Consider the following 57153-nt stretch of genomic DNA (forward strand, 5'->3'; position numbering starts at 1 on the left):
ATCACGCCGGACGCCTGCAACAGCACCAGCCAGGAGTAGGTCCGGGCCAGCAGGCTGGTCCACATCGATAGCAGCACGATGTTCAAGATCCAGCGTCCCCAGCCACGGGGCACCAGGGTGATGGCCCAGGCCAGTGGAAAGCCCAGCAGCAGGCTGAACAGCGTCACCAGGCCGGCCACCGAAAAGGTATTGAGCAGCACTCGGGTATAGGCCGAGTTGGCGAACAGTTGTTCGTAGTTGCCCAACCCGGGCACCGGTTCCAGCACGCCACGCAACAACAGGCCGATCAGCGGCGCCAGGAAAAACAGGCCAAGGAACAGCAGGGCGGGAGCCAAGTTACCGACCCCGCGCCAGCGTTGGGCCAGCGACGGAGTCGCCGCTGCCTTGACAGTTGCCACATCGGCAGCGCCAGGGGCGCTCCCGGTGTGTTGGGTTGTCGTTGCCGACATTTTCATTTGACCAGCCATTCGTTCCACCGTGTCGCGATGTCCTGACCGTTCTTGGCCCAGTACGCGAAATCGAGCGTGATCTGATCCTTGGCGTAGGCGGTCGGCAGGTTGGGAGCGAGCACCGAATCCAGGCGCGCGACGCTATCGACGTTGACCGGCGCATAAGCGGTCAGGTTGGAGAAGTCGGCCTGGCCCTTGGCACTGCTGGAGTTGGCCAGGAACTTCATGGCGGCGGCTTTGTTTTTAGAGCCCTTCGGCACGACCAGGATGTCAGCCATGACCAGGTTCTGTTTCCAACTCACGCCCACCGGCGCGCCGTCCTGTTGCAGGGCATAAATCCGGCCGTTCCAGAACTGACCGAGGCTGGCTTCACCGGATGCGAGCAGTTGCTGGGACTGGGCGCCGCCGCCCCACCAGACGATGTCTCTCTTGATGGTGTCGAGTTTCTTGAAGGCACGATCCAGGTCCAGGGGATAGAGCTTGTCCTGGGGAACGCCGTCGGCCAGCAGGGCCAGTTCAAGCACGCCAGGGCTCGGCCATTTGTACAGAGCGCGCTTGCCGGGATAGGTCTTGGTGTCGAACAGCGCGGACCAGTCCTGCGGCTTGCCGGCACCGAGCTTGCCTTCGTTGTAGCCGAGGACAAAGGAGAAGTAGAAGGAACCTACGCCGTGGTCGGAAACGAAGCGAGGGTCGATCTTGTCGCGCTGGATGACTGAGAAGTCCAGGGGTTCGAGCAGGCCCTCGGCGGCGGCGCGCAAGGCAAAGTCAGCCTCGACGTCAACCACGTCCCACTGCACATTGCCGCTCTCGACCATGGCCTTGAGCTTGCCGTAGTCGGTCGGGCCATCCTGAACCACAGTGATTCCGGTGCTCTTGCTGAACGGGTCGGCCCAGGCCTGTTTCTGTGCATCCTGGGTAGTACCACCCCAACTGACGAAGTTGACGCTCTCGGCCGCCATCGTCGCCTGGCTGGTGACACCTATCAAGCCAGCAAAAAGAATGGCAACTGCACTTTTCTTCAACACCATTTTCACGCCCTCATTGTTGTGTTTATTGAGCGGGCTTGTGTGTGCCCGCTTATCGGGAGCTATAGGTCCATCTGGCTTTGCAGGACCGTGCCAAGGGCTGGATGGCTGTGCTTTCCCTGCCGGGCGCACTTGGCTGAAACGTTCGGTCTATGGAATATCATATTATGGTATTCCAAACTTTCTGCAAGCATTTTGCCGTACCGGCCATCTGTCCAAGGCAGATTTTTCTTTTGATTTTTTTCGAAGCAGCCACCGACCCTGTGGGAGCGAGCCTGCTCGCGATAGCGGTCGTTCAGTCACTGCAAAGCCGAATGTCTGGCAGCTATCGCGAGCAGGCTCGCTCCCACAGGGTTTCGGTGTGATCTCGGAGCTATCCGGTAAACGGAATGCTCTCCACCACCTCCAGGTCGTACCCCGTCAAACCGGCATACTTGAGCGGCGGTCCTAGGTGGCGCAGTTTGCCGACGCCCAGGTCCTGGAGGATCTGCGCCCCGGTCCCGACCTCCGAATAGATACGCGATTGGGAGCGGCTGAACTGGCGTGGCGGCTGGGTGAGTTGCGGCACGCGCTCAAGCAGCGCCTGGGAGGATTCGTGGTTGGCCAGCACGACCACCACGCCGCAACCCTCTTCGGCGACCCGTTGCAGTGCCGCCCAAAGTGTCCAGTTGGACGGACCGTTGTACTCGGCGCCCACCAGGTCCCGCAGCGGGTCGATGACGTGGACCCGCACCAGGGTCGGCTCTTCCCGGCGGATATTGCCCATGACCATCGCCATGTGCACGCCGCCCTCGATGCGGTCTTCAAAGGTGAACAGCCGGAAGGTGCCGTGCACGGTGGGCAGTTCCCGTTCACCGATGCGTATCACGGTGTGTTCGGTGCTCAGGCGATAATGGATCAGGTCGGCGATGGTGCCGATCCTGATCCCGTGTTTACGGGCGAACACCTCCAGGTCCGGGCGGCGGGCCATGGTGCCGTCGTCGTTCATCACTTCGACGATCACCGACGCCGGTGTGAAACCGGCCAGGCGCGCCAGGTCGCAGCCGGCTTCGGTATGCCCGGCGCGCGTAAGGACGCCACCTTCCCTGGCACGCAACGGAAAGATGTGCCCCGGCTGCACGATATCACTGGGACCGGCATCGGCGGCCACAGCTGCAGCAACGGTGCGCGCCCGGTCGGCGGCAGAGATGCCGGTGGTCACGCCGGTAGCGGCTTCGATGGAGACGGTGAACGCTGTGCTGAACACGCTGCCATTGCTGGGCACCATCTGTTCGAGTCCCAGGCGCTGGCAGTGTTCGTCGGTCAGGGTCAGGCAGATCAGCCCGCGGGCTTCCCGGGCCATGAAGCTGATGGCCTGGGCGTTGCAGCAATCTGCGGCCAGCAGCAGGTCGCCTTCGTTTTCCCGGTCTTCGTCGTCCACCAGCAGCACCATCTTGCCCTGGCGATAGTCTTCGATGATTTCTTGAATACTGTTAAAGGCCATGTAGGGCTCTCTTTGTTCGGAGGGATGCATGATGGAAACGGCTTGTGGTATACCATAATACAAATTAGCGCGAGAGGTCACTATGAAGGCGTACTGGATTGCTCATGTGGATGTCAGCGACCCTGATCAATATAGCCAATACACCCAGCGGGCTCCGGCGGCCTTTGCCCTATACGGAGGACGGATGCTGGCCCGGGGCGGGCGTAGCGAGGCGATGGAGGGCAGGGCCACGCCACAGCGTAGCGTGGTGATTGAATTCGATTCCTACGAGCAGGCGCTGGCCTGTTATCACTCGCCGCAATACCAGGAGGCCAAGCACCACCGCAAGGGTGTGGCCCGGGCCGAAGTGATCATCGTCGAGGGTGTACCGACCCCGTAAGCGCAGGTGTTGGGTCACTCACTTGTGGGAGCGAGCCTGCTCGCGATAGCGGTGCTCCAGTCGCTGCAATGTCGAATGATAGGCCGCCATCGCGAGCAGGCTCGCTCCCACAATGGATTTTTGGTGTGTGCAGGGTCTTTGTACGGCATCGAACTCTGTGGGAGCGAGCCGGCTCGCGATAGCGGTGGCACATTCAACGCGGATGCAGGCAGGCCTGGCGTCTTCGCGAGCAGGCTCGCTCCCACAATGGATTTTTGGTGTGTGCAGGGTTTGTGTACGGCATCGAACTCTGTGGGAGCGAGCCTGCTCGCGATAGCGGTGGCACATTCAACGCGGATGCAGGCAGGCCTGGCGTCTTCGCGGGCAAGCCCGCCCTCACAAAGGGGTCAGCGGATGAAGTGGATCTTGCCGCTGTCGTCGTTGCCGATGTAGATGCCATAGACCCCGGCCTGGCGCTCCTCGATGTAACGTTCGAGGATCTGGCGGATGGCCGGGTAGTAGATGCTGTCCCAGGGAATGTCCTCCGGAGCGAAGAACTGGCAGGCGAGGGTTTCCGGGCCGAACTGGCCGGTGATCTCCAGTGCGACGGCGCGGAAGATGATGTACACCTCGCTGATCTTCGGCACGCTGAAGATCGAGTAGGGGGAGACGATGTCCGCCCGTACTCCGGTTTCTTCCCAGACTTCCCGCAGCGCCGCCTGCTCGGTGGTCTCGTTGCCTTCCATGAACCCTGCCGGCAGGGTCCAGGTGCCTGGACGTGGGGGGATGGCGCGCTGGCATAACAGGTATTTGCCGTCCTGCTCGATGATGCAGCCGGCAATGATCTTCGGGTTGACGTAGTGGATGTAGCCGCAGCCGCCACACATCAGCCGCTCGTGAGTATCGCCCGCCGGCATGCGTCGACTCAGGTCGCTACCGCCACACTTTGGGCAAAAGCTCGGGCTGAACATGTCAGTGTCCTATGCGGGGTTCTTTCAGAGCGATGGGGACCGTGATTTCAGGCATGTCGCCGGTCTCTTCCTGCTTGCGCTTGAGATACTCCAGGGCAACCTTGGCCGCGGCCCGTACGTGGTCCACCGAAGCCTGGTGGGCGGCCAGCGGATCGCCGCTCTTGATGGCCTCGACGATGCGTTCCATTTCCTGGTTGCTGGCGCCTCGGCGGTTTTCCTGGGACACCGAGGTGGCTCGCAGGTAGCTGATCCGCGCCTGCAACTGGCGCAGTTGGGTCGCGGCCACATGATTACCGGAGCCTTCAAGCAGCACGTCGTAGAACCCCTGCACCGAATCCAGCACCTGCTGCAGCTCGCCGTTCTTGAGGGCCTCGCGGTTTTCCTTCAGGGCCTTTTCGAGGGCCTTGATGTCCTTGGCGCTGGCGCGCAGGGTGAACAGCTGGACGATCAGCCCTTCGAGCACGCAACGCAGCTCATAGATGTCACCGGCATCGCTCAAGGTGATGATCGCGACCCGTGGCCCCTTGGCATCGGCGAATTCCACCAGGCCTTCGGATTCCAGGTGTCGCAAGGCTTCGCGCACCGACGTACGGCTCACGCCCAGACGATCGCACAGATCGCGCTCGACCAGACGATCTCCCGGCAGGAGCTGGAAGTTCATGATGGCGCTTCGCAGCTTGTCCAGCACGATCTCGCGCAGGGTAACGGGATTGCGATTGACCTTGAAGCTGTCGTCGAGGGGCAGGCGTTTCATGGGCGTTGCTCTTTAGGTGGCTGTCCACATAAAAAGAGCACGTCGATCATCACGTGCTCTTTGCGAAAACAGCCAAGGTTAACTGGAGGCCTCGGCATCGGCTTCAGCGAAGGCTTCACGGGCGAGCCGGAAACTGTCGACGGCTGCGGGTACACCGCAATAAATACCGACCTGAAGCAGAATTTCGCGTATTTGTTCACGACTCAGGCCATTGCGCAAGGCGCCGCGTACATGCAGCTTGAGCTCGTGAGGCCGATTGAGCGCCGAAATCATGGCCAAGTTTATCATGCTGCGTTCCTTGAGCGACAAACCCTCACGGCCCCAGACGTGACCCCAGCAGTATTCAGTGACCATTTCCTGCAATGGCCGGGTGAAGTCGTCGGCGTTTTCCAGGGAGCGCTTCACATAGGCTTCGCCCAGCACCTGGGTGCGGATCTGTAAGCCTTTCTCGTACTTTTCGTTGCTCATTTCGATTATCTCCCGTGGGGCTCAGAGCCCGCCCATCAGGGTGTATTTGAGTTCAAGGTAATCCTCGATGCCATACTTGGAGCCTTCACGCCCCAGGCCCGACGTCTTGACGCCACCGAACGGGGCCACCTCGGTAGAAATCAGCCCTTCGTTGATGCCGACCATGCCGTACTCCAGCGCCTCGCTCATGCGCCAGGCCCGACCCAGGTCGCGGGTGTAGCAATAGGCGGCGAGCCCCGAATCGGTGTCGTTGGCCATCTGCACGGCCTGGGCCTCGTTGTCGAAGCGAAAGACCGCCGCCAGTGGACCGAAGGTTTCTTCCCGGGCAACTTTCATCTGCGGCGTGACTCCGGCCAGCACTGTCGGCTGGAAGAACCCGTGCCCCAGGGCATGGCGTTCGCCGCCACAGATCAGCCGGGCACCGTGGGCGAGGGCGTCCTGCACATGCTCCTCGACCTTGGCGACGGCCCGTTCGTTGATCAGCGGTCCCTGGCTGACGCCGGCCTCGAAACCGCTGCCGACCTTCAATTGCGCCACGCGCTCGGACAGGCGTGTGACAAACGCATCATGAATGCCGTCCTGCACCAGGAAGCGATTGACACAGACGCAGGTCTGTCCGGCATTGCGGAACTTGGCGATCAGCGCACCCTCCACCGCGCGCTCCAGGTCGGCATCGTCGAAGACGATGAAGGGGGCGTTGCCGCCCAGTTCCAGCGAGACCTTCTTCAAGGTTGGCGCGCACTGGGCCATCAGCAATTTGCCAATGGCCGTGGAGCCGGTGAACGACAGCTTGCGTACCAACGGGCTGCCTGTCAGTTCACCGCCGATGGCCACAGCGTCGCCGGTCACCACGTTGAAGATCCCCGCTGGAATCCCGGCCTGTTCCGCCAGGGCCGCCATGGCCAAGGCCGAGAAGGGCGTTTCCGGTGCGGGCTTGACGATGCAGGGGCAGCCTGCGGCCAGGGCGGGGCCGGCCTTGCGAGTGATCATCGCCGCCGGGAAGTTCCACGGGGTGATGGCCGCGACGACACCGATGGGCTCCTTGCTCACCACGATCCGGGCATCGCCTTTGTGGCTGGGGATGGTGTCGCCGTAGATACGTTTCGCTTCTTCGGCGAACCATTCGATGAAGCTGGCGGCGTAGAGAATTTCGCCCTTGGCTTCGGCCAGTGGTTTGCCTTGTTCGAGGGTGAGGATTTCTGCCAATGCGTCGGCGTTCTCAAGCATCAGCCCGTGCCAGCGCTTGAGGGTCTGGCTGCGCTCCTTGGCGATCAGCCCGCGCCAGGCCGGCCAGGCCTGGTTGGCGGCGGCGATGGCCTGGCGGGCCTGTTCGGCGCCCAGGTTCGGCACCCGGCCGATCAGCTCGCCGTTGGCCGGGTTGAAGATCTCCTGGCAGGCACCGTCGGGGGCCTCGAGCCATTGGCCGTCGATATAAGCCTGTTGGCGGAACAGTTGCGAGGCTGCTGGACTCATGCCGGCTCCTGAAATAAAGATGGAAAATGACGCCTGGCGCTACCTTGTGGCGAGGGGATTTATCCCCGCTGGGCTGCGCAGCAGCCCTAAAACAGACAGCTCCGTGCGTCATGTCAATGAAGTTGCCTGTATTGGGGCCGCTGCGCGCCCCAGCGGGGATAAATCCCCTCGCCACAACAGTGTTCGGCTCAGGTTCTTCTTGCGCCGTTCAGGTCAGGGTGGGTAAGGCGCCCAACTTGCCCTTGTGGTAGATCATCGGCGTGACCGGCTGCTCGGGCAGGATCAGGTGCTTGACCGCGCCGACGATGATTGCGTGGTCGCCGCCGTCGTATTCGCGCCACAGTTCGCACTCGATGATTGCCGTGGCCTTGGCCAGGATCGGGTTGCCGAGGTCGCTCAGGTGCCAGTCGATGCCCTTGGCCTTGTCCTTGCCTTTACCGGCGAAGGCGTAGGCTTCGGCAGTCTGGTCGGCGGACAGCAGGTGAATCGCGAACTGCTTGCTGTCCCGCAGGATCGGGTAGGTGTCGGAAGCGTAGTTGGGGCAGAACAGCACCAGCGCCGGGTCGATCGACAGTGCGCTGAACGCACTGGCGGTGATGCCGACGATGTTCCCTTCAGGGTCCAGGGTGGTGACCACCGTGACGCCGGAGGGGAACGAGCCCATGACTTCTTTGTAAATGCCGGGTTCGATCATGGCGGCAGTCTCCTAGCGCATCACGAAGGGGTCAGGCATCGGTGCCTGAGAAAGGTTGATCCACACCGTTTTCAGTTCGGTATAGGCCAGCACCGAATCGATGCCGCTTTCACGTCCGTAGCCGCTGTTCTTGAAGCCCCCGATGGGCGCCATGGCCGAGACGGCACGGTAGGTGTTGACCCAGATGATGCCCGAACGCACGTCCCGGGCCAGGCGATGGGCGCGGCCGAGGTCGCGGGTCCAGATACCGGCGGCGAGGCCGAACTGCGAGTCGTTGGCGATGGCCAGGGCTTCGGCTTCGTCTTTGAAGCGAATCACCGAGGCCACCGGGCCGAAGACTTCCTCCTGCATGATCTTCATCGAATTGCGGTCGCATTCGAACAAGGTCGGCTCATAGAACCAGCCTTCACCCAGGTTCTGTGGGCGCTTGCCGCCCAGGCGCAGGCGCGCACCCTCGGCGATGGCGTCAGCAACCAGACCTTCGACCACGGCCAGTTGCTGGGCGGTGGCCATCGGTCCCATTTCGCTGCTGTCGTCTTGCGGGTTACCGATTCGGATGCGCTTGGCGCGCTCTTCCAGGCGCGAGACAAACTCATCGTAGATCTCGTCCTGCACCAGCAACCGCGAGCCGGACACGCAGCTCTGGCCCGACGCGGCATAGATCCCGGCAATCGCACCGTTGACGGCGCTGTCGAGGTCGGCGTCGGCGAAGATGATGTTGGGTGACTTGCCCCCCAGTTCCAGGGACAGCTTGGCGAAGTTCTCCGCGCTGCTGCGCACCACATGGCGGGCTGTGGCGGCGCCGCCGGTGAAGGCGATCTTGCGTACCAGCGGGTGACGGGTGAGGGCGGCGCCGGTACTTGGGCCGTAACCGGTCACGACGTTGACCACGCCTGCCGGAAATCCGGCCTCCAGGGCCAGGCGCGCCAGCTCCAGAACGGTTGCCGAGGCATGTTCGGACGGCTTGATCACGATGGTGTTGCCAGCCGCCAGTGCCGGGGCGAGCTTGATCGCGGTCAGGTAGAGGGGGCTGTTCCAGGGAATGATTGCCGCCACCACGCCCATGGCTTCGTGCACGGTGTAGGCAAACATGTCCGGCTTGTCGAGGGGCAGGGTGCCGCCTTCGAGTTTGTCGGCCAGGCCCGCGGTGTAATGGAAGAACTCTGGCAGATAGCCCACCTGGCCCCGGGTTTCGCGGATCAGCTTGCCGTTATCGCGGCTTTCCAACTGGGCCAGTTGCTCCTTGTTTTCTGTGATCAGATCACCGAGACGGCGCAGCAACTTGCCCCGGGCGGTCGCCGTAAGTCCACGCCACGCGGGGCTTTCAAACGCCATCTGCGCCGCCTGGACGGCGCGTTCGACGTCGGCTTCGCCGGCGTCGGGCAGTTCAGCCCAGGCTTGGGCCAGGGCCGGGTTCAGGCTTTCGAAGGTCTTGCCGGACAGGGCATCGACCCATTCTCCGCCGATGCACATCTGGAAGCGTGCGAGAGTCATGCAACGATCCCCTTCATTGAATTTTGTTGGGCGTACGCCTTGTCGAGGAACTCCAGCAGCAACTGGTTGACCAGACGTGGCGATTCCACCGGCATCATATGCCGCTGCTCGGCAAGCACGGCAACGGCAGCACCAGGAATACGCGCGGCCAGTTGTTCCGCCATTTCGGGGGTTGAACCCGGGTCCAGCTCACCGGTGGCGATCAGCGTCGGTGCCTGGATGCTGCCCAGGTCGTCGGCACGGTACATGTCCTGGGTGGCGAACAGTTCATAAGTGGTCAGGTAACCCTGGGGATCATTCTTCGCCAGGGTCTGGCGCAGCGCGGCGATCTGTGCCGGGTTGGCGGCCTGGTATTCGCGGCTGAACCAGCGAGACAGTGCCGCTTCGGCGTTGGCGTCCGGACCATGCTCAGCCGCCTGGGCGGTACGGGCGATGACCCCGGCACGTTGCTCGGGGCTGCGGTTGAACACACTATTGAGCACTACCAGGCTTTGCAGACGCAGCGGGTAATGCAGGGCGAAAGCACGTGCCACCAGCCCGCCCATAGAGAAACCGATCACTGTGGCTTGAGGCACTTGCAGATGGTCGAGCAGTTCCCGCAACTGGTCGGCGTAACCGAGCAAACCGGTGCCGCTGGCGGGGCGCGGGCTGGCGCCATGGCCGAGCATATCGTAGGTAATAACACGGTATGTCGTGGCCAGGCCAACGACCTGGCCGCCCCACATTTCTTTATTCAGGCCCACGCCGTGGATCAAGACCACGGGCTGGCCTTGGCCGGTCGCCAGGTAACTGGTGCCGGCCGGGGTGAGTTCAGCGGTGAGCCGAATCATGAAGCGCTCCTGCATGCCTTTTCTTGTTATGGGGCCGGGCTGGATTACTGAGCCTTCTCGGCGGCCAGTTCTTCCAGGTCGATATAGCGGTTGCCGATGCGCGGATGCAGGCGGCCACCATCGGCGCAACCCAGCACCACGACAATTTCGTCGGCACGCGGCGCATCTTCGATCTGCATTTCCAGGGTGATGTAGTGCGAACGCAGACCTTCGTCGTCCTTATGCATCATCGGGATCTGGATCGAGGTGCCAGGACCGCCGCGCTTGTTGGTGAAGCTCAGGTAGCTCTTGGCCTTGACCGCTTCGCGGTAATGGTTGCCGAAGCGCAAGGTATGGATCACGGCAGAGGCATGCTCGATTTCACCGTCGGCGCCGACGACAGCAGCCTTGCCATAGGCTTCGATTTTCTCGGCACCGCCGATAATGCCCACCAGGCGTTCGACCATCAGCGCACCGAGATCGGAACAGTTGGCGCGGATTTCCGGCTTCAGGTCTTCGACGAAACCCCGGCCCAGCCAAGGGTTTTTCATGACCACCGCCAGCCCGACCATGGTCACCGGCTTGTCGGTGGCCTTGCCGCCCTCGATAAAGGTTTCTTCGACATAGCTGACGATCTTGCGAATTTCGAAACTCATGGGCTGCTCCGTGGAGGGATGAAAGGTGTCTGTGCGTCTGATGGTATACCATAATACTGTTGGCGCAAGTGTCTCCGTTGAGTTTGTTCGTGAGCGGGCGACAGAAGGGCTTGCCAGGCAAGGCGAACCTATAGCGCGAAGGGTATGGGCGGTGGAGAAATCGAGAGAAACTGGTGCCCGATGTCGACAGGAGACATGTGGTTTGTCGAGCTGGAACGCCAGGGACCCGCGTTTTTGGGGGGGCAGGGCGCTGATGCTTTCTCGTTTCGATGGGCATAAGCTAATCGCAAATTGAGCTAAAAGAATAAATTGACAATCCGTTGTCTGAAGATAGGCTTCCAAAGCGTTGCTTGGTGGGACGCGCAAGACTTGGCCAAGATGGCCGGTCTGATGAGATTACTGGAGTTGTTGTGCATGGATAGCGGAGTGTTTGGCGGGCTGATGGTGATGTTGTGTTGGGGGATATCGGACTTTATTCAAAGTCTTATGATTCGCCAACTAGGCACCGCGAAAACAATGTTGGTTCGCAATGTATTTACCTTTGCTGTTGCACTCCTTCTCGGGGTGTATCTGATCACCTTCCAGCAGCTCAGGTTCGATGCGGACGCTGTATTGATCATCACCTGCAGCTCTGTCGCATATGTATCCGGGTACTACTTCTACATGCGTGGCTGTGAAGTCGGCAATTTATCCCTGGTCTCTCCGATCGCCTCTACCTATAGCCTGGTCACTATCTTTTTTTCCATCATTTTTCTCCGGGAAAGCCTGGCCCCGATTGCCTGGTTGGCTGTATTGATTATTTTTATCGGTATTGTCATGACGTCCGGCAATATCTTCCAATCGCTGCGCGGTGGCTCGCAAGGCTTTCTCCAGGCCATCCTGGCCATGGTGGGTTTTGGCGTAGCCTTTTTCATTCTTGGCTTTTCCGCAAAGGCGCTCGATGTCACCAATGCCTTCTTTTATTCTGCGTTAACCCAGGCCGTTCTTTTCACTGCATTGGCTTTGAGCAGAAACGGTCGGCTGGAAAAAGGTGATCTGACCCGGCGTCGTGGATGGTATTTTCTTACGCACTCTTTGTTGGTTAATGCGGGTTGGGTGTTTTACATCTTCGCCTCCAAAGTGGGTGAGCTCTCGCTTGTTACGCCTATCAGTTCGGTGTACTCCGGAGTGACGGTATTATTAGCTATTGCCATCTACAGGGAAATAACCACCCTGGGACAAAAGGTCGGAATAGGTACCGTTCTTGTTGGTGTCTTTTTGCTTAGTTATAAATGATCGTCATCCGACTATGACACTCCTCATTGAGGGGTGACAGATGTTGTTGTGCTGAATACCTATGCTGGTCATTTGGCACTGCATGCATGCCCATCTTAATTCTGTATGCCGATAACGGTAGAAGGAGTTCTTGGAATGATGCAGCCGAAAACAAGCCCTATCAACGGTCCACCCATTGTCTTGGATCTTGTCACTAAGATTGATGAATGGGCGGATCAGTATCCTGGAAGAACAGCGGTAGTGTTTCAAGGTCAGGCAGTCACCTATGCTGAGCTTTCAAGTCGAAGAAAGGCACTTGCCAAGCATCTCTTGAGTAAAGGTCTTGGCGTGGGAAGCAAGATCGGGATCCACTTACCCAGAGAGCCTGATCTGATCGTGGCCTTGACTGCGGTTTTGTCGATAGGCGCCGTCTTTATTCCACTCCCCCCGGACTCACCACAGCAGCGCAATGAACTGATCTCCAGGCTTGCCCATCTCGACGCCGTGATCAAGCCTCGGTCGGTTGATCTTTCACAGTGGTCGATGGGCACATCCCTGGATATTGAGGCGGTGGACTGGTGTGATTCGACATTGTTCTTCGAACCTCTTGTCGATGACCTCTCGCTGGCCTACATATTGTTCACTTCGGGTTCGACGGGGCTTCCCAAAGGGGTGATGGTTCGCCGACAAAACCTCGCCTATTTTTTGTCTGCGATCAATGAGGTGATCAATTTTCCGGCGTGGGGGGCGCTCGTTTCCACAACAACCTATGGCTTCGATATTTCCATCCTGGAGTTTTTCCTGCCTCTTGCTCAAGGTGGCACGTTGTACCTGGCCAGCGAGCAGCAGAGCCGGGACGGCCAGGCAATCGCACATTTGCTCGACCACTGCGACAAGGCTCTGCTTCAAGGCACCCCGGCTACCTGGCGGTTGCTGATAGCGGCCGGGTGGCCCCGTACCTGCGCCGTCGGAGCACTGTGTGGCGGTGAAACACTGCCGGTTGGACTGGGCGAAATAATCTTCCGCTCCGCGAAGGCGGCCTGGAATCTCTATGGACCGACAGAAACGACGATTTGGTCTTTCTGCCATCGCCTGCAGGCCAGCGACTTTACCGGTTCAGCGACCAGCGTCCCCATAGGCCAGCCTCTGCCTGGCACCCGTTTTCGATTGTCTGCATCGCAAGACTCTTTGGAGTCCGAACTGGTGATCGGTGGCCCTGGTGTCAGCGCGGGTTATTTCAATCGGGACGATCTGACGGCGGAGAAATTTCAGGGGACTGAAACAGGTGGCGCTTCAGCGACCTACTACACTGGCGATCGGGTTCAACAACGGCCTGATAACTCGCTGGTTTTTATCGGACGTAAAGACCGGCAACTGAAACTCAATGGCTATCGTATCGAGCCTGGCGAAATCGAGTCGGCCCTTCATAAATCCGGTCTGGTCAGTCAATCCTTTGTCACGCTGGTGGAACATGCGCCTGATGACCACAGGTTGGCCGCCTACGTGGTGCTGGATAACCGCGCGTCCGGCCAGCGCGTTGCAGATGCCGGTGTCTGGCTCGATGTGTGGGAAGCCGCTTACCTGTCGGCTCAGAAAAACGAGGTCGCCAGCGCCTCGAGCGGTTACACCTCAAGTTTCTCTGGCGAGTTGATCCCGGACAGTGACTTGCGCGAATGGGTGCAGGCGACGGCTTCGCGGGTCCTGGAATTCGCAGGCCATTCGGTATTGGATATTGGCTGCGGTATTGGCATGACGGGGGCGGTACTGCTGGAGAACGGCCTCCATCGTTACGTCGGTTGCGATGTCTCTGAAGTGGCGGTCGAGCGCGCGCGCCTGCGTCTGGATCAGGTCGCCGGTTCCCGCGCATCCTGTGCGGTGATGAGGAGGGCGGCCCACGAGCTGGGCACGCTGGATGAAGCACCTTTCGACGTTGTTCTACTGAACTCAGTCATCCAGTACTTCCCGGACATGGCCTACCTTGTCGGTGTGCTTGAAAAAGCCGCCGACCTGTGTCGCAAAGGAGGCGTGATTGTCATCGGTGATGTGCCTTACGCATCCCTGAAACAGGTATTGTCCGCCGCCGCGAGCCGTACACGGAAAAAGTTGAAGCGCACACCGCCCGTGGTTGGAGAGGGGGAGTTGTGGCTGGATCCCCTGCAGATCAAGCAACTGGCTTACGCGATGGAGCGCGTCGTCCACGTAGAGACTGAATTGCGAACGGGGCAGGGCAAGGATGAAATGACCCGCTATCGTTACGACGTCATCATCAGGCTCGACATGGACGACCGGGCCAGTCTAGCGCCGGTTGCACGCTATTCGTATCGGCACGAGCGTCTTCACGAACGAGATCTGGGTCAATGGCTGGCGTCGACCCCTTCGACGTTCGTGCTCTCGGGTGTTCCGAACGCCAGGATCAGTCTGGACCTCCAGCTTTCCGAGGGCGGTTCCTCGATCCACCCGGACGAGGCCTGCGACCCGGAATACATTCGTCAATGGGCCGCAAGCCGTCATCTCCAGGCCAAAGTACGCTGGAGCGATAACCTTCCCGCCGGGACAATGGACATATTCGTGGGGCCCCACGACAGCCTGGATCCTACGTTTGAGCCACGTCCTGCTCTGGGCGACATGCAGATTGAACCCGCTCCTGTCCGGGAAATTGGAGATGTCGCTATGCGACAAGAGTTCATTGAGCAACTCAAGGCATCTCTCCGAGCCCATGTGCCGTCCTACATGATTCCCGCTCACTTTATTTTCCTGGAGCGTTTCCCGCTGACGTTCAATGGCAAGTTGGATGTCGCCGCCCTTGAGCGGTTTGCGCCGCGCGTCCACTCCAGACGCTCGCCCGCGGACAACCAGCCATTGTCGGTCAAGCAGCGCCTGACGCAGATATGGTCTGACATCCTGATGACTGCCTCGATACATCCGACGCAGAGTTTTTTTGCGCAGGGAGGATCCTCTCTGCTCATCGTCAACCTGACCCGGGCATTGAACGATGCCTTTGGCTTGAGGCTTCAAGTCACTGAGCTGTTCGAAGAAAACAGCCTTGACGCGCAAACCCGCCTGATCAACCAAAAACTCGGATCGGATACCGCCTTGTCCATGAATCCTCCTACTTCTTCTTCCAGTGTGGACCGCAGGACCGCCGCCATCAGATCAGCGGCTCGTAGACGCCAGAAGCAGTTATAGGCGCCATGTGACCAAGTCACTTTCAAATTTGGGAGAGAAGAGGATGAGCGAAACCAACTATCACGGAAATGAGATTGCCGTCATTTCCATGGCTTGCCGATTCCCGGGGGCCGACTCCGTTGACGCTTTCTGGGACAACCTGGTCTCGGGACGGGAATCCATCGACTCCATTTCGCTGGGGGCCTTGCTGGAGGCCGGTGTTACCGCGGAACAGGCCGGCCGAGAGGACTATGTCGCCAAGGCGGCGCGCCTGGACAATGTCGATCGATTCGACGCCGGCTTCTTCGAGATGCCGGCCCGCGAAGCGGCGATTACCGATCCCCAGCATCGACTGCTGCTCGAATGCGCCTGGGAGGCGTTGGACGCTGCGGGGTTGAGCAAGGATCGTGAAGCACTGAACATCGGTGTTTTCGCCGGTGCAGGCAATAACGATTATCTTCATAACCAGGTTTTAGGCGAGGGCACCGGCGAAAGCGGTTTTTTGGACAGCAGCGCAGGCTTCATGAATCTGCTGGGCAACGATAAGGATTACCTGTCGACGCGGATCGCCTACAAACTGGGGTTGCGGGGCCCCGCGCTGAACATTCAGACAGCGTGCTCGACCTCGCTGGTCTCGATCCATATGGCATGTCAAAGCCTGTTGCTGGGCGAGTGTGATGTCGCGTTGGCTGGCGGTGTGACCGTGTTGGTCCCTCATGCCGTGGGTTATGTCTACCAGGAGGGGATGATCCAATCGCCGGATGGGCATTGCCGGGCGTTCGATTCATCCGCCCAGGGAACGATCTTTGGGAGCGGTGCCGGGCTGGTCACGCTCAAGCGTCTTTCCGACGCCCTGGAAGCGGGTGATTCCATTCAGGCGGTGATCAAGGGATCGGCCATCAACAACGACGGCTCGAACAAGATCAGCTTTGCCGCTCCCAGTTCCCAGGGACAAGCCCAAGTCATTGAACAAGCGCTGGCAAATGCGGAGGTAAGCGCTGCGACCCTGGGTTTCGTGGAAACCCATGGGACGGGGACCCCATTGGGTGATCCGATAGAATTCAAGGCGCTGAGGGATGTGTTTACGCAGCACGGTGCCAGGGCAAACACCTGTGCCTTGGGGGCGGTGAAAACCAACGTTGGTCATCTTATCGCCGCTGCTGGCGTAGCAGGGTTCATCAAGACCGTGTTGGCCCTCAAACACCGGGTAATTCCCGCCACGCTGCACTTTACCCACGCCAATGAAGACATTCATCTGGACGGCAGTCCGTTTTTCATCAGCGCTCGAACCGTCCCATGGCCGGCCGCTGACCTGCCGCTCCGCGCAGGTGTCAGTTCTTTCGGAGTAGGGGGGACGAACGCACATGTCGTTCTCGAGGAAGCTCCGCTGCGTCCGGCCCTTCCGGAGAAAGAGACCGACGGTCCTTGTCTCCTGGCGCTTTGCGCGAAGGACCGTGGGGCCCTGAGAGACCAGATAACCCAGTACCGGGAATGGCTCGAACGGCCCGGGACACCCTCCCTGGGCGATATTTGCTACAGCGCCCGGGTCGGGCGGGCGGAGTTCCCTTTTCGTTATACCGAGTCGGCCCGCCAGACAGAGACCCTGCTCGCCAAGCTCCAACAGGGCGACCAGGATATTCGCTGGGTCGACCCTGCCAGGGAGACCGGGCTGGTTTTTGTGTTCACCGGACAAGGGGCTCAGTTTCCAGGCATGGGCAAGGATCTCTACGCCCATAACGAGGTGTTTCGGGCATCTCTCGATCGCTGCGATACGATTGCGCGAGCTTGCATGGACATCTCCCTGCTCACGATCCTTTTCCCTTCGGCGCAGGATGATGCCGGGCTGATCGATCAGACACGCTACGCACAGCCTGCGTTGTTTGCGCTGGAATATTCCCTTGCCCAGGTGTGGCTGAGCCTTGGCGTCGTCCCTGACGTCCTGCTCGGGCATAGCCTCGGTGAGCTTTCGGCGGCCTGCGTGGCAGGAGTATTCAGTCTAGAAGATGGTTTGAGCCTGGTGGCCGAACGAGGTCGCCTTATGCAGGCGCTGCCTCGGGATGGTGGAATGTCAGCCATCACACTCAAGGGCGAAGAGTTGGAACAACTGCTGGCGGAACATGCCATCGACCTGAGCATCGCGGCCATCAACGGCTCAGGCAATGTGGTGGTTTCCGGTGCGTTGAATGAATTGGACAGGCTCCACGGTGTGCTCGATACCCGGCAAACCCAGTACACACGTCTGAATGTTTCTCACGCGTTTCATTCTGCACTGATGGAGCCGATGCTGGCTTCCTTTGCCTCCATTCTCAAGCGTATCAGCCTGTCGCCGCCGCGCTATCCGCTGATCAGCAACGTCAGCGCAACGATTGCGACGGCGCGGCTGGTGACGCCGGAGTACTGGCTGGAGCATATTCGCCAGCCAGTCCGTTTCATGGACTGCATCCAGGCCGCATTCGAAAACGGTGGCCGCACTTTTCTGGAGATCGGGCCGAAGGCTGTGCTGTCAACGATCGGGGCGGCATGCCTGCAACCGGATGATGCGGACCAGGTCACCTGGATAAGCAGCCTGAGCAGTAAGGTCGCCGATCGGGACCAGCTCCTGCAAAGCGCGGGACAGCTGTTCGGATCCGGGGTCGAGCTGGACTGGAATACGCTTCTGAACGGCTCGACATCGACACGTGTGACTGTTCCGAACTACCCATTCCAGCGGTCCTGTCATTGGGTAGGTAGGCCTGTTCCAGCCCCGTCGCAATGGCTTACGACCGTGGACTGGGTGCCGCAACCCAGTCGTCCGCCAATCGTTGACGTCCAGGCACCTTTGGGGGTGTGGCTGTTTATCGGCGGCACAAGCGAGCTGGCCCAAGGTATTGGCAAAGGCTTGCCGAGTACTGAGGGGCCGATGATTCACGCGGTGTTCGCCGATGATTGCCGCCAGGTCAATGCCCATCTCTGGCACATCAGAGCTGGCTTCCCCGAGGACCTCCGTGAGCTGTTTCAGTCGCTGCCAGTCTCTGCACAATGCCCGCTCAAAGGCGTGGTGCACCTCGGCGGGACCGACCAGGCATCCCCCCAGGATCGCCCTTCAGGACAGGAAGACCTCGCTCCCTTGGGGACCGGTCTCTACAGCGTGCCGGCGACCCTGCAAGCGCTGGCGAGCGCCTCCCGGTCAGAGGCCGCCAGGCTCTGGATCGTGACGCGCGCAGCGGTCAACGTACGTTCCGCTTCTTCGTTGATCAATGTTGCACAGGCCCCGCTTTGGGGCTTGGCTAAAGTGATCGCCCAGGAGGAGCCCGCAGTCTGGGGCGGTTTCATCGACCTGCCGCCTGACTTGGAGAAGACCGATCTGTCTCTTGCCGCGCAACTGATGCTTGTGCACGGTCAGGAAGATCAATTCGCTATTCGTCAGGGTGGCGTTCATGTACCCAGGCTCGTGGAAGCATCCCCAGGGAAGTCGAGGCCCCTGGCGTTAAGTCCGCAAGCGACCTATCTGGTCGTTGGCGGGTTCGGTGGGCTAGGGCGGGAGGTCCTTGCCTGGCTGGTGGAAAAGGGCGCTTGCCATTTGGCGGTGGTCGGGCGCAAGTCGCTGGACGCTACCGGCTCGAGCGTACTGGACAGGTTCAGACACCAGGGTGTGAGCATCGACTATCTGCGTATGGATATCGCCACCCATGAGGCCGCCGAAACCCTGACGTCGTACATGGGCACTCTGCGATGGCCCCTACGAGGTGTGTTGCAACTGGCGGGGACTGTTGAAGACGCTGTCCTGTCGAAACTGAGTGCGTCGTCACTCAGTCATGTCCTGTTGCCAAAACTGCAGGGCACCCAAATGCTGGATCGGGTCACCCGCGATCAGCCGCTGGATTTTTTCATCGGATTCTCCTCAATCAGCGCGTCGCTGGGATTCAAGGGCCAGGCGAACTATGTCGCGGCCAACAGTGCGATGGACGCCATCATGGAAAATCGCGTCAGTTCGGGATTACCCGGTTTGAGCATCGCATGGGGACCTTGGTCTTCCGACGGCATGGCCAGTCGGGTCGACAGTGTATTCAAGAAGCGCCTGTCGGCATTGGGCATCAACTACATATCCGCGCAAGTTGGCTTGCAGAGGTTGTGGGACAACCTGGCCACACAGGGTGTCATTGGGATCGCGCCAATCGATTGGAAGCCCTACAAGGCGCACTTGCAGTCCAGCGACTGGCCCTACCTGTCGCTGATCGATGCGCAGCACCCGACGGGCGAGACAGCGATGGAGGGCGAGACAGTTCCTTTCCTGGACACTGTGTCGTCGCTGGATGACGAGCATCGACAGGCGTTCACCCTGGGCCGGTTGAGGGCGGTTGCGGCACGTGTCGCAGGTGGCTTCGACGCCGATGCAACGCCCGTGGACAAGTCGCTCACGATGATGGGGTTTGATTCGCTGATGACCGTTGAATTTCGCAACAGTCTGAAAAAGCTTGGCATCAACTTTCCCCTGGGCAGGCTTATCGTCGGTGCCACGCTCAACGATATCGGCGATTTTGTACTCGAACATATCGAGGCGGTCCGTCAGGGCGATCCGGTCAAGCCTGCAAATGTTGGCCCGCCCAGATCGCAAGACGAGCAGACCTCTGGCTGCCTGGTTATTCCAGCCCCTCGACCTCAGGCAACGCTGCGCTTGATCTGTTTTCCGTATGCGGGCGGCGGGCCGGCGGTATTCAAGGGGTGGGCAGATCGACTACCGGATCACATCGAACTCTGCCTTTTGCAGTTGCCTGGACGCAATGCGCGACTGGGAGAAAAGTCGTACACCCGCATGGAAGAGTTGGTGACAAACCTGACGCCTGACTTGCTGCCCTATCTGGACCGGCCGTTTGCATTCCTTGGCTTGTGCCTGGGCGGTGTCCAGGCGTTTGAAGTGGCTCAATGCCTGGCCAAGGCGCATGACTTGTACCCCTCACACCTGATTTTTGCCGGAAGCCGGGCACCGCATTTTTACAATGAGCATCAATTCGCCTCGGATGTCCTGCAGTTCAATTACGAGTCGGATGGCGAGTCCCCAGAAAGGGGAGATAGCGAGCTCATCGCCATGCTCAAGGAAATGAACTTTGCCAACAATCAGGCGCTGTTCGACGATGTTGAAATGCGTGACTTGATGCTTCCAATCATCAAGGCGGATTACGAAATAAATAACACCTACCTGTACCGGGCCCATCCTCCGCTGGCGGTGCCCATTACCTCGATTGGCGGGCGGATCGACCCCTACGCCACCGGCGTTCACATTACCGGCTGGCGTGAGCATACCACCGGCGTGTTCAGGTCGGTGTTCTGTGCGGGGGATCATTATTTTGTGGAAGGGCAGCGTGATCTGATCGCCAATATCGTGGTGGAAACGCTTGCCGGTTTGCCTACCTCAGCGGCCCATCTCTCAGCAGAAAACGTTCAACCATAGGAGAGTTCACATGTCCTCACTGTTCCTGCGTACCGTGCTTTGCTTCGTCCTGAGCCTGACATCCCACTGGGCTTTGGCGACATCTGACACGCGTCCGATCCGGTTCTACGATGGAGGCTGGGAAAATATTCAGATCGACAATCATATCGCCATGTACATCCTCAAGCATGGATACGGTATGAACGTGGAGTCTGTCAGTCTTGATATCGCGCAAATGCAGAATGCGATGGAGACCGGTGCCATCGATATCAATATGGAGGTGTTTACCTCACTGATGCCACAGTGGGTCCAGGATCAGACGGCGAAGAAAGCCATCCTCGATTTCGGCCCCACCTATGAACGTCTTACCCAGGCTTTCTATGTCCCCACCTACATGATCAAGGGCGATGCCGGTCGCGGAATCAAGCCGACGACCCCCGATCTGAAGAGCGTCGCCGATCTCCCCAAGTATGCAGAGGTCTTCAGACAGGCATCGGGATCGGGCAAGCCGACCTGGCTGAACTGCATCAGCAGTTGGGCGTGCCGGGAAATCAACCTGATTAAAATGGCCACCTACGGGATCGATAAAACGTTCACGCCAGTGGAGCTCAAGTCCGAGTCGGCGCTCAACGCCGCGATCATTTCCGCTTACGAAAAAGGGCAGCCTTTCATGACGTATTACTGGGATCCGAGCCCCCTGATGGGCGAGCTGGCCCTTACGCGTCTGGAGGAGCCCGCCTACAGCGAAGCCTGCTGGGAAGCGATCAAGCAAAGCCTCGCGCAGTTCAAGGAAGGTGTTGGAAGCCAACAAGCCTGTGCCTATGCAGATATTCCACTCAATAAATACACCTCAGCCAGGTTCGCCGAAGAGCATCCGGGCGTCCTTCCTTTCCTGAAGTCGATGTTCGTGGGAACCGACACTATCCGGACGCTGGCAACCCGAATGGTTTCCAACAAGGAGACTCCCGAGCAGACGGCGCGCTATTACTTGCGTAACCACACCGCCGATTGGAAAGGGTGGGTGCCTGAGGATGTGTTCAAGAAAGTCTCCGAGACACTGTAGAAAAGACATCAGGGATGGATCGCAACGGAAAAGGCATGCCGAGAGAGTCGGTATGCCTTTTTTTGTGCCTGAAGATCCGGCAAGACATTCTCGTAATTCCCCAGCAGTGAGTAAAAATTTCCCTCTTTCGGGGCATTCGCGTCCTGTTACCGGTCTTTGTGCACCTATTCGACTCGTTCCCGCGCCCTCCAGGGACGGCTGAAATAAAACGTTTCAGCTATAGAGGCTGTTCCTGTCGCAAAAAAGACATCGAATTTCGCCTGGTCGTAATTTTCCGCCGTTTTCGCCAGCAGTTTCTGGCTGTTCCGTGCTTAGGCATAGCCTTTGCTACGCTTCAACAGCTAAGGCAACGTACCGATGGCTTGATTACAGGAGGGATTCATCACGCGGATTTAACCAGGGGGCGCACGTCATCCAGACGCAAAGGGCCACACCAGAGACGAATGTCCATCGAGGTGCCAAGAAAAAACAGGGCTCATTAACACAAGGCAAGGCCGGACCATTGGAATGACGAAGTAATAAGAAATGCCGTGTAGAACGCGGCTGGGAGTTGGCTATGCCCCGAGCTTTTTTTGACGAAATGTATGACGCCAAGGGTGACTGCCGCCCGCATTACCAAGCCTTCGCCCGCTGGCTGGCGGACACGCCGGTCGAACTGCTCGACCAGCGCCGACGCGAAGCCGACCTGCTGTTCCATCGAGCGGGGATCACCTTCACCCTGTACGGGGACGAGCAGGGCACTGAACGGCTGATTCCCTTCGATATCATTCCCCGCAGCATCAAGGCCAGTGAATGGCAAAAGGTCGAGCAGGGATGCATCCAGCGGGTCCAGGCCCTGAACATGTTTCTGGCCGACATCTATCACCAGCAGCACATCCTCAAGGAAGGCATCATTCCCGCCGAGCAGGTGCTGGCCAACGAGGGTTACCAGATTGCGATGCAGGGCCTGAACCTGCACCGGGGCATCTACGCCCATATCGCCGGTGTCGACCTGGTTCGCGACGGTGACGGCAGTTACTACGTGCTGGAAGACAATCTGCGCACGCCCAGCGGTGTCAGCTACATGCTCGAAGACCGCAAGATGATGATGCGCCTGTTCCCCGAGCTCTTCGCCGCCCAGCGGGTAGCCCCTATCGATCATTACCCGAACCTTTTGCTCGACACACTCAAGAGTTCGAGCCCGCTGGATAATCCCACTGCGGTGGTGCTGACCCCGGGTCGCTTCAACAGTGCCTACTTCGAACATGCGTTCCTGGCGCGGGAAATGGGCGTGGAACTGGTGGAGGGCGCGGATCTGTTCGTGCGCGACGACCACGTCTACATGCGCACGACAGCCGGTCCCAAGCAAGTGGATGTGATCTACCGGCGTCTCGACGATGCCTATCTCGACCCACTGTCGTTCAATCCAGACTCGATGTTGGGTGTGCCGGGTCTGATTGCCGTCTACCGCGCCGGCAATGTAGTACTGGCGAATGCGGTCGGTACCGGCGTCGCCGATGACAAGTCGATCTACCCCTACGTCGATGAGATGATTCGTTTCTATCTCACCGAAGAACCGATCCTGAAGAATGTCCCTACCTGGCAGTGCCGCAAGCCCCAGGAACTGTCCCATGTACTGGCGAACCTGCCCGATCTGGTGGTCAAGGAAACCCAGGGCTCCGGCGGCTACGGCATGCTGGTGGGGCCGGCGGCCACCGCGGCGGAAATCGAAGACTTCCGTGCTCGACTCAAGGCCCGCCCCGAGGCCTACATCGCCCAACCGACCCTGAGCCTGTCTACCTGCCCGACCTTTGTCGAAAGTGGTATTGCGCCTCGCCATATCGACCTGCGGCCGTTCGTGCTCTCTGGCAAGGAAACCCGCCTCGTGCCGGGCGGCCTGACCCGCGTGGCGCTTCGCGAAGGCTCGCTGGTGGTGAATTCGTCCCAGGGCGGCGGCACCAAGGACACTTGGGTAGTGGAGGATTAAGACATGCTTTCAAGAACCGCTTCGGACCTCTACTGGATGTCCCGCTACCTGGAGCGCGCCGAGAACCTGGCGCGCATGCTCGAAGTCAGTTACTCGCTGTCGCTGATGCCCCAGGCCGGGCGCAGCGACGGTCATGCCGAGTTGGCGATGTCGTTGCTGGCGGCCGGTACGCTGGACGACTACAACGCGCGTTATGGCGAACTCAACAGCGAACACATGCTGCATTTCTTCGCCCTGGATGAAACCAATCCCGGCAGTATCTACAGCTGCCTGCGGGCGGCGCGGACCAATGCCCATGCGGTGCGCGGGCGCATCACCGCCGACATGTGGGAAAACATCAACGCCACCTGGCTGGAGATGCGCAACATCGCCAGCAATGGCCTGGGTCGTTACGGCATCAGTTATTTCTGCGAATGGGTCAAGGAGCGCTCGCATCTGTTCCGCGGGGCGACGTCTGGCACCATCATGCGCAACGATGCCTACTGTTTCATTCGCCTGGGCACCTTCATCGAACGGGCGGACAACACCTTGCGGCTGCTGGATGCGCGCTACGAAATGTTCGGCGAGGAATCGGAAGAGGTCAGCGACAATTCGGCGCGCGGCTACTACCAGTGGAGTGCCCTGTTGCGAGCGTTGTCTTCGTTCGAGGCCTTCAACGAGATCTACCGTAATGCACCGAATGCCGAGCAGGTTTCGGAGATGTTGCTGCTGCGCGCTGATGTCCCCCGATCGTTGCATGCCTGCATCGAGGAGCTCGATCAGATCCTCGCCAGTCTGCCCGGCCACAACGGCCGTCCGGCCCAGCGCCTGGCTGCGGAACTGAATGCGCGCCTGCGCTATTCCGGGATCGACGAGATCCTGGCTTCGGGCCTGCACCTTTGGCTGACTGACCTCATCGACCAGATCCGTCATCTGGGCCAGACCGTTCACGAGTCCTATCTGGAGGTCGTATGAAACTGTCCATACGCCACGACACTACCTACCGCTATGCCGATGAAGTCTGCACCAGCATTCAGTTCCTGCGCCTGACCCCGAAGGACAGTCAGCGCCAGCGTGTCCTGCAATGGCATCTGGAATTGCCCCGCCTGGTGCGCAGCCAACTCGACCCCTACGGCAACATCCTGCATGTGATGACCATGGACGAGCCCCACGGCGCCTTGGTGCTGACGGCTTATGGCGAGGTGCAAATCCATCAGGAGGTGGAGATGGAACCGGACTCGCAGTCGCCGCTACCGTTCCTGCGCTCGAGCCGTCTGACCCAGGCGGATGAGGCGCTCAGTGCATTTGCCATGGCGCAATGTGCAGGGCGACGCGATCGCGATGCGCTGGTCGATCTGATGGAAGGCCTTGCTGCGCACATGCCCTATAGCCCGGGCACGACCGCTGTCAGCAGCACGGCCGCCGAGGCGTTTGCCGGCGGTGCGGGCGTCTGCCAGGATCATACCCATGCCTTCCTGGCGTGCGCGCGTAGCCTGGGTATTCCGGCGCGCTATGTCTCCGGTTACTTGTACTCCGAAGATGAGACTCATCTGGCGAGTCATGCCTGGGCGGAGGCTTGGCTGGACAACGGGTGGTACAGCTTTGACGTGACCAACCGCCTGACCCGCCCTGATCGACACCTGAAGCTGGCGGTCGGCCTGGACTACCTCGACGCCTGCCCGGTACGCGGCATGCGTCGCGGCGGCGGGGCAGAACAGATGCAGGCGCGGGTGCAGGTGAACTCGATGGTGCAGGTGCAACACCAATAAACGAGAAACTCGCTGAAGCGCAAGGCCTCATCGCGAGCAGGCTCGCACAATGGAAATGGCGTCGGGCACAAATCCAGCGACCACCCGATCCCCCTGTGTGCGAGCCTGCTCGCGATGGCGGCTGCACATCCAACATCTTCGTAATCTGACCCACCGCTATCGCGAGCAGGCTCGCTCCCACAATGGGGCTGGCGTCGGGCACAAATCCAGCGACCACCCGATCCCCCTGTGTGCGAGCCTGCTCGCGATGGCCGCTGCACATCCAACATCTTCGTAATCTGACCCACCGCTATCGCGAGCAGGCTCGCTCCCACAATGGGGCTGGCGTCGGGCACAAATCCAGCGACCACCCGCCCCCCTGTGGGAGCGAGCCTGCTCGAGATGGCGGCTGCACATCCAACATCCCCGTAATCTGATCCACCGCTATCGCGAGCAAGCCCGCTCCCACAATGGGGCTGGCGTCGGGCTCAAATCCAGCGACCACCCGATCCCCTGTGGGAGTCGGGCTTGCCCGCGAAGGCGTCTGCACAGTCGCTATCGGGCTAACTGGCGGTTTATAGTCGACGGCCATGTCATGTTTCCAGGAAGGAACCGTATGTCAGAGCCCACGATTACCATCGTCCGTTTCACTGAAGCCCATCTCGACGCAGTGACCGCGCTTTACAACGACCCGGCCGTTACCCGCCAGGTGCTACAGATGCCGTTCCAGTCCACCGAGGTGTGGCGCAGGCGTCTGGCGATCGACGATGAGCGCCATGTGAAACTGGTCGCGCTGCATCAGGGCGCTGTCATTGGGAATCTGGGGCTGGAGCAGTATTCGCGTATCCGTCGTGCTCACTGCGGCAGCCTTGGCATGGGCGTCGCCGTCGCCTGGCAAGGCAAGGGCGTGGGCTCGATGCTGCTGGCCGCCGCGTTGGAGGTGGCGGACAACTGGATGAACCTGCGTCGGGTAGAGCTGACGGTATACGCCGACAACGAGGCCGCCGTCGGGCTGTACCGTAAATTCGGTTTCGAGACTGAAGGCCTGATGCGTGACTACGCGGTGCGCGACGGGCGCTGGGTCGACACCCTGGCCATGGCGCGCCTGCGATGAGCACGTTGTAGCTGCGGGCGCTACCTAGGACAGGTCCCCGAAGACCTGTCGATCAGTCCAGGGCAAACGCCACCGCCGCCAGCGCATGCAGGTGGGTGGTGTCGAGCAGGGGCAGGGCGCTGTGCTCGGGTTTGACCAGCAGGCCGATTTCCGTGCAGCCCAGGATGATCGCCTGGGCACCGCGCAGGGTCAGGGACTCTATGACCTGCTGATAGACCTGGCGTGATGCCGGGTTGATCACGCCGACGCAGAGTTCGTCATAGATAATGCGGTGCACCGCCTGGCGTTCTTCTGCGTCGGGCACCAGCACGGTCAGCCCTTGGGCACTCAGCCGCTCCTTGAGGAAATCCTGCTCCATGGTGAACGCCGTGCCCAGCAGGCCGACCGTCACGGTACCCCCGTCGAGGGCAGCCTGGCCGGTGGGGTCGGCGATGTGCAGGAATGGAATCGAAATGGCCGACTGGATCTGCGCCGCCACCTTGTGCATGGTGTTGGTACACAGCACCACGCACTCGGCACCTCCGGCCTGAAGGCGGCGCGCGGCATCCACCAGGATGGCGGCGGCTTCGTCCCAGCGCCCGGCGTGCTGAGCTTGCTCCACCGGACCGAAGTCGACGCTGTGCATCAACAGTTGCGCCGAGCGCAACGGCCCGAGCCGGTCCCGTACCTGCTGGTTGATCAAACGATAGTATTCGGCGCTGGATTCCCAGCTCATGCCGCCGATAAGGCCGATGGTGCGCATTGGATGTCCTCGGGCAATGACCTGTGTCGACGGGACAGGCCTGCCTGGAGTCTCCAATTGTTCAAGGGTAGATGCCAGAGGAACATCAACTGTAACGCTCATCTGTGCGCCAGGTGTCATGGTATGGGGCCCTTGCCGCCACCAACCCGGGGCGAGGAGAAACCTGGCAGGCGCGTATTCGATCCATTGGCTATACCTGTAGTCCCGGCCCCGTCTCGTGTGGCTTACAGGAGTGACAGCATGAAGTTCGTGTCCATTCTCGGCATCGCCTGTGTCTTCTCGCTCACCTTGGCGGGATGTTCCAGCAAAGTCACTCAGCCGGAGCAATACTCCGGATTCCTGGGGGATTACAGCCGGCTCAAGGAAGAGAAATCACCTTCGGGGGCCGATGTGATGCGTTGGGTCGATCCCGGGATCGAACCGGGCAAATACACCCGTATCTATATTGAACCGACGCAGCTGTACCCCAAGCCGCAACCGACCGTGAAAATTCCCCAGACCACGTTGTCCGGCATCACCGCGTATTATGATCAGGCGCTCAGGCGAGAGGCAGGCAAGTCCTTGCCCCTGGCGACAGGTCCGGGGCCCGGGGTTCTGGTAATGCGTGCGGCCATCACCGCCGTCGGCAGCAAGACCGAGGGCCTGAAGCCTTATGAAGTGATTCCGATCGCGCTGGTGGCGGCGGCCGTCAGTACCGCCAGCGGTATTCGCGACCAGGAAACCACGCTGGGCACCGAGGCAGTGTTCCTCGATGGCGGTAACAATGCGGTGATCGCCCAGGTCGTGCGCAAGGGCACGGGAAAGTCATTGTCCAATGAGTCCCAGGTAATGAAGCCCGATGACGTCAAGGGGGTCATCGATGGGTGGGCAGCGGATCTGCACCAGTCGTTCCTGATGCTCAAGGACAAGTAGCGTAGATAAGCCATGACTTTTTATGTCCAGCCATAGGTCGCGGCGGCATTTCATGGTTAACTCCGGCCTCGACCTTTTTCAAACATGTCAGAAGGAATCCGTTCATGGCTCAAGTCACCCTCAAAGGCAGCCCGGTTCAAGTCAATGGCCAGTTGCCGCAGGCCGGTTCCAAGGCGCCAGCCTTTTCCCTGGTTGCCGGCAATCTGTCGGACGTCTCCCTGAAGGATTTCGCCGGCAAGCGCAAGGTGCTGAATATTTTCCCAAGCGTCGACACCCCGACCTGCGCCACGTCCGTGCGCAAGTTCAATGCCCAGGCCAACGAGCTGAACAATACCGTCGTGCTGTGCATCTCCGCTGACTTGCCGTTCGCCCAGGCGCGTTTCTGCGGCGCCGAAGGCCTGGAAAACGTTCAGAACCTGTCCACTCTGCGCGGTGCCGAGTTCATCCAGAACTACGGCGTAGCCATTGCCGATGGCCCGCTGAAGGGTCTGACCGCCCGTGCCGTGGTCGTGCTGGACGAAAACGACACCGTGCTGCACAGCGAACTGGTCAAGGAAATCGCTGAAGAGCCGAACTACGATGCTGCGCTCGCAGTCCTGAAATAAGTGCTCTGATCAGAGTATTTATTACAAATGTTAACGGCCTGGCCCTGTCCAGGCCGTTTTCGTTTGTACTTCAAATGCTTAGCTTGCAACGCGGTACGTAAGCCCAAGGTAAATTGCCGGTAAAGGCGCTTTGCTAAATACCCGCCAGTGCTTATCGTTCAGCCTCCCATAAAAGATGCCCACGCGCCCAATGGTTGATCACTCCATGCAATCCTCTGCTCCCCGAAAATCCCGTCGTTGGCTGTTCAGCCTGTTCATCGTGTTGGTCGTCGCGGTGCTGGCCTGGAAATTCTGGCCCGCCGGCGCGGATCACAAGTCCACCGCAGAACAGAAAGCCGCCGCTGGGCACATGGGGCGTTCGGGCGGCATGCGGCCCGGATTTGGCGGTGCGACGGGGCCGATTCCGGTGCGGGTGGCGGTCGCCGTCACCGGAGATTTCCCGGTGTATTACAAGGCCTTGGGCACCGTCACGGCGCTCAATACCATCAATGTGCGCAGCCGAGTGGGTGGTGAGCTGGTCAAGATCGCCTTCGAAGAAGGGCAGATGGTGAAGGCCGGGGATCTGCTGGCCGAGATTGACCCGCGCCCCTACCAGAACGCCTTGCTGCAGGCCGAGGGTACGTTGCTGCAGAACCAGGCCCAGTTGAAAAACGCCCAAGTGGATCTAGAACGCTATCGCGGCCTGTATGCCGAGGACAGCATCGCCAAGCAAACCCTCGACACTGCAGCCGCGCTGGTGGGGCAGTATCAAGGCACGGTCAAGACCAACCAGGCGGCGGTCAACGATGCCAGGCTCAACCTGGAGTTCACCAGGATCCGTGCGCCGATCTCCGGGCGCGTCGGCTTGCGGCAACTGGATATCGGCAACCTGGTGGCGGCCAACGACACCACGGCCCTTGCCGTCATCACCCAGACCCAACCCATCAACGTCGTCTTCACCCTGCCGGAAAACAAGCTCGACACAGTCCTCGCCCGCTATCGAAGCGGCGCGAAGCTGCCCGTCGAAGCCTGGGACCGTGGCGATGTGAAGCTCCAGGCCAGCGGAGTTCTGCAAAGCCTGGACAACCAGATCGACATCACCACCGGCACCCTGAAATTCAAGGCGCGCTACGATAACCGCGAGCAGTCGCTGTTCCCCAATCAGTTCGTCAACGTGCGTCTGCTGGCGGACACGCTCAGGGATGTGGTCCTGGTGCCGACCGCTGCCATTCAGTTCGGCACGAACGGCACCTTCGTTTATGCCCTGGAGGGCGACAAGAAAGTCACCATCAAGCAACTCAAGATTGGCGCCAATAACGGCGAGCACACGGTGGTCACTGAAGGACTGGCCGCCGGCGAACGGGTGGTGCTCGAAGGCACTGACCGCTTGAAGGAAGGCAGCGAAGTCGAGGTGGTCAACGACAGCCAGGACGTGCCGACCACGCCGACCGAACACCTGCTGGGCAAACCTGCGGCAGCCCCGGCTGAACCGGCCGTGGCCGACAAGGCGAAAAAGGGCGACGCATGAACCTCTCGCGGCTGTTCATCCTGCGCCCGGTCGCCACCACGCTGAGCATGCTGGCCATCGTCCTGGCTGGCCTGATCGCCTATCGGTTGCTGCCGGTGTCGGCCTTGCCCCAGGTCGACTATCCGACCATCCGCGTCATGACCCTGTATCCAGGCGCCAGCCCCGACGTAATGACCAGTGCTGTGACCGCGCCCCTGGAACGGCAGTTCGGACAGATGCCGGGCCTGACCCAGATGGCTTCCACCAGCTCCGGTGGCGCCTCGGTGATTACGCTGCGCTTCAATCTCGAGATCAATATGGATGTCGCCGAGCAGCAGGTGCAGGCGGCTATCAACGCGGCCACTAACCTGTTGCCGACCGACCTGCCGGCGCCGCCGGTATACAACAAGGTCAACCCGGCCGACACCCCGGTGCTGACCCTGGCAATTACCTCAAAAACCATGCTGTTGCCCAAGCTCAACGACCTGGTGGACACCCGCATGGCGCAGAAGATCGCCCAGATCAGTGGGGTCGGCATGGTCACCATCGCCGGCGGGCAGCGCCAGGCGGTGAGGATCAAGGTCAACCCCGAAGCCCTGGCGGCCAACGGTCTCAATCTGGCGGATGTGCGCACCCTGATCGGTGCCTCCAACGTCAACCAGCCCAAGGGCAACTTCGATGGCGCGACCCGGGTGTCGATGCTCGATGCAAACGATCAGTTGACCTCGCCCAAGGATTACGCCGAGCTGATCCTGGCCTACGCCAACGGCGCGCCGTTGCGGCTCAAGGACGTGGCGCAGATCGTCGACGGCGCCGAGAACGAGCGTCTTGCCGCCTGGGCCAACGAAAACCAGGCCGTGCTGCTGAACATCCAGCGCCAGCCGGGGGCCAACGTCATCGAGGTGGTGGACCGGATCAAGGCGCTTTTGCCAAGCATCACCGATAACCTGCCGGCCGGTCTGGACGTTACTGTGCTTACCGACCGCACTCAGACCATCCGCGCCTCGGTCACCGACGTGCAGCATGAGTTGCTGATCGCCGTCGCTCTGGTGGTCATGGTGACGTTCCTGTTCCTGCGTCGTTTCAGCGCCACCATCATCCCGTCGGTGGCCGTGCCGCTGTCGCTGATCGGTACGTTTGGCGTGATGTACCTGGCGGGGTTCTCCATCAACAACCTGACGTTGATGGCCCTGACCATTGCCACCGGTTTCGTGGTGGACGATGCGATCGTCATGCTGGAGAACATCGCCCGTTACATCGAAGACGGCGACAGCCCGTTGCAGGCCGCGCTCAAGGGGGCGAAGCAGATCGGCTTCACGCTGATCTCCCTGACGCTGTCGCTGATTGCCGTGTTGATCCCGTTGTTGTTCATGGCCGATGTAGTCGGGCGGTTGTTCCGTGAGTTCGCCATTACCCTGGCGGTGGCGATCCTGATTTCCCTGGTGGTTTCCCTGACCCTGACACCGATGATGTGCGCGCGCTTGCTCAAGCGTGAGCCCAAGGCGGATGAGCAGGGGCGCTTCTACCGTGCCAGCGGGGCGTGGATCGACTGGCTGATCGCCGCCTATGGCCGCAAGCTGCAATGGGTGCTCAAGCACCAGCCGCTGACCTTGCTGGTTGCGGTGGGCAGCCTCGTACTCACGGTGGTGTTGTACCTGGCCGTGCCCAAGGGCTTCTTTCCGGTGCAGGACACCGGGGTGATCCAGGGCATTTCCGAGGCACCGCAGTCGATTTCCTTTGCCGCCATGAGCGAGCGCCAACAAGAACTGGCCAAGGTGATTCTCGCCGACCCGGCGGTGGAGAGCCTGTCTTCCTACATTGGCGTGGACGGCGACAATGCCACGCTCAACAGCGGCCGACTGCTGATCAACCTCAAGCCCCATAACGAACGGGATGACAGCGCGAGCGAGATCATTGCCCGCTTGCAACCGCGACTGGATCGCCTGGTGGGCATCCGCCTGTTCATGCAGCCGGTACAGGACCTGACCATCGAAGACCGGGTCAGTCGTACCCAGTATCAGTTCAGCCTGTCGTCACCGGACGCCGAATTGCTCACCCTCTGGAGTGGTCGCCTGGTGGAAGCCCTGGCCCATCAGCCTGAACTGACCGACGTTGCCAGCGACCTGCAGGACAAGGGCCTTCAGGTCTACCTGGTAATCGACCGCGACGCGGCTTCACGCCTGGGCGTGTCGGTGTCGAACATCACCGATGCGCTGTATGACGCTTTTGGCCAGCGACAGATTTCTACCATCTACACCCAGGCCAGCCAGTACCGGGTGGTGCTGCAGGCCCAGGCCGGGGAGAAGATCGGTCCCCAGGCTCTGGACCAGATCTACGTCAAGTCCACCGATGGCGGGCAGGTGCGACTGTCGAGTCTGGCTCGGGTCGAGGAGCGTCAGGCCCAGTTGGCGATTGCCCATATCGGCCAGTTCCCGGCGGTGATGATGTCCTTCAACCTGGCGCCCGGCGTGGCTCTCGGGCATGGGGTGGATGTGATCGAGAAGGTCCAGCACGAAATCGGCATGCCGGTGGGGGTACAGACCGAGTTCCAGGGCGCGGCCCAGGCGTTTCAGGCCTCGTTGTCCAGCACCTTGCTGCTGATCCTGGCGGCGGTGGTGACCATGTACATCGTGCTGGGCGTGCTGTACGAAAGCTACATCCATCCGATCACGATCCTCTCGACCTTGCCCTCGGCGGCCATCGGTGCCTTGCTGGCGTTGATTCTCAGCGGCAACGACCTGGGCATGATCGCGATCATCGGCATAATCCTGCTGATCGGCATCGTCAAGAAGAACGCGATCATGATGATCGACTTCGCCCTCGATGCGGAGCGCAACCAAGGTGTCGATCCGCAGACAGCGATCTATCAAGCCGCACTGCTGCGCTTCCGACCGATTCTGATGACCACGCTGGCAGCGCTGTTCGGCGCGGTGCCATTGATGTTCGCCACCGGCTCCGGCGCGGAGCTGCGTCAGCCCCTGGGGCTGGTGATGGTGGGCGGGTTGTTGGTGAGCCAGGTGCTGACGCTGTTTACCACGCCTGTTATCTACCTGTATTTCGATCGCCTCGGGCGGCGCTTTGCCCGGGTTGATGGGAAAGAGGTGCAGGCATGACGGCTTGTAGAACGATGACCACCATGCGCCCAGGGCAGGGGAGCTTTTTGTGGCGAGGGGATTCATCCCCGTCAGGCTGCGTAGCAGCCTCTTTTGTGAGCGCTGCGTACTCAAGCGGGGATAAATCCCCTCGCCACAAAAGCGCTCGCCGCTTGAAGCTTGCGGATTGGAGCTATTGCCCATGAACCTCTCCGGCCCCTTCATCAAGCGCCCCGTCGCCACCATGCTGCTGAGCTTCGCGATCATGCTGCTCGGCGGCGTGTGCTTCGGCCTGCTGCCGGTTTCGCCGCTGCCGCAGATGGACTTCCCGGTGATCGTGGTCCAGGCCAACTTGCCGGGAGCCAGCCCGGAAGTAATGGCTTCGACGGTGGCGACGCCCCTCGAACGCTCCTTCGGCGCCATCGCCGGGGTCAATACCATGAGCAGCCGTTCCAGCCAGGGCTCGACCCGGGTGATCCTGCAATTCGACCTGGACCGTGACATCAACGGCGCGGCGCGGGAAGTGCAGGCGGCCATCAATGCCTCGCGCAACCTGCTGCCCAGCGGCATGCGCAGCATGCCGACCTACAAGAAGGTCAACCCGTCCCAGGCACCGGTCATGGTGCTATCGCTGACCTCGGACGTATTGGAGAAAGGCCAGCTCTATGACCTGGCTTCCACGATCCTGTCCCAGAGCCTGTCCCAGGTGTCGGGTGTCGGTGAAGTGCAGATCGGCGGCAGTTCGCTGCCGGCGGTCCGCGTCGAACTGGAGCCGCAATTGCTCAATCAGTACGGCGTGGCGCTGGATGACGTGCGCAAGGCGATCGCCAACAGTAACGTGCGTCGGCCCAAGGGTTCGGTCGAGGACGACCGGCGCATGTGGCAGGTCCAGGCCAACGACCAGTTGGAGAAAGCCAAGGATTACGAGACCCTGATCATTCGTTATCAGGATGGTTCGGTGCTGCGCCTCAAGGACGTGGCGAAGGTCACCGACAGCGTCGAGGATCGCTACAACAGCGGTTTTTTCAACAACGACGCCGCCGTGCTGCTGGTGATCAACCGCCAGGCCGGCGCCAACATCATCGAGACGGTCAACGAAATCAAGGCGCAACTGCCGGCGTTGCAGGCGGTCTTGCCGGCCAGCGTCAAGCTGAACCTGGCTATGGACCGTTCGCCGGTGATCAAGGCCACCCTGCACGAAGCGGAAATGACCCTGCTGATTGCAGTGGCCCTGGTGGTGCTGGTGGTGTTCCTGTTCCTCGGCAACGTCCGCGCCTCGCTGATCCCGACCCTGGCGGTGCCGGTGTCGCTGGTGGGCACGTTCGCGGTGATGTACCTCTACGGCTTTTCCCTGAACAACCTTTCGTTGATGGCGCTGATTCTCGCCACCGGCCTGGTTGTGGATGACGCCATCGTCGTGCTGGAAAACATTTCCCGGCACATCGACGAAGGTGTGCCGCCGATGAAGGCCGCGTACCGCGGTGCCAAGGAGGTGGGCTTCACCCTGTTGTCGATGAACGCCTCGCTGGTGGCGGTGTTCCTGTCGATCCTGTTCATGGGCGGCATCATCGAGAGCCTGTTCCGCGAGTTTTCCATCACCCTGGCGGCGGCTATCGTGGTCTCGCTGCTAGTGTCCCTGACGCTTACGCCAATGCTCTGCTCGCGCTGGCTCAAGCCCCATGTGTCCGGGCAGGAAAACCGTTTGCAGCGTGAGAGCCGGCGTCTCAACGACTGGATGGTTCGCGGTTATGCCACTAGCCTGGACTGGGTGCTGCGTCATCGACGCCTGACCTTGCTGAGCCTGCTGGTGACCATCGGTGTCAACGTCGCCCTATATGTAGTGGTGCCAAAAACCTTCATGCCACAGCAGGACACCGGCCAGTTGATCGGTTTCGTGCGCGGCGATGACGGCCTGTCGTTCAACGTCATGCAGCCGAAGATGGAAATCTTCCGCCGTGCCGTGCTCAAGGACGACGCGGTGCAGAGCGTGGCGGGCTTCATTGGCGGCAACAACGGCACCAACAACGCGTTCATGCTGGTGCGCCTCAAGCCGATCAAGGAACGAAGCATTTCCGCGCAGAAAGTCATCGAGCGCTTGCGCAAGGAAATGCCCAAGGTGCCTGGCGCCCAACTGATGCTGATGGCCGACCAGGACCTGCAATTCGGTGGCGGCCGCGAGCAGACCACTTCGCAATACTCCTACATCCTGCAAAGCGCTGACCTGGCGTCCCTGCGTGAGTGGTACCCCAAGCTCGTGGCCGCTTTCCGGACCTTGCCGGAGTTGACTGCCATTGACGCCCGGGACGGTGGTGGGGCTCAGCAGGTAACACTGGTGGTGGACCGCGACCAGGCCAAGCGCCTGGGCATCGACATGAACATGGTCACCGCCGTGCTGAACAACGCCTACAGCCAGCGCCAGATTTCGACCATCTACGACAGCCTGAACCAGTATCAGGTGGTGATGGAGGTCAATCCCAAGTACGCCCGGGACCCGAATACCCTGGAGCAGGTGCAGGTGATCACCGCCGACGGCGCGCGGGTGCCGTTGTCGGCCATCGCCCATTATGAGAACAGCCTGGAGGACGACCGGGTCAGCCATGAAGGCCAGTTCGCTTCCGAGAGCATCTCCTTCGACATGGCCGAAGGGGTGACGGTAGAGCAGGGCACGGCCGCCATCGAGCGGGCCATTGCCAGGCTCGGCATGCCCGAGGATGTGATCGTGAAAGTGGCCGGCACCGCCGATGCCTTCGCGGCGACCCAGAAGAGCCAGCCGTTCATGATTCTCGGGGCATTGTTGGCGGTGTACCTGGTGTTGGGGGTGTTGTACGAAAGCTACATTCATCCGCTGACCATCCTCTCCACCTTGCCGTCGGCCGGGGTCGGCGCGCTGCTGTCGATCTATGTGCTGGGGGGGGAGTTCAGCCTGATCTCCCTGCTGGGGCTGTTCCTGCTGATTGGCGTAGTGAAGAAAAACGCGATCCTGATGATCGATCTGGCCTTGCAGCTGGAGCGGGGTGGGCAGGCACCGCTGGAGTCGATCCGCAGCGCCTGCCTGCTGCGCTTGCGGCCGATCCTGATGACCACGCTGGCGGCCATCCTCGGTGCCGTGCCCCTGTTGATCGGCGGCGCTGAAGGTTCGGAAATGCGCCAGCCGCTTGGCCTGACCATCATCGGCGGGCTGGTGTTCAGTCAGGTCCTGACGCTTTACACCACTCCGGTGGTCTACCTCTATCTCGACAAGCTGCGCCATCGCTTCAACCGCTGGCGCGGTGTGCGCACCGATGCTGCCCTGGAAACTCCGCTATGACCGACCGTTCGTTTTTCAACCATGTCGCACCGCTGGCGACTGCCCGTGGCTCGCGGGCACTGAGCCTGGCGCTGTGCGTGGCCATGCTCAGCGCCTGTGCGATTGGCCCGGATTATCAGCGCCCGCAGGCCGCCGCGCCGGCGCAGTACAAGGAGGCCCAGGGCTGGCGCCAGGCCAACCCCAGCGACGCCCTCGCTCGTGGTGCCTGGTGGGAATTGTACGGAGACGCACAGCTCAATGGCCTGGTGGAAAAACTCAATACCTCCAACCAGACCGTGGCCCAGGCCGAAGCCCAGTACCGTCAAGCCCAGGCATTGGCGCGCAGTGCCCGGGGGGCGTTCTTTCCCTCGGTGGACCTGACCGTCGGCAAGAACCGTTCCAGCCAAGGCACCGGCAGCAGCAGTTCGAGCCTGAGCAGCTCGTCCAGCGGTATCCGCGACACCTACAGCGCTCAGGCAGGGGTCAGTTGGGAAGCCGACGTCTGGGGCAAACTGCGGCGCACCCTGGAAGCCAATGAAGCCAGTGCCCAGGCCAGTTTCGCCGACCTGGCTGCCATGCGCCTGAGCCAGCAATCGGAACTGGTGCAGAACTACCTGCAATTGCGGGTGATCGATCAGCAGAAACGTCTGCTGCAGGCCACCCTGGAGAACTATCAGCGTTCGCTGAAGATGACCGAAAACCAATATCGCGCCGGGGTGTCCGGCAAGGATGCGGTGGCTCAGGCGCAAAACCAGCTCAAGGCCACCCAGGGCGACCTGATCGACCTGATCTGGCAACGTGCCCAGTTCGAAAACGCCATCGCCGTGCTGATGGGCTTGCCTCCGGCCGAGTTCAGCCTGGCGGAAACCCAGGACATCCCGTCATTGCCACAGATCCCGGTGGCGCTGCCATCGCAGCTGCTCGAACGGCGACCCGACATCGCCTCGGCGGAGCGCTCGGTGATGGCCGCCAACGCCAATATCGGCGTGGCCAAGGCGGCTTATTATCCGGACCTGACCCTGAGCCTGAGCGGCGGCTACAGCAGCAGTACCTACGACAACTGGATCAGCGTACCGAATCGCTTCTGGTCGGTGGGGCCGCAACTGGCCATGACGTTGTTCGACGGCGGTCAGCGTTCGGCGGAGGTCGACCGTAGCGTCGCGGCCTACGACCAGACCGTCGCCACCTACCGCCAGACCGTGCTCGACGGGTTCCGCGAGGTGGAAAACTACATGATCCAGCTCAAGGTGCTGGGAGACGAAGCCCGCGTGCGCCAGGAAGCCCTCGATGCCGCGCGCGAATCCTTGCGCCTGACCCAGAACCAGTACAAGGCCGGGCTGATTGCCTACCTTGACGTGGTGACCGTCCAGGCCACCGCCCTGAGCAACGAGCGCAGTGTGCTCAGCCTGCAGCAGAGCCGGTTGATCGCCAGCGTGCAGTTGATCGCGGCGTTGGGCGGGGGGTGGGATGGGCAGGTGGAGGCGGACGAGTGATCAGAGATCGCAGCAGGAGATAGTTCTGGAGAACAACTGTGGGAGCAAAGCTTGCTCGCGATAGCTGTGGACCAGCCTCCCGGGATGTTGAGGCTGCCGACCCCATCGCGAGCAAGCTTTGCTCCTACAGATTCAAGTCCATGGTCCAGTGACTGCCGATCGTCTTCAATCATGCAACCAGGTCCTGCTTTTGGCCGATGCACTGCCTACGACCTGTCTCAATGGCTTGTTATAGTTCAAGCTTCTTTTCAGCCGGTAAAGGATCACTGCCATGTCGCAGTACCAAGCGTTCACCGTTGAACTTGCAGACAACATCGCCCATGTGCAGATCAATCGCCCGGACAAGATCAATGCGATGAACGCCGCGTTCTGGAGCGAGATCGTCGAGATATTCCAGTGGATCGACGACACCGACGAAGTGCGGGTAGTGGTTCTGAGCGGCGCAGGCAAGCATTTTTCCTCTGGGATAGACCTGATGATGCTGGCCGGCGTGGCCAATGAGCTGGGCAAGGACGTCGGCCGCAATGCCCGCCTGCTGCGGCGCAAGATCCTGCAGCTGCAAGCCTCGTTCAACGCCGTGGACAACTGCCGCAAGCCCGTACTGGCCGCGATCCAGGGCTATTGCCTGGGCGGTGCCATCGACTTGATCAGCGCCTGCGACATGCGCTACGCCGCCGAAGATGCCCAGTTCTCCATCAAGGAAATCGATATCGGCATGGCGGCCGATGTTGGCACATTGCAACGCTTGCCCCGGATCATCGGTGACGGCATGCTGCGTGAACTCGCTTATACGGGGCGTACGTTCGGTGCCGACGAAGCGCGCAGTATCGGCCTGGTCAATCGTGTCTACAGCGATACCGCCAGCCTCCTGGACGGCGTGATGGGCATCGCTCGGGAAATCGCCGCCAAGTCGCCGATAGCCATCACCGGCACCAAGGAAATGATCAGCTACATGCGCGACCACCGCATTGACGACGGGCTCGAATACGTCGCTACCTGGAACGCCGCCATGTTGCAATCGACCGACTTGCGCGTGGCCATGGCCGCCCATATGAGTAAACAGAAACCCGAATTTCTGGATTGACTGACGATGATTTCACGCTGGACCACCGCAGTACTCGATACCGATCTTCCCGGCGGCTGGGCCGTGGTTCGCAGCCCGGAAGGCTTTTTGTTCGATGATAACGGCGCATTGTTTCCCCGCGAATGGCTCAAGCGCCAGGACTTGTCGGGCCTCGCCGAGCATGGCATCGGCCACCTGGATGGCGAGCCGGTCTATTTATTCGAGTTGCACGCCCCGCAGGACATTCCCGGTTGCAACTGGAAAGGCCTGCGGGCCTTCATGCTCGAAGACGATCACACCCTGTTCAAGGTGCTGAGCTATGCGGCGCAGATCGGCACCTGGGCCCGTGAACACCGTTTCTGCGGCAGTTGCGGCACGCGCATGGGCCAGATTCCGTTGGAGCGGGCGATGTATTGCGATGAGTGCGACCTGAGGCACTACCCGCGGCTTTCACCGAGCATGATCGTGCTGATCACCCGCGGTGATGAAGTCCTGCTTGCCCGTTCGCCTCGCTTCGTCACGGGGGTCTACAGCACCCTGGCCGGGTTTGCCGAACCGGGCGAGTCGGCCGAGGAGTGCCTGGTTCGCGAGGTGCGCGAGGAAGTCAGCATAGAAGTGAAGAATATCCAGTACATGGGCAGCCAATGCTGGCCGTTCCCGCATTCAATGATGCTGGGCTTCCACGCTGAGTACGCCAGTGGCGACATTGTGTGCCAGGAAGAGGAAATCGAGGACGCCCAGTGGTTCAACATCCACGACTTGCCTCCTTTGCCGGCTTCGCGCTCCATTGCGCGTTACCTGATCGACCTTTATGTGGCGCGGCGCTTAGGCCATGCCGAACCAGTGCTGCCAGGCTAGGCGCACGGTCAGACCCAACACCACGGTGATGAACACCGGCCGGATGAACTTTGCACCGCCACTGATGGCGGTGCGGGCGCCGAAGAACGCGCCGATCATCACCGATAGACCCATGCACAGGCCGATGATCCAGTCCACTTGCCCCGAGAACATGAACACCACCAGCGCCGCGATGTTGCTGACGAAGTTCATGCTGCGGGCCACTCCGCTGGCCTTGACCAGATCGATGGGGTAGAGCAGCAGGCTGCTGACGGTCCAGAATGCGCCCGTGCCGGGACCGGCCACGCCGTCATAGAAGCCCAGGGCAAACCCCTGGGGCGATTGCCATTTCTTTCTGATCGGCGCGTCGCTGTCCAGCGGCGCCTTGGGCGTGCCGCCGAACAACAGGTACAGGCCACAGGCGAAAACGATGACCGGCAGCATCTTGTTCAGCCATTCAGCAGGCAGGTAATGAGCGACGATGGCGCCGCTCAAGGCGCCGACCAGCGTGCCGACCAACGCATGGGTCCATTGTCCTGGATCGAACAGCTTGCGCTTGTAGAAGGTGAAACTGGCCGTAGCCGAGCCGAAGGTCGCGCTGAGCTTGTTGGTTCCCAGGACCAAGTGCGGTGGCAGGCCGGCGGTCAGCAGTGCCGGGGTAGTCAGCAAGCCACCGCCACCGGCGATGGCATCGATGAAACCGGCCAGGAACGCGACAACGGTAAGAATGGCGAGGGTAGTGAGGTCAACGCTGAGTTCAAAAGGCATCGAGAGGGCTTATTCGGCAGGTCGCAGAAGGGCTGCGGGGAAGGCCGGTATAGTACCCATAATGGCTCTGGGCTGCGACTCCGGGATGAAGACACCGCGCACTTCGTGATGAGGGAGCCTGCTCTTGCTGGGCTAAGCAATCTCCCCTCGTCGCCCAATCACTCCGGCCGAAACACCGCGCGCAAGCAGTTTTCACGCTTGCTCTTGAACATCGCATAACCCTCCACCGACTGTTCCAGCCCCATGGGGTGAGTGAGCAAGTAGGAAGGGTCCAGTTGCCCGTTCTGGATGTAGTCGAACAGCCGCGTCACATATCGCTGCCCCGGTTGCTGGCCCGCGCGCAGGGTCAGGGACTTGTTGACGATGGCGCCCATTGGAAACTTGTCCAGCAGGCCACCATACACCCCGACTACCGACACGGTGCCGCCCTTGCGACAGGCTCGGATCGACTGACGCAACACCGTCCCGCGCTCGGTGTGCAGGCGCATCATCTGCTTGGTCTTGCCGTAGTAATAATCGATCTCGGTGCCGTGGGCCTCCATGCCTACGCAGTCGATACAGCGATCCGGGCCGCGGCCACCAGTAAGTTCCAGCAAGGCGGCATGCACGTCTGTGGTTTCGTAATTGAGGGCAATCGCACCGGCCTTTTCTTCGGCCAGGCGCAACCGGTCGGGGAAGCGATCGATGGCAAACACCCGTTCGGCCCCCAGCAGATAGGCGCAGGAAATCGCCATCAATCCGACCCCACCGCAGCCCCAGACCGCCACAGTGTCACCAGGCTGGATGTTGGCGTTATCGGCGGCGAAAAAGCCGGTGGGCACTGCATCAGAGACGAATACGGCCTGTTCGTCGCTGACTCCTTCGGGGACGCTGAACAGATTGGTATCGGCGAACGGCACGCGGATGTACGTTGCATGGCTACCCGCAAAACCGCCGAAGGCGTGGCTGTAACCGATGATGCCGCACGCCGGCTGGCCGTAGGCGATGTCCGTCATGCAGGGGTTGGGGTTGGAGTTGTCACAGCAGGAAAAATCCGCGCATTGGCAATGCTCGCATTCGCCGCAACCGAGGATCGACACGGTGACGACCCGGTCACCTTTCTTGAACTGCGTGATGGCCGAACCGGTTTCCACCACTTCGCCCATGAATTCATGGCCGATGATGTCGCCGGCTTGCATAGACGGTACATAGCCGCCCAGCAAGTGCAGGTCCGAACCGCATACCGACGACAGCGTCACCCGCACAATGGCATCCCGGGGACTGAGAATGGAGGGATCATCGACGGTTTCGACTTGCAGTTTGTTGGGGCCTTGCCAAGTCAATGCGCGCATCAGGCAGCTCCTCCATTGATAGGCGTGGGTGACGGACCGGTTGATGGAGTGGCGGAGCTCGCCGGGTGGATGAACAGAAAATCCTTCTCGCCGCGGGGCCGGATCCTGTTGGTGATCACTTCGCCAGTTTCCAATTGCTGCTTGATGCTGCGCAGCAGGTGCAGCAAGGCTTTATCCGAGAACCTGGAGATGGCGGCGGCCAAGGCATAGCCGGCAGCGCCAAAGCAGGGCTGGCAGGCTACGATGATCTTGATCTGCGTGCCCCGGCCCGTCGGCGCATCGCTGAAATGCATCTGGATATCGTGTTTGAACCGGGTGCCCGGTGTGACCACCCAGTGCAACTTGCGACCTTCCTTGGGTTCGCTCTGCTCAAGATCGCAGTGCAAGATCTTGTCCCTCGGGCCATGGACCTCCCAGCGGTAGGTGCGCTCACCGGTCTGCTCGATGGTATCGACCCAAGGTACCAGAGCGCCCAGGTTGGCCGGATTGCGGCAGAATGCGAAGACTCCCTCCCTGGGTTTACCGATCGTGATGCTGCGGGAGATCACTTTGCTTGAATCCCACCCCCGATCCTGTTCGAAAGCCTGCTCGAACGGGCTGTGGGTGAGCGCTTGCTTGACCCGGCACGCGCCTGAGTAAGCGCGCCAGGCCGCGCAAGCCCCCAGCAGAACCTGAGGCCAACCCCTGAGTCCGCCCTGGCGCAACCCGGTGGCGATCAGCAGGGTGCCCGCCAATAGTGAAACTGCACGCTCCGGCATACCGAGATTGGGGTGCGAGGGACTCGGCACCGCAGCCCGGCCCGCTACCAGTGGTGGGCGTTCAGTCATGATGCTGCTCCTTATCAATCCAGAGGCGACATAAGGAATGAGCCGCCGCGGCTGTGGTTGTTCCATCGTCATCTCGGGTTTCCGATGAGTCGGATTCTCTTCCGGGGTGGTCGAAGGCTTCACTGCACGGTGCATGGCTTTGGGAAACGAGATGAGAAAGGCTGGCCCACAGGACGATTTTTTTTTGAAATCAAGGGGTTGTCAGCTTTGGCAAATGAGTACATAATTGCGCCCATCGAATGCGTTGGGGCGTAAAAAAACCTAACGTTTTCAAGGAGATAGCGCTTAGTCAGCGATTTTCTCCAGATCAGGTTAGTACACGGTTGATGTGGTTTCATTGCATCAGGCGTTTTGAGGCCGAATAGCAAAATGGTTATGCAGTGGATTGCAAATCCACCTACGCCGGTTCGATTCCGACTTCGGCCTCCACTATCAAAAGCCCCGTAGCTCAATGAGTTACGGGGCTTTTTTGTGCTTGTTTCTTGGGTATGTGTTCCGCAACTTTTGAGATGTGTTCCGCAACGTGGATGTTTGGGTGCGCTAGGGTGGCCTGTCCTCGAACGTTCAATTTCGGCCCGAGGTCGTTCGTTTTATCCTTCGTTTATGGCATATTGCTATCTGGAATGTATCTCCAAGGAAAAACCAATGAAGGTGTTCGTAAGCTGGTCAGGGCAACGCAGTAAGGAAGTCGCCGAGCTACTCAGCGACTGGATCAAATGTGTCTTGCAGGCTTCCCAGCCTTGGATTTCAACTCGGGATATTGATAAAGGAGCAATTTGGTTTTCTGAGATTTCTGATCAGTTGCGGGAAACTGCCGCTGGTATCGTTTGCCTCACTCAAGAGAATAAAAATAAACCTTGGATCTTGTTTGAAACAGGTGCTTTAGCTAAGGGACTAAGTACGAACCGAGTTTGTACGTTTCTGATTGATTTATCCCCTTCTGATATAGAAGACCCATTGGCCCAGTTCAACCACACCCTGCCGGAAAAGTCGTCAATGTGGGGGCTAATTAGCTCGCTGAATTCTTGTCTAGAAAGCGCTCGCTTGGATGAGCGAATCCTCAAGCAGGTATTTGATACTTATTGGCCAAAGTTCGAATCATCTTTCGCTGACGTCGTTGCCTCTACGCCTCAAGAAGCAAACGTCGCACCGAGATCGGGCGATAGTATTTTGGCAGAGATATTATCGAACACCAGAATGCTGGCGAGTAGGGTTCGAGAGTTGGAAACGAGAGCTTCTATCCCTCCTGAAAGCGTGATCGAGGTGGGGGCGGTCAGTAAGCATGCACATCTCGTGAACCTGGCCAATACGCCGCAAATGACTATTCAAGACATTCTTAGTGCTGCAAGGGCGCTTGACGTTCCATATGCTGAAGTTGAGGCGATACTCAATAAATACAGGATTTTGGACGCTGATTTTACTAGGGCGACAAAGCTTCGCAGTCGAAAAGCCGATCCCGGGCCAAAGTAGCGCTACGCCCTTTGTTAATTCCATATAATTATCCCGGCGTCGGTTATTTTGTGGGCTTTACAATTTCACCGACCCGGCGATAGACCCTCTTTGTCATTTCTTCAGTTGAATGCCCAAGCAGGCGGCTTGCATCGGTTAGATCTTCAATTTCGCTTGCTGCTTTTGGACGGATGTCCCTGAACTGAAACTGACGAATGGTCGCGGCGAGCCCTGTATCACCGTTCGCTGCTGCGTTCGCTGCGGCCCGTTCGCGCGCTTCATCCCACCTGTTCCGCAACATCGCATAGCTCATGCGCAAACCGTTCTTGTTGGTTATTAGGGCTGATGTCGTGATGCCGGCCATCGCTTTCCGGTCGAGTAGTTCGTTGAGTAAGATGCCCAGCCGGGAGCCGTGCAGGCGGATACGCAGCAGCTTTCCGGTCTTATCCTGTCCGACCCTTAGAAATCCGTTATTGATGTCGGTCTTCGAAATTTTCAGCACGTCGCCGGGGCGCTGGCCGCTGAGATAGGCCAGATCCATGGCGTCCTTGAGTTCCTGGTCTGCCTCCCCATAGACAGCATTCCAGACGATTTCGCCGGCGTAAAAATCCCGCGGTACTTCCTTGTTCCGGCGGAGCCGTGAGCAAGGGTTAGCCTTGTCAGTCAGACCCCATTCCCTGGCGTGGGTGAATATCGTCGAGAGTAACGCTATTTCCCTATTTGCCCTGACTTTGGCCGACCTGGTATCACGGTACTGAGCGATCACTTGGGGAGTCATCGCGTCTACGGGGGCCAGCTCGAACGACTTACGCAATTGTCTCAGTCCTTTCTGGTAATCATCTTGGGTGCCCTTTGTCAGCCCCGGCATGACTTGAGATTCGTACCTATCAAATACGCTGCCCATTAGGTGTGATGGCTTAGGGACCGCCTTGCGGTCAAGGCGAGCCCACTCAACCTTTGCTTCATCCAGGTCATTGCCCAGCGGAATCTCTTTCCGCTTCCCATCGGCAGTCCTGCCGTCGTAGTAGTAGCTCACCCAAACGTAACCGTTTTTTCGTTTCCGCTCGCGACGGAGCATCCGTGGCGGCAGGTCCCGGTTTGTTGATTTTCTCGGGCGCATTGCTAACCCACACGCGATAGGTCGAGGGTCCAGGTTTCGGCCACGGCGTTGGTAGCAGTGGGTTTGACTCCAGCCAGCTTGAGGCGGGCGTATACACGACCGACGACGGGGCGCTGGGCGCCCGTCAAAACGAATTGCCAGGCGTTACGCGTGAGCCACTGGCGCTGGCAGGACGGGGTCTTGTAGCCGGTGATGGCCGCCAGCTCGTCATCGGTTAGGGTTTCACTGAGGAATTCCATGGTATGGGCTCCGAGTGGGGTGATTGCCGCTTCGCTCGATCTGGTCATGCTGCCCTCCGTTCAGCGCTGGTCTCGTCCATGTTGGCTCGTATGAGTGCGGCCATCGGCTGCGGTGAAACCGAGTTGCCAACCATCCGCACCTGGGCGCGCTTGCTGAACTTGCGACCGTCGTGTCCCGTATCGATGACGTAGTTATCGGGAAAGCCTTGGGCGCGGTACAGCTCGCGGGGCGTGAGCATGCGCATTCCGATGTCGACGATTACGTATGGGGTGCCTTGCACTGTGACGGTCACCAGCGCGAGGCGGTCCCGGGTCGTGATGGTTGCCGCCGGCTCCCGTAGGTCGTAGATGTTGTCGGTGCCGTAGTAGCCCATGAGGAATGCCGCCACGCGCAACGCGCCCGCTTGGTACTCCGGTGCAAGGGTGTATTCGACCAGGGCGTGGTGCTCGGCGCCGGCGGTGATGGTCGGTACCAGGCCATCCATTGGTTGTCCCACACTGTTTTTGCGAAGCGTGCAGAGGTGGGCTGTCACAACATTTTGCTGGCTGCCTGTCGTGGTGATCGCGGTCATGGGCTCGTTTGGGTGATGCCCGGGCGTGACGTTGAACCCACCGTTGTGTTGAGCCAGGTAGGCGACGGTCAATGCAAAGTGTCCACCTTTGACGTTGGCGCAGATGGTTGATAGGGGCGAGTCGCCGGCCATGTTGCGTTGTACGCTGCTATTGGCGTGCTCTGTGATGAACGGCGCCAACTGCGGCGTCACCAGCGCGAACCCGTGAGAGCCCGTAATGGTTTTTGTTGGCTGGTGAACGGAGTGGACCCGAGAGTCGTCGCTGCCAGAGTGGTTGACGCTGACGATGAACGGGTCCGCATGATCGATGACGTAGCGCCGTGCGCCTTTACGTAGGCGTTCCATCGTCTTGCTAACCAGCGGACGTCGCACGCCGGCGGCGCGGCCTTCTTCCTTGCTTAAGAAAATGCTGGGGCAGGGGATTGACCAGTCGATGCTACTGGCAGCGGTGAGCTGCGGCTTTTGACCTTTCTGTGGTGCCTTGGTGTGGGTGGGCTCGGGCCATTGGAGCTGCTTGCCGTCGCACCGTGCCACCAAGTACAGGCGCTCGCGCAGTGTCCCGGCGCCGAAGTCGCTCGCTTTCAATTTCCCATGGCGAAGGTCGTAACCCATGCCGCGCAATATCGACTCGAACCTGCGCCATGTCTGGCCTTTGCGCTTCGGGTCGGGAACCAGGTACTGGTCCTGCACGGGGACACGCTCGCCGATATCGGCGACACGAAGGTCTCGACAGACAACGCGCCCGGTTTTCGGATCGCGCTTGGCGATAAGGGGGCCCCACTGGAGCACCTGCATAACGTTTTCCATGGTGATCATCAAAGGGCGAACCTGGCCCGCCCATTTGATGACCACCCACGACAGAGAGCGGCTGGTTGTGCTGCGCGGCTGTCCGCCAGCCGCCAGGCTGTGGTGGGTACATTCTGGACTGGCATGCAGGTGCAGCACCGGTCGGCCACGCGTGGCTGCATGCGGACAGACTTCATAGACGTCGGTAATGTAATGCTCGGCGCTTGGGTGGTTGCGCTTGTGCATGCTGATGGCGTCAGGGTCGTGGTTGATCGCAATGTCCACCGGCAGGCCGGTGGCCATCTCCTGGCCCATGGTGGCGCCACCGCCGCCTGCGAATAGATCCACACGAATGCCGCCCGTCAGGTTCAAGCCGAACTGGGTGTTAACCGCGCTGGTGATTGGGGTGGGGTTGAAGATTTTGCTTTCGGCTTTCGAGGCTCGCCGCGACCTGCGCAAATGTAAGTTCGCAGTGCCTGCGTAGTCGGCTGATAGCTGCGTTTGAAAGGCAGTCATGCGGCAGCTCCGGCGGAGGGCAGACCAAGCGTAAGCCTGCGGAGATCCTGTTCGTAGGCTTCGCGCAATGCGTCGCGTAAATGTGGGTATCCCGCGGTTTCGATGGCGTGGGGGAAGCTGACTGAACTGATGTTGTGCTCGGCGTGAAAGGTGCCGTGTTGGTCGAGCCAGTCAATCAGCTGGGTATCCAGCGGAAGGTTGTTCAAGCTGCCGGCAGTTTCAACGACGTGAAAAACCCGATACGTCATGGCGCGGGCGATCTTGATTAGTTGATCAGCTCTTGCCTGGCTGGCTTCGGTGCCTTTCAGCGCCTTCCAAGTCTGGAGCGCGAGCGCCAGGAACTGGGTGATTTCGGTGAGGTTCCGGTAATCGGTTGAGGTGAACGGAGTGGTCTTGATGCCGTGCATCTGCAAGCGCAGGTCTGCCAGTTGCTGGGCTTCCTGGTTGCGGAGCTTGGTGATGGTTGTGAGGTCGGTGTTGAGTGCCGCAATGCGTTGGCTGTGCAGACCGTTGCGCTCGTTTAACCCAGCGTTATAGCTGCGTGCCAGCGCCTGGAGGATGAGCTTGCGGATGTAATACCCCAGAAAGATCAAGCCGAAAGCCAAGCCTATGAAGATGATCGTGTGTTGTGCGTGCATGTGCTGTATGCCTCGGTTAGAGCCCGCCGCCGGGATTCTTTGGTGAGAGGTCGGCGACGGGGTGTTGCAGAGAGTTAGTTAGAACGTGGCTTCGTAAAGCGGCACGTCGTTGATGGCATCGAGGATCTTGTTGCGCACCGCGTTGTAGGCTTCTTCGAGTACCTTGTCCGGGCGTACCAGTTCGAACCACATTTGCAGGCGGCCTTCTTGGATGCGGTAGCGGAATCGCGCCGGAACGCAGAACGTGTCACCGCCCAGGAAGGGCTTGAGCGCGATGTAAAACTCTTCGGGGATGCGCAGCTGCCCGGCCTCGCCGGCGCGCCCGTCGATTTCCTCGTTGTAGGTCAGTTGCACCTGGCCGTTGTCGAGGCGGGTACCCTGGCGGAAAGTGATGTTCTTCTTGGCTTCCAGGGTCCGGCTGATCTCCAGCATGTCGGCAGCGCTAGGCGTGTTGTCGTTTTCGGGGTGGTGGGTGATGTCCTTCACGTTGTCTTCGATGAATTCGGCGAAGCTGGCCTGGTCCATGCGCTTGCGGTCGCTGGTTTTCCAGTTGCCCCACTCGACGGTGGTTGGGCAGCGGTAGGTCGCAACGTGGTCGCGCCAGGCAGGAGCGGCTGGGTCGTGGTAGTCAATGACCGCCGAAAAAGTTCGGCCTTCGGGGCCGTTGCAAAACACAGCTGTCGCCTTGGTTGCGAAGCGGTTCACGTAGCTGATGAACGACTCGGCGTCGAGCACGGTCAGCTTCTGCTGGATGCGAGTTGGCGCGGGCAGCAAGTGTTCCAGGCTTTTCAGCGTTACACCGTCCGGTACCAGCGCGATGGGTGCGGCCAGGCCTTCGTGATCAATCGGTTTGCCGAGGGCTTGGGCCAGGGCGGTCAGGTGCTGTATGGCTTGTTGCATTGGATGTGCTCCAGGGGTTTATGACTCGGTGAGAGGTTTTTGCAGCGGGTGCTACTGGCTGACTTGCCGCATGGTTTCAGGCGGCAGGTCTTCGCCCACACTGCGTAGCGGGATTTCCTGCTGGCGTGGGTCGCGGCGGGTGATGTTGCCCTCCGGTGTGAGGAAGAACAGCGACGTGCCGCGCGACAGGACTGGCTCTTTGGATTTGACGTCTGCCTTCACGGTCATTTGGCCGCCGCCATCAGGCTTGTAGGTAAGCTTGATGGTCAGTTCGCCGCCTTTGCCGGTCAGGCGGATGGCGTCGATCGGGCTGTGCTGGGTCTCGGTGAGTTCGTCCAGCAGGCCACCGGCCTCGATGTCCCGCAGCGTGTCGATGAAAGGGCGTGCTTTACTCATGTGCTGTGCCTCATTAGGTGAGTTGCTGTTGCCCCTGGTCGGCAGGGGTACCGTTTGAATCAGGCCGCTTGCTTCGTTGCTTGCGCGTCGAGGTATGCAGCCAGGTCGTGCAGGTAAACGACAGGCTTGGCGCGGGCCGAGCAGTGCAGGCGCTTGACCACCAGCTTTATGCGACCGGCCTTGATTTCACTCAGCAGATAGCGGTCGGTACGGATGTGCGTGAAGTACTGCTCGCGCACGGCGGTCAGGCTCGGGCATGGCGTGGCGAACTGGCGCCTGAGTTGTTCCAGGGTTGTGCTCACGCGCTTCCTCCCCCATGCCCCTCCATTTGGGGCACCAGCTTGAGGCGGATCAGTTCGGCGAGGCCTTCTTTGCTCTTACCCTTGGCCGCGGCCAATACGTTGCCCTTGGCGTCCGCAACGACGGCGCCGTAGGGGTATTCCGGGCAGTTGACAGGGGTTACGTAGGCTACCTGGCCGTCGCCGATCACTGCATCTACGCAGCGGAACACTTCCGCCAGCTCAACAGAGACACAGGGCAGGGCCTCCAGCAGCTCGACAGCCTCGGCAGAGGCGCCGATGAGCGTGGCGCGACTGATCACCGTCGGGTGATTCAAAAACATGGGCACCAACTTCAGGGCGCCTACAGCGGAGTTGATTGCGTTGGGCTTCATGCTGCGGCGTCCTTGTGAGTGATCGTGATTCCCAGCTTTTTCGCCAGGTACTGCACTCCGGTCTCGGTCACCATCACCACGGCGTAATGCTTGGGGCACTTGGATTTGCCGACCAGCACGGTGCGCGGGTCGGAAAACAAGTTGCCGCCGTCACGGTGATGGCTCGCAAGATCGCCGGAGCTATTCAGGATCCGTAGGTCGCGGAGCTTGGCGCGGAACACGCGGGGTTTAAGGCCGAGAACGGCAGCAGTTTGATCGAGGGTGCGATTCATGGCGGTAACCTCACATCGCGGGCCGTAAGGCGCCGGTGCGAACGAAGTGAACGCATTCGTCGATCTGAAGCCTCAGGGCTTCCCGAGTACCCGTGTTGTAGACGGTCAGGTCTTCAGGCCGGCGCTGGATGCCGGCTTCACTGATGTGCGGGTTAACTGCAGGTGCGTCCGGCCGATGGATGTGAATGATCGTGCCGCCGCGGCGTCGGATGAATGTCGCTTCGTTCTCGAAACGCACGTCGCTGACCACGAACCCGATCACATCGGTGAGGGCGTTTTCCATGTAGTTCAGGTTCTGTTCTGCGATTTTTACCCAGATGTCCGGATGCACGGTCTGGCGTGCCCACTCGGTGCCCATGGACTGCATCAGGGTGCGTGGTGATTTGCCAAGCCAGTCGATTGGCTGTTCCTTGGAGTCACCCTCGAAATCTTCGGCGTCCAAGTTAAATATTTCCATCAGGCCGGTGCGCAACGGATCCGCGAAAGCGTAATGCTCAAGCATATGGTTGCGTACCAGATGGTCAGCTGCTGTGGATTTGCCAGCACGGGCTCGGCCTGTGAGGCCAATAAGGATTGGCTTCATGCTGCATCACCTCCCCATGGCCCGACGTCATCTGCCGAAACAGAGCGAGCGGGAAGGGTAGGTGCGGTGCGGCCAGTGTTGACGATCACCAGTAGGCCAGTGCGATTCTGGATCGCTTCAACGGCCTCAGGGCTGGTGCAGGCTGCCGGGTGCAGATAGACCGGGCAGCGGGTGGAGCTGTGCTGTGTTGTCTGCATGTCTCGTACTCTTTGGTGAGAGGGATACGAGACAAAATTAGTATTCGTTGTTTCTTAAGTCAATAGCATTACTGATATTTGCTTGTTTTTTATCGATGAGCAAAAAGAAACCCGCTCGGATGGCGGGTTTCCTTTGGTTCGGTCGGTGTGTCACAGATCGACAATTTTCCGTCGCGCTCTACCGTATACGACCCATTCGTCATTCATTTTGATAACCCGATCGGGCCAGTTGGGGTTGGTTGCATGAAGGAACATATCGCCACCTTCCTCAGTGAGCTGCCTGAGGGTGACGGCCTTATCGTTTTGACGTTTTGCAACTACGAAGTCACCAGATTTCCAGACCATATCAGGGTCGATTACTACCTTGTCCCCTGGCATAAAGTCCGGCTCCATGCTTTTGCCTTCGACACGCAGGATAAAGGCGCGTGGTCCTGCTGGCCCGCCAGCTTCGACCCATTCCTGAGCGTCGCCGGGCTCGAAGTCCCCGCGCCCTGCATGGTAAGCAGCCGCTTTCATATATCCAATCACAGGTAACAGCCTCCCCGCCGATCCCATCTCCGTGGTGTTTCGGTAGACGTCCCCTTGTAAGGGGGCGTTCGATGCCGAAACATTATTTGCCAGAGCCAACGTATCCGCGAGCCGAGGGCTGACGCTCTCGGGGGCGAAACGTAGGGCACGACTCAGGCTTAATAACGCGGGTAGGTTCAGGGCGATCTTCCCTGTCATGTACTGGCTTACTGCGCTTTGTCCCGACCAGCCGCAGGCTTCGGCGACCTTGTCCTGGTTGAGACTGGGGTCTTCCGATTTGCGGGTTTTGTAAATGCCTTTGAGGCGCGCGGCTTCTTCGGCGATGTAGGTCGGTTTTTTAGTCATGGCGACAAGTCTATAAGCAACACTTATGTTGCCCAAAGAGTAACGGTTGTTTTTTCTTGCAACGGATTATGAGCTGAGCTAATGTTTGGCTCTGCATCCATTCCGAGGAATTGAGAATGACAGTTGAATTTGGAGTGCCTTTGCGCGAGTTCGCAAAGGATAGGAGTCAGCTCGAAATGGCTGCGCTCCTGGGCGTTACCCAAAGTGCGGTTTCTCAAATGATCCTCAGTAGTCGAGATATCCGCGTGATCGAAGGCGCCGATGGAAAGCTGTCTGGCGTCGAGATCCGTCCGGTAGGTAGCCGCCGAAAGCAAATGGCAGCGTAAGGGTGCCGGACTGGGGCCTCTCACCAAAGAATCCCCCAGCCCGGCTACGACGACACACAGCACATGCATATCGGTCGTGGTCGTAGGATAGGGCGTGCCCGTTCCTAAGGCTAGGCCGTAAATGGGGAATTTACGGTTATGAGCACTTCCAACCATTCACCGGCCTTTGGGCCGGTTCTTTCGCTTCGCAAAGCGCTGTACCGGGCCGGCCACGATTACAAAGGTGGTGTTACGGCTCTGGCCCTGGACATGGTGATCGACTACGACACCCTTCAAAAGAAGCTCAAGCACGATGAAGAACGCCGTTGGCTTGATCCCGATGAACTCGAGGAGGTCATTCGCCTGACCGGTAATCCGTTGTTGTTGGACGCTCTGATGCGGCCGGCGGGTATGGTCTGGTACAAGCCCGAGCCCGCAGCGCCAACCAAAGAGGCATTGAAGTCAGTTGGCAGCCTGTTGCACGAAACTGGCGAATTCGTATCGAGCATGCACGAAGGCGCTGCCGACAACGTGTGGGAGCCGCACGAAGTTGCGCTGCTGGAAAAGCACGGCGTCGATGTGATCCGTGCAGTGCTGGGCATCATGGCCGGCGCCCGTCAGGCGATGGAGGAACGCGAAAATGGCTGATGACATCGATCGCGCCAACGACCAGGCCCAATACCTCCTTGACGTCGCTCTGCATCGGAACCGACACGTCCCCAAGTCCCGCGTCAGCGCGCAGTTTTGCGAGGATTGCGACGAACCTATCCCGTTACTTCGTCAGCAGACTATCGAGGGTTGCGAAACCTGTGTCAGTTGCCAGGGGTTGCGGGAGCGGCGTAGATGAGTGAATCGACCAATAGCGTGGCCACGGCAGCGTGGGCGCGGCGATACATTGAAACCTTCGGTCTAGCCCTCGTTTCGATTGAACCAGGTGAAAAAGCGCCAAAGGGAATGGGCTGGAACAAGCCGGGCGGGTACTTCACTTCGGCGGACACCGCTGAAGCTTTTTGGCAGACACACCCCAGTCACAATCTCGGCGTTGTTCTGGGGCCGAGCCGCGTTTGCTCGCTCGACGTAGACGATGTGCAATGGACCCGACATGTTCTGTACGAACTCTTGGGGCTGGACCTGGATGCGATGGCATTGGTCTTTCCGACTGTTGTCGGCAACCCGGCACGCTTTCGGATTTTGTTCCAGGTGCCTGAAGGCATCGAACTTAATCGGCATTCGCTCGCCTGGCCGAACGAGAACGACCCAGACGGGACGACCTATAAGACACTGATGGCGAAAGCCAGGGCGGCGAAAGCGGCGGGTGACGTCGAAGGTGAGGCGGCTGCCAAGCTCGAATCGGAGCAATACAAGCGCTTTACTGTGCTGGAACTCCGCGCGGGACTGGTGCAGGACGTTTTGCCGCCATCTATCCACCCTGGTACCGGAAAGCCCTACGTCTGGCGCACACCGCCTAGCGCAACGGAAGGACTGCCAGTATTGCCTGCCGATCTGCTGGCCATCTGGCAAAACTGGGACATTTTTAAGCGCGATGCCGAGGCAGCTTGCCCGTGGGCGCCAAAGCCCAAGCGCCCACCAGCGAAAGTGATAAAGCGGCCCACGGCGGCAGTCGGCAAACCACCTTCCGTTATCGACGAATTCAACCGCGGCCACAACGTCGAAGAGTTGTTGCGAGCCCACGGCTACATCAAGCGCGGCAGCAAATGGCTTTTCCCTCAAAGCAGTACAGGGCTGCCCGGCGTTACGGTCAGTGACGACGGCAAGGTCTATTCCCATCATGCTGCTGATCCGCTGGCGAACGGTCACCAGAACGACGCCTTTGAGGTGTTCTGTTTGCTCGAGCACGACGGCGATCAATCGAAAGCGGTTAAGGACGCTGCGCGCATGCTGGGCATGCAGTATTCGTCACGCCCAGATCCGCAAGAACTTCCCCCGGCCCCATCGAATGAAGGCCCAGGGCCTGACCCGGACGCCGCCGTAAGCGAGGCCGCTCCGGCTGTAGACGGGGGCGCGGGGGGCGCGTTGACCATTGAGCAGGTCCTGCGGCGTTTCGCATTGGTGGAAGGCACGACGCATGTGTGGGACTTCGACCAGTCGCGTGTGATGAAGAAATCCGCGTTCGAGGCCCGAGTCGGCAAGCCGGTAGCCAAGCTGTGGCTGGAGGACACCGACCGGCGCAAGCTGATATCGGACGAACACGTACGTGACATCGAGCAGTCGCGGCGGATGGCAGGTAAGAAAGGCGGTGCCTTCGGTATGTCGCCAACTGAGCGATATGTGTACATCGACGGTACGAAGGACGTCTGGGATCGCGAGAAGAAGCGGCGCGTTCCAGAAGGCGCTGTGAAGATGGCATTGGGTGACTCGTATGCGCTGTGGTTGAACAGCAGCGCCCGGCGCGTCGTTGACGTCGATCACATCGTCTTTGACCCAACGATGATGAAAGACCCAAGCGTTTACATCAACACGTTCGACGGTCTGCCCCTGGAGCCGGTCCGCGATGACGAGGCGTGCGCGAACCTGCGTTGGTTGATCTCGTTCCTTTGCAACCATGACGAGAATGCCAGTAGCTGGCTTACGCGTTGGCTCGCCTATCCGCTTCAACACCTGGGCGCGAAGATGGACACCGCCGTGCTGATGCATTCGATCATGGAGGGCTCGGGCAAGAGCCTGCTGTTTGCCGATGCCCTGGGGATGCTCTACGGCCAGTATGCGGCCACGGTCGGGCAAACCCAGTTGGAAAGCAATTTCAACGCCTGGCAAAGCCGCAAGTTGTGGTCGGTGTTCGAGGAAGTGGTAAGCCGCGATCAACGCTACAACCAGGTGGGCAAGATTAAGCACTTGGTCACAGGCAAGACGGTTCGCATGGAATCGAAGTTCATCAACGGCTGGGAAGAAGCCAACCACATGAACGCCGTATTCCTGAGCAACGAGATATTGCCGTGGCCCATCAGCGAGAGCGATCGGCGAATGCTGGTGATGTGGCCACAGGAGACGTTGCCGGTGGAACGTCAAAAGGCGATTGGTAAGGAACTGGAGGCGGGCGGCGTTGCGGCTCTGTATGGGTGGTTGCTGTCGATCGATCTTGGTGACTTTGACCAGCGAACGCGCCCGCCTTCCACAGATGCCCGCGAGCGGTTGGTGGCCTTGAGTCGTGCTGGCTGGCAGACATTCCTGCACCTTTGGAAGTACGGCGAGCTGGGTCATGGGTTGTGGGGCCCGTGCTTGTCGACAGACCTCTACTCACTGTTTCTCGAATGGTGCCAGCGCAATAAAGAACACGTGATGAGTCAGACGAAATTCTCGCTGTTCATCAGTTCTGAGGTGGACAAGACCCGGGCGATACCCTGGACCGATGGCAACAATCGGCGATTCGGTGCGTTCTTTTTTCCGGTGGATCCTGATGCTTCCCCAGCCCCATCACTCAAGGCGGCCCAGCTCGGCAAGCAGGTCGAGGAATGGCGAGCCCGGGCGAAGTTGGCCGGCTGGAACGTCGAAAACTGGGACCACATCAAGGCGGCTGCGGCATGAATACGTCAACAAGTGTGTTGGGTGTGTCGGGTGTGTGTTGGGTTGGTTTCGAGTACCCACCACAGTTTAAGGGCCGGAATTACGCGGCTTTGCGGGCGCTGTGTCGGGTGTGTTGGGTTTGTCTTCGCGCGCGTGCATGTGCGCGACATTTTCAATGGGGGCCAATGACTGAAAAAGATTTCCATGCGAGGACCAATAAACCCAACACACACAACACACCTAACACAGTGCTATTGAATCTATTGATTTGTAAGGGATTTGGTTGTGTTGAGTTTGTGTTGGGTAAGGGTTTTTTTGTGTCGGGTTCGGTTTTTCGAGGGGAAGGGCGATGATCGGGGCAATGGAAGAACTTTTGAAACACTGGGGCGAGCAATGCCGGCTGAACGGCGAGACCGGCGGCATGGGCAGCCCGATGGCGACCATCATGGAGTGGGGTGGGTCGGCGCCTCGCGGTACACCGGGATCGCGAATCATCCTGGGTGCAGGGGCTGGGCCTGATGCGGTCGCCCAGCAAGTCGCGGCAGCTCTGTCGGAGATCGGGCGGCAGGATGAGCAGGGTGCCCGACTGATGCGATTGGCCGGTTTGCGTTACGGCGATGATCCGGCGCCGACCTGGTTGATGCAGTTGCATTTGCTGGGGTTCGAGTCGAGGGCGAAGCAGACTTACTACGACCAAGTGCATCGCCTGCATGAGCGGCTGCTGGTGGTGCTGGCCGAGCGTGCCGATGCCCGTCAGTGGCTTACCGCTGGTCGGGGTGCTTTACCTCAAAGTCTCCTCAAAGTTGCGTCAAAGCTTCGTCGAGTTGGATAACCGAAAATGCCCCCTTTTCGGTTCCGTACTCAGGGGGTAAAAAGTCACCACGATATGAAATTTGCGCCTTGGCGCTTACCTCGCACGTGCTGTGCAGCTTCACCCGGCCACCCTGGGCCGGTCACTTAACCCCGCTTCGGCGGGGTTTTTATTTTCGGCCCCTTGGGTGTCTGCGACGGAGTAATCAGCATGAGTGAGCCGGCAACTGTTGTCGTGGCCGGTGGTGTGGGACTGGCTGCAACTGGCCTGCTGGCGGGTGTCGATATGCTCGCCGTGATTGGTGCATTGGCTGGCTCGCTGGTGTTCTTCACCACCACGGAGGAATTGCCAGTCTGGAAACGGGTTCTGTTCCTGCTGGTGTCTTTCGTGATGGGTTACATGTTCGCCCCTGGTATGGCTGAAGTTGAGCTGTTCGGTACCAGGCCATTCAAGTACACCGGGCCGGCGGCATTTGGTGCGTCGGTTGTGGTGGTTACTGTCGCGCTGGCTGTCATCAAGCGGCGCGGCC

General features: G+C 60.0%; 51 protein-coding genes and 1 tRNA gene (2 of these 52 cut by a window edge). 25 read left to right on the forward strand and 27 right to left on the reverse strand.

Features of this window, described 5'->3' with window-relative positions:
- The 3 genes from QZH45_RS13925 to ribBA form a co-directional block, all read right to left on the reverse strand.
- A protein-coding gene (locus QZH45_RS13925) for an ABC transporter permease (protein WP_024780831.1) crosses the window boundary here: on the reverse strand, positions 1–455 show its 5' end (the start). The gene continues 472 nt to the left of window position 1, outside the view; only the first 455 of its 927 coding nucleotides appear in the window; the start codon lies at positions 453–455; its stop codon lies off the left edge, out of view.
- Positions 452–1477: an ABC transporter substrate-binding protein gene (locus QZH45_RS13930; RefSeq protein ID WP_055135852.1), complete on the reverse strand. Its 1026-nt coding sequence runs from the start codon at positions 1475–1477 to the stop codon at positions 452–454. Before QZH45_RS13930 ends, QZH45_RS13925 begins: the two co-directional genes overlap by 4 nt.
- Before the next feature lie 370 nt (positions 1478–1847).
- Entirely contained in the window at positions 1848–2957 is a 1110-nt protein-coding gene (gene ribBA / locus QZH45_RS13935; RefSeq protein WP_053192481.1) for a bifunctional 3,4-dihydroxy-2-butanone-4-phosphate synthase/GTP cyclohydrolase II, read from the reverse strand.
- An 82-nt stretch (positions 2958–3039) separates the two neighbouring features.
- On the opposite strand from ribBA, the gene QZH45_RS13940 reads away from it, so the two are divergent.
- Positions 3040–3336 carry a DUF1330 domain-containing protein gene (locus QZH45_RS13940; protein ID WP_055135851.1) on the forward strand — a complete coding sequence of 99 codons (297 nt, stop codon included), beginning with the start codon at positions 3040–3042 and terminating at the stop codon, positions 3334–3336.
- Between the two features lie 386 nt (positions 3337–3722).
- Here the strand turns inward: QZH45_RS13940 and QZH45_RS13945 are convergent, their stop codons facing one another.
- The 8 genes from QZH45_RS13945 to QZH45_RS13980 form a co-directional block, all read right to left on the reverse strand.
- A complete protein-coding gene (locus QZH45_RS13945) occupies positions 3723–4286 on the reverse strand; it encodes an NUDIX hydrolase (RefSeq protein WP_024779975.1) in 564 nt (187 codons plus the stop codon).
- Position 4287: 1 nt separating this feature from the next.
- On the reverse strand, positions 4288–5040 hold the full coding sequence (locus QZH45_RS13950) for a GntR family transcriptional regulator (protein ID WP_024779976.1): 753 nt from the start codon (positions 5038–5040) through the stop codon (positions 4288–4290).
- Between the two features lie 78 nt (positions 5041–5118).
- The gene (locus tag QZH45_RS13955) at positions 5119–5508 is read right to left on the reverse strand and encodes a carboxymuconolactone decarboxylase family protein (protein ID WP_024779977.1); all 390 of its coding nucleotides are present in this window, start codon (positions 5506–5508) and stop codon (positions 5119–5121) included.
- 21 nt (positions 5509–5529) lie between these two features.
- Positions 5530–6981 (reverse strand): NAD-dependent succinate-semialdehyde dehydrogenase, encoded by a 1452-nt coding sequence (locus tag QZH45_RS13960; protein WP_053191685.1) that lies wholly within the window; start codon positions 6979–6981, stop codon positions 5530–5532.
- Between the two features lie 208 nt (positions 6982–7189).
- Positions 7190–7675 (reverse strand): flavin reductase family protein, encoded by a 486-nt coding sequence (locus tag QZH45_RS13965; protein WP_024779979.1) that lies wholly within the window; start codon positions 7673–7675, stop codon positions 7190–7192.
- Positions 7676–7687: 12 nt separating this feature from the next.
- On the reverse strand, positions 7688–9169 hold the full coding sequence (locus QZH45_RS13970) for an aldehyde dehydrogenase (RefSeq protein ID WP_055136007.1): 1482 nt from the start codon (positions 9167–9169) through the stop codon (positions 7688–7690).
- Positions 9166–9999 carry an alpha/beta fold hydrolase gene (locus QZH45_RS13975; RefSeq protein ID WP_055136009.1) on the reverse strand — a complete coding sequence of 278 codons (834 nt, stop codon included), beginning with the start codon at positions 9997–9999 and terminating at the stop codon, positions 9166–9168. Before QZH45_RS13975 ends, QZH45_RS13970 begins: the two co-directional genes overlap by 4 nt.
- A gap of 44 nt (positions 10000–10043) precedes the next feature.
- On the reverse strand, positions 10044–10634 hold the full coding sequence (locus tag QZH45_RS13980) for an amino acid synthesis family protein (RefSeq protein WP_047226613.1): 591 nt from the start codon (positions 10632–10634) through the stop codon (positions 10044–10046).
- A 414-nt stretch (positions 10635–11048) separates the two neighbouring features.
- On the opposite strand from QZH45_RS13980, the gene QZH45_RS13985 reads away from it, so the two are divergent.
- The 8 genes from QZH45_RS13985 to QZH45_RS14020 all read left to right on the forward strand — a co-directional run bounded on the left by QZH45_RS13985 (position 11049) and on the right by QZH45_RS14020 (position 26330).
- On the forward strand, positions 11049–11909 hold the full coding sequence (locus QZH45_RS13985; RefSeq protein WP_199275416.1) for a DMT family transporter: 861 nt from the start codon (positions 11049–11051) through the stop codon (positions 11907–11909).
- A 135-nt stretch (positions 11910–12044) separates the two neighbouring features.
- Complete coding sequence (locus QZH45_RS13990) at positions 12045–15074, forward strand: AMP-binding protein (RefSeq protein ID WP_069018183.1); 3030 nt, start codon at positions 12045–12047, stop codon at positions 15072–15074.
- A gap of 7 nt (positions 15075–15081) precedes the next feature.
- Complete coding sequence (locus tag QZH45_RS13995) at positions 15082–20481, forward strand: type I polyketide synthase (protein ID WP_152980133.1); 5400 nt, start codon at positions 15082–15084, stop codon at positions 20479–20481.
- Between the two features lie 10 nt (positions 20482–20491).
- On the forward strand, positions 20492–21523 hold the full coding sequence (locus tag QZH45_RS14000; protein ID WP_053191690.1) for a glycine betaine ABC transporter substrate-binding protein: 1032 nt from the start codon (positions 20492–20494) through the stop codon (positions 21521–21523).
- A 556-nt stretch (positions 21524–22079) separates the two neighbouring features.
- Positions 22080–23489, forward strand: a complete 1410-nt coding sequence (locus QZH45_RS14005) for a circularly permuted type 2 ATP-grasp protein (RefSeq protein ID WP_024779987.1) — start codon at positions 22080–22082, stop codon at positions 23487–23489.
- 3 nt (positions 23490–23492) lie between these two features.
- Positions 23493–24443 carry an alpha-E domain-containing protein gene (locus QZH45_RS14010; protein ID WP_024779988.1) on the forward strand — a complete coding sequence of 317 codons (951 nt, stop codon included), beginning with the start codon at positions 23493–23495 and terminating at the stop codon, positions 24441–24443.
- A complete protein-coding gene (locus QZH45_RS14015; RefSeq protein WP_024779989.1) occupies positions 24440–25237 on the forward strand; it encodes a transglutaminase family protein in 798 nt (265 codons plus the stop codon). Before QZH45_RS14010 ends, QZH45_RS14015 begins: the two co-directional genes overlap by 4 nt.
- Before the next feature lie 595 nt (positions 25238–25832).
- A complete protein-coding gene (locus QZH45_RS14020) occupies positions 25833–26330 on the forward strand; it encodes a GNAT family N-acetyltransferase (protein ID WP_055135497.1) in 498 nt (165 codons plus the stop codon).
- A 52-nt stretch (positions 26331–26382) separates the two neighbouring features.
- Here the strand turns inward: QZH45_RS14020 and QZH45_RS14025 are convergent, their stop codons facing one another.
- Positions 26383–27072 (reverse strand): aspartate/glutamate racemase family protein, encoded by a 690-nt coding sequence (locus QZH45_RS14025; RefSeq protein WP_055135496.1) that lies wholly within the window; start codon positions 27070–27072, stop codon positions 26383–26385.
- A gap of 240 nt (positions 27073–27312) precedes the next feature.
- On the opposite strand from QZH45_RS14025, the gene QZH45_RS14030 reads away from it, so the two are divergent.
- The 8 genes from QZH45_RS14030 to nudC all read left to right on the forward strand — a co-directional run bounded on the left by QZH45_RS14030 (position 27313) and on the right by nudC (position 39867).
- Positions 27313–27984 (forward strand): DUF3313 domain-containing protein, encoded by a 672-nt coding sequence (locus QZH45_RS14030; RefSeq protein WP_024779992.1) that lies wholly within the window; start codon positions 27313–27315, stop codon positions 27982–27984.
- A 104-nt stretch (positions 27985–28088) separates the two neighbouring features.
- Positions 28089–28589 (forward strand): thiol peroxidase, encoded by a 501-nt coding sequence (gene tpx / locus QZH45_RS14035; protein WP_055135495.1) that lies wholly within the window; start codon positions 28089–28091, stop codon positions 28587–28589.
- A 190-nt stretch (positions 28590–28779) separates the two neighbouring features.
- Positions 28780–30096, forward strand: coding sequence for an MdtA/MuxA family multidrug efflux RND transporter periplasmic adaptor subunit (locus QZH45_RS14040; protein ID WP_055135494.1), 1317 nt, complete (start codon positions 28780–28782; stop codon positions 30094–30096).
- Positions 30093–33188 (forward strand): MdtB/MuxB family multidrug efflux RND transporter permease subunit, encoded by a 3096-nt coding sequence (locus QZH45_RS14045; protein ID WP_069018190.1) that lies wholly within the window; start codon positions 30093–30095, stop codon positions 33186–33188. The genes QZH45_RS14040 and QZH45_RS14045 overlap by 4 nt, the downstream gene beginning before the upstream one ends.
- A 181-nt stretch (positions 33189–33369) precedes the next feature.
- Positions 33370–36474 (forward strand): efflux RND transporter permease subunit, encoded by a 3105-nt coding sequence (locus QZH45_RS14050; RefSeq protein ID WP_069018192.1) that lies wholly within the window; start codon positions 33370–33372, stop codon positions 36472–36474.
- Positions 36471–37946: an efflux transporter outer membrane subunit gene (locus QZH45_RS14055; protein ID WP_055135493.1), complete on the forward strand. Its 1476-nt coding sequence runs from the start codon at positions 36471–36473 to the stop codon at positions 37944–37946. The genes QZH45_RS14050 and QZH45_RS14055 overlap by 4 nt, the downstream gene beginning before the upstream one ends.
- Positions 37947–38217: 271 nt before the next feature.
- Entirely contained in the window at positions 38218–39030 is an 813-nt protein-coding gene (locus tag QZH45_RS14060; RefSeq protein WP_024779998.1) for a crotonase/enoyl-CoA hydratase family protein, read from the forward strand.
- A gap of 6 nt (positions 39031–39036) precedes the next feature.
- Positions 39037–39867 (forward strand): NAD(+) diphosphatase, encoded by an 831-nt coding sequence (gene nudC, locus QZH45_RS14065; RefSeq protein WP_024779999.1) that lies wholly within the window; start codon positions 39037–39039, stop codon positions 39865–39867.
- Here the strand turns inward: nudC and QZH45_RS14070 are convergent.
- The 3 genes from QZH45_RS14070 to QZH45_RS14080 form a co-directional block, all read right to left on the reverse strand.
- A complete protein-coding gene (locus QZH45_RS14070) occupies positions 39835–40614 on the reverse strand; it encodes a TSUP family transporter (protein ID WP_024780000.1) in 780 nt (259 codons plus the stop codon). The genes nudC and QZH45_RS14070 overlap by 33 nt on opposite strands.
- Positions 40615–40772: 158 nt before the next feature.
- On the reverse strand, positions 40773–41945 hold the full coding sequence (locus tag QZH45_RS14075; RefSeq protein WP_055135492.1) for a zinc-dependent alcohol dehydrogenase: 1173 nt from the start codon (positions 41943–41945) through the stop codon (positions 40773–40775).
- Positions 41945–42772 (reverse strand): SRPBCC family protein, encoded by an 828-nt coding sequence (locus tag QZH45_RS14080; protein ID WP_053191702.1) that lies wholly within the window; start codon positions 42770–42772, stop codon positions 41945–41947. Before QZH45_RS14080 ends, QZH45_RS14075 begins: the two co-directional genes overlap by 1 nt.
- Before the next feature lie 355 nt (positions 42773–43127).
- On the opposite strand from QZH45_RS14080, the gene QZH45_RS14085 reads away from it, so the two are divergent.
- Positions 43128–43201: transfer RNA gene (locus QZH45_RS14085), tRNA-Cys, on the forward strand.
- 216 nt (positions 43202–43417) lie between these two features.
- On the forward strand, positions 43418–44242 hold the full coding sequence (locus QZH45_RS14090) for a TIR domain-containing protein (protein ID WP_432780485.1): 825 nt from the start codon (positions 43418–43420) through the stop codon (positions 44240–44242).
- A 43-nt stretch (positions 44243–44285) separates the two neighbouring features.
- Here QZH45_RS14090 and QZH45_RS14095 read toward each other — a convergent pair whose 3' ends face one another.
- The 12 genes from QZH45_RS14095 to QZH45_RS14150 form a co-directional block, all read right to left on the reverse strand.
- Positions 44286–45341 carry a tyrosine-type recombinase/integrase gene (locus tag QZH45_RS14095; RefSeq protein ID WP_432780486.1) on the reverse strand — a complete coding sequence of 352 codons (1056 nt, stop codon included), beginning with the start codon at positions 45339–45341 and terminating at the stop codon, positions 44286–44288.
- A gap of 2 nt (positions 45342–45343) precedes the next feature.
- Entirely contained in the window at positions 45344–45580 is a 237-nt protein-coding gene (locus tag QZH45_RS14100; protein ID WP_042956657.1) for a DUF4224 domain-containing protein, read from the reverse strand.
- A gap of 44 nt (positions 45581–45624) precedes the next feature.
- Positions 45625–47454, reverse strand: a complete 1830-nt coding sequence (locus QZH45_RS14105; protein WP_432780487.1) for a DNA cytosine methyltransferase — start codon at positions 47452–47454, stop codon at positions 45625–45627.
- Entirely contained in the window at positions 47451–48092 is a 642-nt protein-coding gene (locus tag QZH45_RS14110; protein WP_432780488.1) for a hypothetical protein, read from the reverse strand. The genes QZH45_RS14105 and QZH45_RS14110 overlap by 4 nt, the downstream gene beginning before the upstream one ends.
- A 78-nt stretch (positions 48093–48170) precedes the next feature.
- Positions 48171–48992, reverse strand: coding sequence for a YfdQ family protein (locus tag QZH45_RS14115; RefSeq protein WP_334597477.1), 822 nt, complete (start codon positions 48990–48992; stop codon positions 48171–48173).
- A 51-nt stretch (positions 48993–49043) separates the two neighbouring features.
- A complete protein-coding gene (locus QZH45_RS14120; protein ID WP_432780489.1) occupies positions 49044–49388 on the reverse strand; it encodes a hypothetical protein in 345 nt (114 codons plus the stop codon).
- A 59-nt stretch (positions 49389–49447) separates the two neighbouring features.
- On the reverse strand, positions 49448–49690 hold the full coding sequence (locus QZH45_RS14125; protein ID WP_432780490.1) for a pyocin activator PrtN family protein: 243 nt from the start codon (positions 49688–49690) through the stop codon (positions 49448–49450).
- Positions 49687–50061, reverse strand: a complete 375-nt coding sequence (locus tag QZH45_RS14130; RefSeq protein WP_217861809.1) for a hypothetical protein — start codon at positions 50059–50061, stop codon at positions 49687–49689. Before QZH45_RS14130 ends, QZH45_RS14125 begins: the two co-directional genes overlap by 4 nt.
- Positions 50058–50333, reverse strand: a complete 276-nt coding sequence (locus QZH45_RS14135) for a hypothetical protein (protein WP_042956602.1) — start codon at positions 50331–50333, stop codon at positions 50058–50060. Before QZH45_RS14135 ends, QZH45_RS14130 begins: the two co-directional genes overlap by 4 nt.
- A 10-nt stretch (positions 50334–50343) precedes the next feature.
- Positions 50344–50916, reverse strand: coding sequence for a deoxynucleotide monophosphate kinase (locus tag QZH45_RS14140; protein WP_432780491.1), 573 nt, complete (start codon positions 50914–50916; stop codon positions 50344–50346).
- Positions 50913–51113: a hypothetical protein gene (locus QZH45_RS14145; protein ID WP_432780492.1), complete on the reverse strand. Its 201-nt coding sequence runs from the start codon at positions 51111–51113 to the stop codon at positions 50913–50915. Before QZH45_RS14145 ends, QZH45_RS14140 begins: the two co-directional genes overlap by 4 nt.
- A 150-nt stretch (positions 51114–51263) precedes the next feature.
- Positions 51264–51986, reverse strand: a complete 723-nt coding sequence (locus QZH45_RS14150; RefSeq protein ID WP_432780493.1) for a helix-turn-helix domain-containing protein — start codon at positions 51984–51986, stop codon at positions 51264–51266.
- Between the two features lie 116 nt (positions 51987–52102).
- On the opposite strand from QZH45_RS14150, the gene QZH45_RS14155 reads away from it, so the two are divergent.
- The 6 genes from QZH45_RS14155 to QZH45_RS14180 all read left to right on the forward strand — a co-directional run.
- A complete protein-coding gene (locus QZH45_RS14155) occupies positions 52103–52312 on the forward strand; it encodes a Cro/CI family transcriptional regulator (protein ID WP_432780494.1) in 210 nt (69 codons plus the stop codon).
- A 138-nt stretch (positions 52313–52450) separates the two neighbouring features.
- Positions 52451–52939, forward strand: coding sequence for a phage regulatory CII family protein (locus QZH45_RS14160; RefSeq protein ID WP_258650727.1), 489 nt, complete (start codon positions 52451–52453; stop codon positions 52937–52939).
- The gene (locus QZH45_RS14165; protein WP_230164448.1) at positions 52932–53138 is read left to right on the forward strand and encodes a TraR/DksA family transcriptional regulator; all 207 of its coding nucleotides are present in this window, start codon (positions 52932–52934) and stop codon (positions 53136–53138) included. Before QZH45_RS14160 ends, QZH45_RS14165 begins: the two co-directional genes overlap by 8 nt.
- The gene (locus QZH45_RS14170) at positions 53135–55834 is read left to right on the forward strand and encodes a bifunctional DNA primase/polymerase (RefSeq protein ID WP_432780495.1); all 2700 of its coding nucleotides are present in this window, start codon (positions 53135–53137) and stop codon (positions 55832–55834) included. The genes QZH45_RS14165 and QZH45_RS14170 overlap by 4 nt, the downstream gene beginning before the upstream one ends.
- A 340-nt stretch (positions 55835–56174) precedes the next feature.
- On the forward strand, positions 56175–56645 hold the full coding sequence (locus QZH45_RS14175) for a hypothetical protein (RefSeq protein WP_432780496.1): 471 nt from the start codon (positions 56175–56177) through the stop codon (positions 56643–56645).
- A gap of 189 nt (positions 56646–56834) precedes the next feature.
- Positions 56835–57153 carry the 5' portion of a phage holin family protein gene (locus QZH45_RS14180; protein WP_258650732.1) on the forward strand. 35 nt of this gene lie beyond the right edge of the window, so only the first 319 of its 354 coding nucleotides appear in the window; the start codon lies at positions 56835–56837; its stop codon lies off the right edge, out of view.

Source organism: Pseudomonas corrugata (assembly GCF_050920615.1).
GTDB lineage: Bacteria > Pseudomonadota > Gammaproteobacteria > Pseudomonadales > Pseudomonadaceae > Aquipseudomonas > Aquipseudomonas corrugata.

Coding starts and splice junctions, on each gene's coding strand:
- QZH45_RS14155 (WP_432780494.1), top strand. CDS start 52,103: ATGACAGTTGAATTTGGAGTGCCTTTGCGCGAGTTCGCAAAGGATAGG.
- QZH45_RS13975 (WP_055136009.1), bottom strand. CDS start 9,999: ATGATTCGGCTCACCGCTGAACTCACCCCGGCCGGCACCAGTTACCTG.
- QZH45_RS14140 (WP_432780491.1), bottom strand. CDS start 50,916: ATGAAGCCAATCCTTATTGGCCTCACAGGCCGAGCCCGTGCTGGCAAA.
- QZH45_RS14050 (WP_069018192.1), top strand. CDS start 33,370: ATGAACCTCTCCGGCCCCTTCATCAAGCGCCCCGTCGCCACCATGCTG.
- QZH45_RS13930 (WP_055135852.1), bottom strand. CDS start 1,477: ATGGTGTTGAAGAAAAGTGCAGTTGCCATTCTTTTTGCTGGCTTGATA.
- QZH45_RS14100 (WP_042956657.1), bottom strand. CDS start 45,580: ATGGAATTCCTCAGTGAAACCCTAACCGATGACGAGCTGGCGGCCATC.
- QZH45_RS14070 (WP_024780000.1), bottom strand. CDS start 40,614: ATGCCTTTTGAACTCAGCGTTGACCTCACTACCCTCGCCATTCTTACC.
- ribBA (WP_053192481.1), bottom strand. CDS start 2,957: ATGGCCTTTAACAGTATTCAAGAAATCATCGAAGACTATCGCCAGGGC.
- QZH45_RS14055 (WP_055135493.1), top strand. CDS start 36,471: ATGACCGACCGTTCGTTTTTCAACCATGTCGCACCGCTGGCGACTGCC.
- QZH45_RS14150 (WP_432780493.1), bottom strand. CDS start 51,986: ATGACTAAAAAACCGACCTACATCGCCGAAGAAGCCGCGCGCCTCAAA.
- QZH45_RS13965 (WP_024779979.1), bottom strand. CDS start 7,675: ATGATCGAACCCGGCATTTACAAAGAAGTCATGGGCTCGTTCCCCTCC.
- QZH45_RS14105 (WP_432780487.1), bottom strand. CDS start 47,454: ATGACTGCCTTTCAAACGCAGCTATCAGCCGACTACGCAGGCACTGCG.
- QZH45_RS14040 (WP_055135494.1), top strand. CDS start 28,780: ATGGTTGATCACTCCATGCAATCCTCTGCTCCCCGAAAATCCCGTCGT.
- QZH45_RS14165 (WP_230164448.1), top strand. CDS start 52,932: ATGGCTGATGACATCGATCGCGCCAACGACCAGGCCCAATACCTCCTT.
- QZH45_RS13945 (WP_024779975.1), bottom strand. CDS start 4,286: ATGTTCAGCCCGAGCTTTTGCCCAAAGTGTGGCGGTAGCGACCTGAGT.
- QZH45_RS14060 (WP_024779998.1), top strand. CDS start 38,218: ATGTCGCAGTACCAAGCGTTCACCGTTGAACTTGCAGACAACATCGCC.
- QZH45_RS14030 (WP_024779992.1), top strand. CDS start 27,313: ATGAAGTTCGTGTCCATTCTCGGCATCGCCTGTGTCTTCTCGCTCACC.
- QZH45_RS13940 (WP_055135851.1), top strand. CDS start 3,040: ATGAAGGCGTACTGGATTGCTCATGTGGATGTCAGCGACCCTGATCAA.
- QZH45_RS14045 (WP_069018190.1), top strand. CDS start 30,093: ATGAACCTCTCGCGGCTGTTCATCCTGCGCCCGGTCGCCACCACGCTG.
- QZH45_RS14020 (WP_055135497.1), top strand. CDS start 25,833: ATGTCAGAGCCCACGATTACCATCGTCCGTTTCACTGAAGCCCATCTC.
- QZH45_RS14120 (WP_432780489.1), bottom strand. CDS start 49,388: ATGAGTAAAGCACGCCCTTTCATCGACACGCTGCGGGACATCGAGGCC.
- QZH45_RS14130 (WP_217861809.1), bottom strand. CDS start 50,061: ATGAAGCCCAACGCAATCAACTCCGCTGTAGGCGCCCTGAAGTTGGTG.
- QZH45_RS14015 (WP_024779989.1), top strand. CDS start 24,440: ATGAAACTGTCCATACGCCACGACACTACCTACCGCTATGCCGATGAA.
- QZH45_RS14090 (WP_432780485.1), top strand. CDS start 43,418: ATGAAGGTGTTCGTAAGCTGGTCAGGGCAACGCAGTAAGGAAGTCGCC.
- tpx (WP_055135495.1), top strand. CDS start 28,089: ATGGCTCAAGTCACCCTCAAAGGCAGCCCGGTTCAAGTCAATGGCCAG.
- QZH45_RS14000 (WP_053191690.1), top strand. CDS start 20,492: ATGTCCTCACTGTTCCTGCGTACCGTGCTTTGCTTCGTCCTGAGCCTG.
- QZH45_RS13955 (WP_024779977.1), bottom strand. CDS start 5,508: ATGAGCAACGAAAAGTACGAGAAAGGCTTACAGATCCGCACCCAGGTG.
- QZH45_RS14135 (WP_042956602.1), bottom strand. CDS start 50,333: ATGAATCGCACCCTCGATCAAACTGCTGCCGTTCTCGGCCTTAAACCC.
- QZH45_RS14160 (WP_258650727.1), top strand. CDS start 52,451: ATGAGCACTTCCAACCATTCACCGGCCTTTGGGCCGGTTCTTTCGCTT.
- QZH45_RS14005 (WP_024779987.1), top strand. CDS start 22,080: ATGCCCCGAGCTTTTTTTGACGAAATGTATGACGCCAAGGGTGACTGC.
- QZH45_RS14145 (WP_432780492.1), bottom strand. CDS start 51,113: ATGCAGACAACACAGCACAGCTCCACCCGCTGCCCGGTCTATCTGCAC.
- nudC (WP_024779999.1), top strand. CDS start 39,037: ATGATTTCACGCTGGACCACCGCAGTACTCGATACCGATCTTCCCGGC.
- QZH45_RS14075 (WP_055135492.1), bottom strand. CDS start 41,945: ATGCGCGCATTGACTTGGCAAGGCCCCAACAAACTGCAAGTCGAAACC.
- QZH45_RS13980 (WP_047226613.1), bottom strand. CDS start 10,634: ATGAGTTTCGAAATTCGCAAGATCGTCAGCTATGTCGAAGAAACCTTT.
- QZH45_RS13970 (WP_055136007.1), bottom strand. CDS start 9,169: ATGACTCTCGCACGCTTCCAGATGTGCATCGGCGGAGAATGGGTCGAT.
- QZH45_RS14025 (WP_055135496.1), bottom strand. CDS start 27,072: ATGCGCACCATCGGCCTTATCGGCGGCATGAGCTGGGAATCCAGCGCC.
- QZH45_RS13960 (WP_053191685.1), bottom strand. CDS start 6,981: ATGAGTCCAGCAGCCTCGCAACTGTTCCGCCAACAGGCTTATATCGAC.
- QZH45_RS14170 (WP_432780495.1), top strand. CDS start 53,135: ATGAGTGAATCGACCAATAGCGTGGCCACGGCAGCGTGGGCGCGGCGA.
- QZH45_RS13985 (WP_199275416.1), top strand. CDS start 11,049: ATGGATAGCGGAGTGTTTGGCGGGCTGATGGTGATGTTGTGTTGGGGG.
- QZH45_RS13950 (WP_024779976.1), bottom strand. CDS start 5,040: ATGAAACGCCTGCCCCTCGACGACAGCTTCAAGGTCAATCGCAATCCC.
- QZH45_RS14115 (WP_334597477.1), bottom strand. CDS start 48,992: ATGCAACAAGCCATACAGCACCTGACCGCCCTGGCCCAAGCCCTCGGC.
- QZH45_RS14010 (WP_024779988.1), top strand. CDS start 23,493: ATGCTTTCAAGAACCGCTTCGGACCTCTACTGGATGTCCCGCTACCTG.
- QZH45_RS14095 (WP_432780486.1), bottom strand. CDS start 45,341: ATGCGCCCGAGAAAATCAACAAACCGGGACCTGCCGCCACGGATGCTC.
- QZH45_RS13990 (WP_069018183.1), top strand. CDS start 12,045: ATGATGCAGCCGAAAACAAGCCCTATCAACGGTCCACCCATTGTCTTG.
- QZH45_RS14175 (WP_432780496.1), top strand. CDS start 56,175: ATGGAAGAACTTTTGAAACACTGGGGCGAGCAATGCCGGCTGAACGGC.
- QZH45_RS14080 (WP_053191702.1), bottom strand. CDS start 42,772: ATGACTGAACGCCCACCACTGGTAGCGGGCCGGGCTGCGGTGCCGAGT.
- QZH45_RS14110 (WP_432780488.1), bottom strand. CDS start 48,092: ATGCACGCACAACACACGATCATCTTCATAGGCTTGGCTTTCGGCTTG.